The following is a 57671-nucleotide window of genomic DNA, read 5'->3' as shown; positions in this document are numbered from 1 at the left end:
GTGCCGCGCGACCAGGTCGCCTACGACGAGGCCGACAACAACCCGCAGGCGTACAAGACCTACGGCGGTTCGGTGAAGGCGCGTTATGACTTCGGCGCGATCGACTTCACCTCGATCACCGCTTACGAGACCACTTCCGGCTACAGCCGCGGTGACACCGACGGCGGCGCTGCGGTCAACTTCCCGGTCAATGGCGTGCCGAACGGCTACGGCCAGTCGATGGGCCAGATCCGTGACCTGGACCAGTGGACCCAGGAGTTCCGCCTGGCCAGCCATGACGACAGCGCCCTGCAGTGGCAGGCCGGTGCGTTCTACTTCAACGGCAGCGACACCACCGACTTCTACCAGCGCGGCTGGTTCCTGAAGGGCGCTGCGCGCAACCCGAACAACTGGGTGCGCCTGCGCAACAAGAACACCTCCTGGGCCGGTTTCGGCCAGCTGAGCTACGCCTTCACCGACAAGTTCACCGTCACCGCCGGCCTGCGCCAGACCCGCGATGAGAAGCACACCCGCCTGCTGAAGACGGCCGATACCGCTGCCGGCCTGGTCACCTACAAGGGCCGCACCGACGTCAAGATGACCGACACCACCCCGAGCTGGGATCTGAGCGCGATGTATCAGATCACCCCGGACGTGAGCGTCTATGCGAAGGTCGCCCGCGGCTTCCGTGGCCCGACCATCCAGGGCCGTTCGGCGGTGTTCAATGCCGACTTCACCACCGCCGATTCGGAGACGATCCTGTCCTGGGAAGCGGGCGTGAAGAGCAGCCTGTGGGACAACCGCCTGCGCCTGAACGCCACCGCGTTCACCTACACCGTCAACGACATCCAGCTCAACGGCAACGATTCGGACGGCAACGGCGTGCTGTTCAACGCCGACAAGGCCAAGGCCTACGGCTTCGAAGCGGACATGGAACTGCGCCCGATCCAGAACCTGACCCTGAGCGCCGGCCTGAGCCTGCTGCACAGCGAGATCAAGGACAAGCGCGTCTACGCGCAGGTCTGCGGCCTGAACGGCCAGGTGGTGTGCACGGTGAACGATCCGACCATCAAGGTCGGCGCCAACACCTTCGCGCAGATCGACGGCAATCCGCTGCCGAACGCACCGAAGTACAACATCAACCTGGCAGCGCGTTACGACTTCCCGGTCAGCGACGCGGCCACGATGTTCGTGTCCACCGACTGGAACAAGCAGGGCTACACCAGCTTCGTGCTGTACGACAGCAAGGAGTTCAACTCCAAGGGTGATTTCGAGGGTGGCCTGAAGATCGGCTACTCGGGCAACTACGGTGCCTACGAAGTGGCGCTGTTCGCGCGCAACATCACCAACGAGAAGAACCTCAAGGGCGTGATCGAGAACTACATGGCCGCGGTCTACAACGAACCGCGCACCGTGGGTGTTTCGCTGAACATGAACTGGTAAGCACTACCGGTTGGAGTATCGAAAACGGCGCTCATCGAGCGCCGTTTTTCGTTATCCGCCCGGTTCCTCAGACTGCCGGCAGCAACGCCTGCAACCGCGGCTCCAGTTCCTGCTGGCGCCAACCGGCCAGCGCGGCAGGCCACTGCCGATGCTCCAGATAGCTTTCCAGATGCTTGCGTGAGGCCAGCACGCCGTCTGCCAGGCCGAGCTCGCGGCTGCGTTCGGCCACCGCATCCTGCAGCTTCTTCAGCAGCTGCTTGCTGGCATCGCTGGCCTGCATCGCCAACGGCGCATCGGTTTCGTCGGCCAGCGGCGTGTCCAGCGCCTGCCATACCGCAGCGGCCAGCTTGCGCGGCGCCTTCGGGAACTGTTCGAACAGCTTGCTCACTGCAGCCGCGTCGGCTGGCGGGGTGCGTGCCAGGGTGGCGGCCAGTTCGTTGTCCAGGATCCAGCTGCGCGGACGGTCGCTGGCGCGCGCCTGCACGTCGCGCCAACGCAGCAGGCGCAGCAGGCGGCGCTGCGCGGACGCGTCCAGGAACTGCGCCGAGCGCATGCCCAGGTGGGGCCAGCGGTCTTCGTCATTTGCCACGCTGGCCAGCAGGCGCTCGCCATCGTCGTGCAGCCACTGCTGGCGCCCCAGCGTTTCCAGCTTGGCGGAGATGGCGTCGTGCATCGCGAACAGATGCTCGACGTCGTCGGCGGCGTACTTCAGCTGGGAGTCCGACAACGGCCTGCGCATCCAGTCAGAGCGGGTTTCGCCCTTTTCCAAGGCCACGCCGGTGATCTCCTGCACCAGCTTCTGGTAGCCCATGCCAGCACCGATGCCGGCCAGCGCGGCGCCGATCTGGGTGTCGAACAACGGACGCGGCAGCACGCCACAGGTCCACTTGAACGCCACCAGGTCTTCGCTTGCGCTGTGCATCACCTTGGTGATGGATTCATCGGCCAGCCACGGCGCCAAGGCCTCTGGCATGCCGGGAATCAACGGGTCGATCAGCAGGATGTCCTCGCCGACGGCCATCTGCACCAGCGCCAGTTGTGGCCAGAAGGTGCGTTCACGGATGAATTCGGTATCCAGGCCGATGCGGGTCGGCCGCTGCTGGCGGTATGTGTCCAGCTCGGCGGGGGTGGTGATCCAGGTTGCCACGTGTCAGGGCCTACTACTCGGGTTTGCTCAGGCAGGGGAGAATAGCCTAACGTCGGTCCGCGTCCGTGCCGAAGGAGGCCCTGCTTGCGTTTTCTGCTGTCGCCCGCGCTGTTTACCGCCTTGGCCGTGAGCCTGGCCGGTTGCACGCCGTCGCCCCCTGCGCAGACCGCCGGTGGCCCCGCAGCCCCCCCGGCCGACCCTGCACCGCAGGCCGGGCCGGCGCCTGGTACCGGGCAGGGTACGGTGACCATTGCCGGCGACGATGCGGCCGAGGACGTCCAGCAGTGGACGCCGCCGCGGGTCGATCGCCAGGGGCGTACGCTGGCACAGCTGCGCCGGGCTGCCGAGCAGGCGTTCGCCCAGGGGCATCTGTACGAAGATGGCGACGCGGCGGTGCCCTTGTGGCTGGCGGTGCAGGAAGAAGATGCGGACGACCGCCAGGCGCGCCTGGGCCTGCAACGTGCCAAGCAGCGCCTGCTGCAGCAGGCCGATGCCTTGTTGCAGCAGCCATTGCAGCAGCGTGAGGCGCTGGCCGAAGCCGGGCGCCAGGCGCTGGTGCTGCTGACCCTGGCGCCGAAGGACGAGAAGGTCCGTGCGCTGCAGGGGCGGGTCGAGACCGCGCAGCGCGTGGTCGCCTACAACCGCGCGGGCGAAGACGATCTGCGTGCCGACCGGATAGGGGAAGCCGGTGATGGTGCGATTGGCAACTTCCGTGAGGCACTTGCGCTGGACCCGGCAAACCGTCGCGCGCGGCAGGGACTGGCAGCTGCGGAAAGTGGGCTGATCCGGCGTGCCGAGGATGCCGCGCGCATCCGCGATTTCGCCAGTGCCGGCGCGTGGTTGGCAGAGGCGAGCAAGGTAAGGGACTCGTCACCGACGATCGCCGATGCGTTCGAGCGCATCGAGCAGATCCGTGCAGCGGCACTGGTCCAGCTGCGTGATGGCGGCCTGCAGGATCTGACCACCCCGCAGGGGCTGAAGCCCGCGCGCGAGAAGTTGGCCGAAGCGCTGCGCATTGCCTTGCCGGGCGACGCGGTGGTGGCACAGCTGCGCGAGCGCATCGAACTGGCCACCCATTACGGCAGCTTCCGGCCGGGACAGGTGTTCAGCGACGCACTGCGTGATGGTGGTCGTGGGCCACAGATGATCGTGGTGCCCCATGGCGGATTCCAGATGGGCGCCAGCGACAGCGAACCAGGCGCGACCGATGCAGAGCGGCCGTCGCACTATGTACGCTTCGAGCGCGGTTTCGCGATGGCGATCACCGAGATCACCGTGAGTGATTTCGAGCGCTACGTGAAGGCGACCAATGCCCGCCCACGTGCGACCCGGCGTGGACATTCGGTGGTCTATGACGAGCGCAGCGGCAATTTCATACGTCGCAGCGGCGTGGACTGGCGGTCCGACTATGACGGCGGGCGGGCACTGGGCAATTCGCCGGTGATGCACGTGAGCGTGCGCGACGCAGAAAATTACGCGACCTGGTTGTCCGAACAGACCGGCCGCAGCTACCGCCTGCCCAGCGAGGCCGAGTTCGAGTATGCGATGCGTGCCGGCAGCAGTGGCCGCTACCCGTGGGGCGATGCCGGGTTGCCACCGGAAGGCAGCGGCAATTACACCGGCAGCAAGGATGTCTCTCCTTCCGGCAGGCATTGGCACAACGCCTTCGTCGGCTATGGCGACGGTTGGTGGGGGCCAGCTCCGGTCGCCAGCTTCCAGGTCAACGCCTTCGGGCTGCACGACATGGGCGGCAATCTGAGCGAGTGGGTGGCCGACTGCTGGCATGCCAGCTATCGGCGCGCGCCGGCTGATGGTGTGGCGTGGTTCAACCCGGGCTGCCGTTCACGGGTGATCCGGGGTGGCAACTGGGCCAATGCGCCGGAGCAGACCCGGGCGGCGTGGCGGCAATCGCAGGATTCGGATACCACCAACGCGCGCATCGGCTTCCGACTGGTGCGAGGGATCTGACGGCGCGCATGGATCGGTGCCGGTTTCACCCGCCGCAGGCGGCGCCGCACTAAGATTGCGCCGTACCCGCCGGCCGGCGGGGTCAGCCGGAAGACCTGCCGATGCGCAACGATCCTTTTTCCCGCTCGCCGCAGCAGCGGCGTGGCCTGTTTGGCAACATCCGCTGGTGGGTGCTGCTGCTGGCCGCCGGCTACGCGGCGTTCTACTGGTTCTCCAACCGCGCGGTCGATCCTTATACCGGCGAGAAGGTGCTGATCGACAGCAGCCTGGACGCCAGCCAGGAGAAGGCGCTGGGCCTGCAGGCCTACCAGCAGATCCTGTCGCAGGAACGCCCTTTGGGGCCGAATGAACAGGTCTCGCGCGACGTCCGGGCGATTGCCGAGCGACTGATCGCCAAAGTGGATGTTGTCGAGACCGCGTTGGCGCAGGAACACGGGTTGCAGCCGGCACACTTCGCTCGCGACTTCGAGTGGGAAGTGAACGTGATTCCGTCCGAGCAGGCCAATGCCTTCTGCCTGCCCGGTGGCAAGATGGCCGTCTACACCGGGCTGATACCGGTTGCGCGCACCCGCGATGCGATGGCGGTGGTGATGGGCCATGAGATCGCCCACGCATTGCTGCGCCATGGTGCACAACGCATGGCCCAGCAGAAGCTGACCCAGATCGGTCAGGTGGCCGGCGCCGCCAGCGGCATGGATGCGCAGCAGCAGCAGATGATGATGTCGGCGATGGGCTACGGGTACCTGTTGCCGTACGCGCGCAGCCACGAGACGCAGGCTGATGAAGTGGGCCTGATGCTGGCGGCCGCGGCGTGTTTCGACCCGCGCGAGGCGGTGCCGCTGTGGCAGCGCATGGGCCAGGCCGGTGGTGGCCAGTCGCCGCCGGAGTTCGCCTCGACCCACCCCAATCCGGGTACCCGTATCCAGAACCTGCAGGCGTTGATGCCGAAGGCACTGGAGTATCGGCAGAAGTTCTGCGAGCAGGCCAGGTAAAGGGGGTTCGGCAGGGCTGCGCCCTGCACCCGCAGAAGCAATGGCAACGGCAGAAGCTGGCTTCCTGTGGGGAGGCGGGGTGGGTCCGGTTGCGGGGGACGCTGCAAGTACGTCCCTGTAAGCTCGGTCGCGCCATCCATGGCGCTCACGCCCCCGCCACCGGACCCACCCCGCCTTCGACAGATTTTCGCGATCTGTCGGAACGGCATGGCCTGCCTTTTGTGGGTGTCGACCTTGGTCGACACGGTAGATTCACGCCATGCGTGGATGAATTTCGATCAATTGTCGAAATATTCGATCCCGATGGAGATTCATCCACGCATGGCATGGATGTGCCAACCGCCGCCGGGAAACTGTCGAAGGTGGGGCGGTGTCGGATTGCGGGGTGTCCGCGGCATGGATGCCGCGGCCAAGCCCCCACGGACGGGTTTACGGCGTCCCCGCACTCCGACATCGCCCCGCCATCCCACGGAATGCCGCTCTCGCAGTTGCTTCGGCTGTTGCATTTGATTCGGCGGGTGCAGGGCGCAGCCCTGCCGAACACCCCTTACTTGACCGCAGTCACTTGTACGTCGATCACGCCGTCGCCGACGCGGGCCTGCAGTGCGTCACCTGGTTGCACCTGGTCGATCCGGCGCACCAGCGCGCCATCCTCTGCACGGGTCACGATGCTGTAGCCACGCGCGACGGTCGCCAGCGGACTGACCGCTTCCAGCGAACGTGCAAGGCCACGCAGGCGCAGCGCATCACGCTGCATCAGGCGCTGCAGCGCCGCTTGTGGGCGCCCGCCCAACGCGGCAAGGCGACGTCGCAGCGCCTCCATCTGCCGCTGCGGATGATGGCCCCGCAACACTGCGGCAGCGTGGCGCAGGCGGGCTGCGCGACGCTCCTGCTGCTGGTTGTGCGCTGCATGCAGGCGACGTCCGAGGTCCAGCTGACGACGGCGCAGCAGATCCAGTCGTGCCTGCGGACTCTGTGCGTTCAAGCGCAGCAGGGCGCGATCAGCGCGCTGCATCGCCTGCTGCATGGCGTGGCGTTGCAGCTGCACCATGCGAGCCGCGTTGCGGCGCAGGCGCAGGGCCAGGTCGCGCTGATCGGGTACCAGCAGTTCCGCGGCCACCGATGGCGTAGGCGCGCGCAGGTCAGCAGCGAAATCGCTGAGACTGAAGTCGGTTTCGTGACCCACCGCCGAGACCACCGGCGTGCCGCTGGCGGCGATTGCGCGGGCCAGCGCTTCATCGTTGAAGGCCCACAGGTCTTCCAGCGAGCCACCACCACGGGTCAGCAGGATCACGTCGTAGCGGCCGCTGGCATCGGCGGCCTGCAGCAGGCGGGTGATCTGCGCGGCAGCGGTTGCGCCCTGCACCAGGGTCGGCAGCAGATCCACTTCCAGCAACGGGAAGCGGCGGCCGAGCACGCTCAGCACATCGCGCACGGCGGCACCGGTGGGCGAGGTGATCACCGCCAGGCGCTGCACGTGGGCCGGCATCTGCCGCTTGCGGGTCGGGTCGAACAGTCCCTCGGCTTCCAGCCGCGCCTTCAGTTCCTCGAACGCGCGACGCAGCGCGCCTTCGCCGGCTTCCTCCATGTGGTCCAGCACCATCTGGTACTCGCCACGGGCGTCGTACAGGGTCACCTTGCCGCGCACCAGCACGCGCATGCCCTCGCGCGGTACGAACTTCAGGTACTGCGCCTTCATCCTGAACATCGCAGCGCGCAACTGTGCACGCGCGTCCTTCAGGGTGAAATACAGATGGCCGGACGCCGGCCGCGCCACGCTGCCCAGTTCGGCTTCCACCCAGATTGCCGGGAAGCTGCCTTCCAGCAGGTCGCGCGCCAGGGTGTTGAGCTGGCTGGGGGTGAGGACGTCGTTGTTGCGTGGCTGCATGGTGACGGCGTGGGGCAGATGGAGCAGGGGGCTCAGGATCGCACGTCAGCGCTGGCCGTGCTGGGCCAGTGCCCATTGCACGTGTTCGCGGACTACGGGTGAAGCAGCCTCGGCGCGCGTCTGCAGCGCAGACAGCGTCTCTGCCGTGGTTGGCGCATTGCCCAGTGCCACGGAGATGTTGCGCAGCCAGCGCTCATGGCCACTGCGGCGGATCGGGCTGCCTTCGGTACGGCGCAGGAATTCAGCTTCGTCCCAGGCGAACAACTGGTCCAGGCGTGCGGTGTCCAGGTTGTTGCGGGCGCGGAAGTCAGCTTCGTCGGTGCGCTTGGCGAACTTGTTCCAGGGGCAGACCAGCTGGCAGTCGTCGCAGCCATAGATGCGGTTGCCGATCAGCGGTCGCATCTCCACGGGAATCGCACCGTCATGCTCGATGGTCAGGTAGGAGATGCAGCGGCGCGCATCCAGCCGCTGCGGGGCGGTGATGGCCTGGGTCGGGCAGACGTCGATGCAGCGCGTGCAGGTGCCGCAGTGCGCGCTGGCCGGCGTGTCGATCGGCAGCGGCAGGTCGATGTAGATCTCGCCGATAAAGAACCACGAGCCGCCGTGGCGGTCGATCAGGCAGGTGTGCTTGCCGATCCAGCCCAGCCCCGCGTTGCGTGCCAGCGCGCGTTCCAGCACTGGCGCCGAATCGACGAAGACGCGGTAGCCCAGCGGCGCCACTTCATCGTTGATCTGCGTGGCCAGCTTCTGCAGGCGGTTGCGCATCAGCTTGTGGTAATCGCGGCCGAGCGCGTAGCGGGCGACGTAGGCGCGCCCCGGATCGGCCAGGGTCGCCCACGCTTCGGTGTCGTCCCTGTGGCTGTAGTCCATGCCCACCGAGATCACCCGCACGGTGCCGGGCAGCAGCTCAGCCGGGCGCGCGCGCAGGGTGCCGTGGCGTGCCATCCAGTCCATCGTGCCGTACAGGCCCTGGCCCAGCCAGTCGGCCAGGTGCGCCTCGTCCTCGCCCAGTTCGATGCCGGCGATGCCGCAGCGCTGGAAGCCATGCGCGCGCGCCAGATCGCGGATGCGCAGTACGGCCAGGGCCGGATCGAGGGGGGCAGGGACGGGGGACATGTGCACCAGTATAAAATCCCCGCATGGCCAACCTCGCCGATCTGTTCGATTCCCGTGCCGCACGCACACTCGATGCCCAGGCCTCCGCGCTGGCGGGCGATGGTGGCTGGGGCCTGATGGCCCAGGCGGGCCAGGCGGCCTGGCAGAGCCTGCTGCAGCACTGGCCGCAGGCGCGGCGGATCGGCGTGGTGGTTGGCAGCGGCAACAATGGCGGCGATGGCTATGTGCTGGCCTGTCATGCGCTGCAGGCCGGGCGGCAGGTGCAGCTGATCGCGCTGCCGGGCAGCCCACCTTCCACGGCGTTGGCGCAGCGCGCCGCAGCCGATTTCAGGTCCGCGGGCGGCACCGTCACTGATTTCAACGGCGAACTGGCCCAGGCCGATCTATGGGTCGATGCCCTGTTCGGCCTTGGCTTCTCCCGGGCACCAGAGGGCGCGGCGCTGGCCTTGATCGAGGCGCTGAACGCGCAGCAGGCGCCGGTGTTGGCGTTGGACGTACCCAGCGGTGTCGACGCCGACCATGGCTGCGTACCGGGCGCAGCCGTACGCGCGGCCCTGACAGTGCAGTTCATCGTCGCCCACCGCGGCCTGTACACCGGCGACGCACTGGAATACACCGGGCGCAGGCACCTGGCACCACTGGCGCTGGCCGATGCGGCCTGGCAGGGTGTCGTCGCTGCTGCAGAGTGCTGGACGCAGTCGCGCCTGCCGGATCTGCTGCCGCCGCGCCGTGCCAACAGCCACAAGGGTGAATCCGGCCACGTGCTGTGCGTGGGCGGCAACCATGGCAGCGGCGGTGCCATCGCGATGGCCGCCGAAGCTGCGCTGCGCGCTGGCGCGGGCCTGCTGAGCATCGGCACCCGCCGCGATCATGTCGGCCCGCTGCTGGCGAGGTTGCCTGAAGCGATGACGCACGCGCTGGAAGATGGCTCAGCGCTGCCGGCGTTGCTGGCAAAAGCCAGGGTGGTGGCGATCGGCCCGGGCCTGGGCCAGGACGAATGGGCGCGCGCGCTGTATGCGCGTGTGCTGCAGTCGGGCCTGCCGCTGGTGATCGACGCCGATGCGCTGAACCTGCTGGCGCAGGATGCGCATGCGCTGCCCGATGCGATCCTGACCCCGCACCCCGGCGAAGCCGCGCGCCTGCTGGAAACCACCACGGCGGCAGTCCAGGCCGATCGCTATGCCAGCGCGCAGGCGCTGGCCGAGCGCTATCACGCAGTGGTGGTGCTGAAGGGGGCGGGCAGCATCGTCGCCGCGCACGGCCACGCACCGCGACTGATTGCGGCCGGCAACCCGGGAATGGCGGTGGGTGGCATGGGCGACCTGTTGACCGGCATCATCGCCAGCCTGCGCGCGCAGGGCCTGCCTGCGTTCGATGCGGCAGCAGGCGGTGCGCTGCTGCATGCCCTGGCCGGCGATGTCGCCGCTGCCGACGGTGCCCGCGGCCTGCTTCCCACTGATCTGCTGGCGCCCCTGCGGCGGCTGGCCAACCCGGAACGTTCCCGATGACCGAATTCTTCCTTGCTGACAGCAACGCCACCGAACTGCTGGGGCAATGGCTGGCAGCCACCCGTCCGCCGCAAGCGCTGGTAGAGCTGCGCGGTGATCTTGGCGCCGGCAAATCGACCACGGCGCGCGCGCTGCTGCGGGCGCTGGGCGTGCAGGGGGCGATCCGCAGCCCCACCTATACCCTGGTCGAGCGCTATCCGTTGTCCAGTGGCGGCGAGGCTTGGCACATGGACCTGTATCGCATCGGCCAGGCCGGCGAGCTGGATTTCCTCGGGCTGGACGAGGGCAGTGCCGTGCTGTGGCTGGTCGAATGGCCAGAGCGCGGTGCCGGTGCGCTGCCGCCAACCGATCTGGTGGTCGCACTGGAGATTGAAGGTCAGGGGCGTCGCGTGCGTCTCACTGGCATCAGCGACACGGGACGTGAATGGCTGCAGCGGCTTCCCGAAGGTGGCGACTTGCAGGCCCTTTCTGTCGGCTGACGAGAACAAACACCGGCAGGTTACGGATTATTAAGGAAAAAGGTGTTGCATTCCGTTCAGTGCGGTGATTGAATCCTGAGTCATGCGCCCGGGGAATCGACTCATTGCCATCTGTGCCGCCGTCGGACTTGGTCTGGCGAGCGTCAGTGCGTGGGCCGGTGAGGTCCGCCAGGTGCTGCTCAATACCGGTGCGACCGGAACCCGCGCGGAAATCGCCCTGGTCGGCAGTGGTGGCTACAAGACCCTGTCGCTGGCCGGCCCGAACCGGCTGGTGGTCGATTTCCCCGATTCCAGCGCGGTGCGTAACCTGAAGATGCCGTCGCCGCAGGGTGTGGTGACTGCGGTGCGTACCGGGCAGCCGGTGCCGGGCACTTTCCGTGTCGTATTCGACCTGGCCGAGACGGTCGCCCCCTTCCGCCCGCAGATGCAGCGCGAAGGCAATGAATCCAAGCTGGTGATCGAGTGGCCGGGCGATGGCCCGGCCGTGGCCGCCAGTCGCCCCGCGCCGACGCCTGCGCCGACGCAGCCGCCAGCGGCATCTTCGGTGAGTCCGGCTGCGGTCCCGGTCCCGACCCCTGCACAAACCGCGCAGTCCCGTGGTGATGCCGCGCGAGCCACTGCGCTGTTGACCGCGCAGGTCCAGCAGCAGGCCAGTGCCAGCGCAGCGGCACCCGCCGCGCCGACGCCGGCGCCGAGCACCACCCCGGTGCAGATGGCGGCAGCAGGTACCACCGCCAGCAGCACCCCGACGTCGTCGCCGGCAGCCATCCTGGCTGGTCAGGCCACCACTGCAGTTGTGGCCACCCAGCCCAAGCCGGTGCCGACACCTGTTGCGCCGACCGAGTCGCCGCGTCCGACCATGCCCAGCGATGCCTCGCGCATCCGCATGCAGCCGGGCATGCGTCACCTGGTGGTGGCGATCGATCCGGGCCATGGCGGTCAGGATCCGGGCGCCATCGGCCCGACCGGCAAGCGCGAGAAGGATGTCACCCTGGCGGTGGCGCGTGAACTGGCTCGCCAGGTCAACGCCACGCCTGGCCTGAAAGCCTTCCTCACCCGCGACAGCGATGTGTTCATCCCGCTGCCGATGCGTGCGCAGAAGGCGCGTGCGAACAAGGCCGACATCTTCATTTCGATCCATGCCGACGCCGCCGAAAACCGCTCGGCCACCGGTTCGTCGGTGTATGTGCTGTCGACCAAGGGCGCGTCTTCGCAGCGTGCACGCTGGCTGGCGGACAAGGAAAACGCGGCCGATCTGGTTGGTGGCGTACGCCTGCAGCAGACCGAAGGCACGCTGGCCAACGTCCTGTTGGACCTGGCCCAGAGCGGCTACATGAAATCCTCCGAGGACGCAGCCGGGCACGTGCTGGGCGGACTGAAGCGTATCGGCAACAACCACAAGCCCAACATCGAGCGCGCCAACTTCGCCGTGCTGCGGACCTCGGACATGCCGGCGATGCTGGTGGAAACCGCGTTCATCTCCAACCCGGACGAAGAGCGCCGCCTGATCGACCCCGCGTACCAGCGCAAGGTCGCCGGTGCGGTGCTGGATGGCGTGCACACCTTCTTCAGCCGCCAACCGCCGCCGGGCACGTTGTACGCCGCGCGCGCGCAGGCCGAAATCGACGCTGCAAGCACCGTGGCGGGCGGCAGCAAGTAACCCGCTGGATCGCCCGCGTCCGCTGGAGCCAGGCCACGCCTGGCTGGCTGGCGCCGCGTACGGTGGATCTCGACTCTCCTTGGCGCCGCTCCGCTATCATCGTGGCATGACGTCTGCCTGCCTTGCCTGCCCATGAACGCGCCCGATCCGCGTCCGATCCGGCCGCTGCCGGAAATCCTGATCAACCAGATTGCCGCCGGTGAAGTGGTCGAACGACCCGCATCGGTGGTCAAGGAACTGGTAGAGAATGCGATCGATGCCGGCGCCAGCCGCGTCGATATCGAGCTGGAAGAAGGCGGTGTGCGCCTGATCCGCATCCGCGACAACGGCAGCGGCATTGCCGCAGAACAGTTGCCGCTGGCGGTTTCGCGGCACGCCACCAGCAAGATCGCCAACCTGGATGAGCTGGAAGCAGTGGCCACGCTCGGTTTCCGTGGCGAAGCGCTGCCGTCGATCGCCTCGGTCAGTCGTTTCACCCTGGCCTCGCGGCGTGCCCATGATGAGCACGGTTCGGCACTGCAGATCGAAGGCGGCAAGATCGGCGAGGTGACCCCGCGCGCGCATGCGCCCGGCACCACGGTGGAAGTGCGCGAGCTGTTCTACAACGTGCCGGCGCGGCGCAAGTTCCTGCGCGCCGAGCGCACCGAACTGGGGCATATCGAAGAGTGGCTGCGTTCGTTGGCGCTGGCCCGTCCCGATGTCGAGCTGCGCGTCTCGCACAACGGCAAGGCCTCGCGTCGCTACAAGCCGGGCGACCTGTATTCGGACGTGCGCCTGGCCGAGACCCTGGGCGAGGACTTCGCCAACCAGGCCGTGCGCGTGGACCACAGCAGTGCCGGCCTGCGCCTGCATGGCTGGATCGCGCAGCCGCACTATTCGCGCGCCAGCACCGACCAGCAGTACCTGTACGTCAACGGCCGTTCGGTACGTGACCGCAGCGTCGCCCACGCGGTGAAGATGGCCTACGGCGACGTGCTGTACCACGGCCGCCAGCCAGCGTATGTGCTGTTCCTGGAGCTGGACCCGACGCGCGTTGATGTGAACGTGCATCCGGCCAAGCATGAGGTGCGCTTCCGCGATTCGCGGCTGGTGCATGACTTCGTCTACCGCACCCTGAAGGATGCACTGGCCGACACCCGTGCCGGCATGACCGCGCAGGAGATCGGTGCCGGCGCGGCGCATCCGGCCGCAGGCGACCCTGCGGCGGCGATGCCGGGCGCGACGGCGTCCAGCTTCGGCTACGTGCGCGGCCCGGCGCCCGGTGCCGGGCAGGGCGGCGGCGGTGGCGGCTTCTCTGGCTGGCGCCCGCAGCAGCCGCTGGGCCTGCAGGTGGCCGACGCACCCGCCGCCTATGCTGCGTTGTATGCGTCGCCAGCGGGTGCCGAGCGCGGTGCGGCAGTGCCGCCGATGCCGATGGAGAACGGATTGCCGGTCACCAGTGCCGACGCCGGCGTACCTCCGCTGGGTTACGCCGTTGCCCAGCTGCATGGCATCTACATCCTGGCCGAGAACGCCGAAGGCCTGATCGTGGTGGACATGCATGCGGCGCACGAACGCATCGGCTACGAGCGGTTGAAGAATGCGCACGATGGCATCGGCCTGCAGTCGCAGCCGCTGCTGGTGCCGATCACCCTGGCGGTGGGCGAGCGCGAGGCCGATACCGCCGAGGCGGAGGCCGATACGCTGGCTGCGCTCGGGTTCGAGATCACCCGTGCCGGACCGGGCGCGCTGCACGTGCGCAGCATCCCGGCGCTGCTGGCCCATGCCGAGCCCGAAGGCCTGCTGCGCGATGTGCTGACCGACCTGCGCGAGCACGGCCAGAGCCGTCGCATCGCCACAGCGCGCGATGAGCTGCTGTCGACCATGGCCTGCCATGGCGCGGTGCGTGCGAACCGGCGCCTGACCGTGCCGGAAATGAACGCGCTGCTGCGCGACATGGAAATCACCGAACGGTCCGGCCAGTGCAACCACGGCCGGCCGACCTGGGCCCGTTTTTCGCTGGCGGAGATCGACCGCTGGTTCCTGCGCGGACGTTGAGGGGAGCACCGATGCGATTTTGCCGAATGGGCAGCCTGCTGGCGGCCCTGTTGTTGGTGGCCTGCAGCCCGGCACCCACGCCGGCACCGGCCGCCGTTGAGGATCCGGCCTTCGCCGCGCAGCAACAGCAATGGCGGGTGCTGCGCTACCAGGACCTGACCCGGCCCGACGGCTGGACCGCGCTGGTGGGGCTGCACTGGTTGCAGAACCGATCGCACTTCGTCGGCAGTGGCGACACCAGCGGCATCCGCCTGGCGGTGGGGCCGGCCAAGCTGGGCCTGCTGCGCCGTGACGGCGACCAGTGGTGGTTCACGCCGGAGTCCGGCACGGATGTCACCCTTGATGGACAGCCCGTGCGCGGGCGTGTGCGCATGGATACCGACAAGGATCCGCAGCCGACCCTGCTGGCCTTCGATGGTGGCAAGGGCCAGCTCAGCCTGATCCGTCGCGGCCCGCGTGACGCACTGCGGGTCAAGCATGCCGATGCACCGGCGCGCCGCGATTTCGCCGGCCTGCAGTACTGGCCCGGTGGCCCGCAATGGCAGGTGCAGGCGCGCTTCATCGCGCATCCGCCAGGCAAGACCCTGCCGATCGTGGACATCACCGGCCTGACCACCGAGATGCCCAACGCCGGTGCCGTGGAATTCGATCGCGACGGCCGCAGCTGGCGGCTGGAAGCGATCGGCGAACCGGGGCAGCCGCTGTTCCTGATCTTTGCCGACCGTACCAGTGGCCACGGCAGCTACCCTGCCGGCCGCTATCTGGATACCGATGCGCCCACGGCCGACGGCCACGTGACGATCGACTTCAACCATGCCCACAACCCACCGTGCGCGTTCACCGCCTATGCGACCTGTCCGTTGGCACCGCCGGAAAACCGCCTGGACCTGCGCGTGGAAGCGGGTGAGAAGACGTATCACCTGCCTGAAGGAGAGGGTTGAACATGTTGATGAAACTGTTGTTGCGCAGTGTCGTTTTTCTCGCTGCCTGCGCCATCGGTCCGTTGGCCGTCGCGCGCGATGCGCCGGCCGAAGCCACGGCCGGCAAGCCGCCGGTGCCGCTGCTGTGGAAGGTCACCGGGCAGGGAGATGCACGCCTGTACCTGCTGGGTTCCTTCCACCTGTTGAAGCCGCAGGACTATCCACTGTCGACCGAGGTCGAGCAGGCATTCGAAGCCTCGCAGCGTGTGCTGTTCGAAGTGACCCCTGAGGAACTGCAGTCGCCGCAGATGGCCAGCCAGATGGTGCAGGTGGCTACCCGCAAGGACGGCAGCGAACTCAAGCGTGACCTGGATGCGCCGACCTGGCAGAAGCTGCAGGCCTATGCGACGCAGAACAAATTGCCATTGGCGCAGTTGCAGGGCATGAAAGCCTGGTTCGTCGGCCTGACCATCACCGTCGGGCAGATGCAGAAGCTGGGCCTGGACCCGGAGCTGGGGCTGGACCGGCACTTCATGCAACGGGCGCAGAAGGCCGGCAAGAAGACCGCAGGCCTAGAAGACATGTCCAGCCAGATCAACCTGCTTGATGGCATGAGCGTGCAGGAGCAGCGGCAGATGCTGTCCGAGGCGCTGGACGAAGCGGGCAAGGGGGACGCCCAGGCGCAGATGCTGCATGAGGCCTGGCGCCGCGGCGACGATCGCCTGCTGTGGAGCCGGATGGGCGTGGAGATGCGCCAGAAGTATCCGCAGCTGTACCAGCGCATCAATACCAACCGCAACGATGCGTGGGTGCCCAAGCTGCTGCCGTACCTGCAGGCCGGGCAGGGCGGCACGCTGGTGGTGGTGGGCGGGCTGCACCTGCTGGGCAACGACGGTGTGGTCGAGAAGCTGCGGGCCAAGGGGTACAAGGTCGAGCGGGTCTGCAAGGGCTGCAGGAAGTAGGACCACGCCCCGCGTGGAGGCGTTCGAAACAGAACGGCGCGCCCATGGCGCGCCGTTATCGTATCCGCGGGGGCAGGGGCCTCAGCGGCGGGTCTTGCCGCCGGTGCCGGTGCCGCCGGTCGGATCGTTCGGCTTGCCGGCCGTACCGGCGCCGGTGCCCGTTCCGGTGCCACCCGGACGCGGGCCACCGAAACCGCTGCCCATGTTGCGCTGGAATTCCTGCCACAACTCCAGGTTGCGCTCGGTCAGCTGGTTCATCATCGCCCACGGCGTCTGCCCCAGCAGGTTGCCCATCTGCTGGCGGAACTGTTGCTGCTGGTCGAGGAAGACCTGCATGCTGCGCTCCAGGTAGTTGCCCATGAAGCCCTGCAGGGAATCGCCGTAGAAGCGGATCAGCTGGCTCAGCAGCTGGGTGGAGAGCATCGGTTCACCGTCCTGCTCCTGGTCGGCGATGATCTGCAGCAGGACCGATCGGGTCAGGTCGTCGCCGCTCTTGGCGTCGCGGACTTCGAAGTCTTCGCCGTCGAGGATCAGCTGGCGCACGTCCTCGATGGTGATGTAGCTGGAGATCTCGGTGTCGTACAGACGGCGGTTCGGATACTTCTTGATGATGCGGGTCGCAGCCATGAAGCGGTACTCGTCACAGTAGACGCGCAGCATGGCGCAGTGCAGCAGCGGTTGCAACCGCCCCAGCCCCCGCCAGGCTTGGCTTTCCGTCGCCGGAATGTTGCGCAGCAAGGCTTTGCGTGCTGCGCAGCATGACCAACGGCAGGGTGCAGCACGGGCTTTGAAGCCCTGGGGCCGCTTACCACCCCATATGGTGACCGCCGTTGATGTCCAGGTTGCTGCCGGTGATCCACGAGGCCTCTTCGGCCACCAGGAAGGACACGCCATAGGCGATTTCTTCCGGCTTGCCCAGGCGCCCGGTGGGAATGTCGGCGATGATCTTGGCGCGCACGTCCTCGGGCACCGCCATCACCATGTCGGTGGCCACGTAACCGGGTGAGATCGTGTTCACGGTGATGCCGAAGCCTGCATTCTCGCGCGCCAGCGAGATGGTGAAGCCATGCATGCCGGCCTTGGCGGCGGCGTAGTTGGCCTGCCCGTACTGGCCCTTCAGGCCGTTGATCGAGCTGATCTGGATGACCCGGCCCCAGCCGCGCCGGCGCATGCCCTCGATGACCGGGCGGGTGACGTTGAACACCGAATTGAGGTTGGTGTTGATCACATCATGCCACTGCTCCGCGCGCATGCGGTGGAAGGTGGTGTCGCGGGTGATGCCGGCGTTGTTGACCAGGATCTCGACCGGACCCAGCTCGGCCTCGACCGCGCGGACCAGGCCTTCGGCGCTGGCAGAGTCGGAGACATCGCCCGGGAAGATCGCCACGTGGTAGCCGCGTTCGGTCATCGCCTGCTGCCAGGCGCGGGCCTTGGTCTCATCGCGGTAGTTGGTGGCGACCCGGTGGCCCTGGTCGGCCAGGCGTTGGCAGATGGCGGTACCGATGCCGCCGGTTCCGCCGGTGACCAGTGCGACGCGAGATGTCATGGAAAGCTGTCCGGATGTCAGGTGGGGGAAGGGGGATTCTGCAACATCGGCGCGGAAAGTGCGCCGGCCGGCAGCAGAATGTCCGCGCGCGGCAGCAGGCCGGGGTTGAAGCTGCGCTGCGCGGCGGCCAACAGCGCGTCGCGGTCGTCGATGCCGTCCAGTGCGGTGCCCGGCTGGCCCAGCAGTACCCATAACCGGCGCAGCACCGGTACCGGCGCGCCGGCATCCACCGGCAGCGCGGCCAGTGACTTGGACAGTTTGTGGCCCGGCGCATCCAGCAGCAGCGGCAGGTGCCAGTAGCGCGGCGTCGGCAGGTCCAGCGCCTGCTGCAGCAGGATCTGCCGGGCGGTGGAATCGAGCAGGTCGGCGCCGCGCACGACTTCGTTCACGCCCTGCGCGGCATCGTCGACGACCACCGCCAACTGGTAGGCCCAGCAGCCGTCGGCGCGGCGCAGTACGAAGTCACCGACCTCGGCATGGACATCCTGTTGCTGCGGGCCGCGCAGGCCATCCTCGAAGCGCACGATGCTGCCGGGCGGCACGCGGAAGCGGACGGCCGGGTCCGCTCGTGCCTGCCGCGCGACGCAGCGATGGTGGATGCCTCCATTGGCCGCCAGGTCGCTCCGACTGCAGTGGCAGACGAACGCGTGGCCATCGGCCAACAGGCGGTCCAGCGCCGTCTGGTAGGCGTCGCCACGCGCGCTCTGCCAGATCACCGGCCCGTCATGAAGCAAGCCGAACGCGGCCAGCGCCTGCAGTTGCGCCTGTGCGGCGCCGGCCACCGTGCGGGGTGGATCAACGTCTTCGATGCGCAACCGCCACAGGCCGCCATGGTGGCGCGCAAGCAGCCAGCTGCCGAAGGCGGCAAGCAGCGAGCCGGGATGCAGCAGGCCGGTGGGCGAGGGCGCGAAGCGGCCGCAGGGAAGGGAGGAGGTCATGCAGGCTGAATCGTCGGTCAGGTTGGCGCTTGAATTCAAGCTGACTGCACCGCAGATTGACGGATATCAACCCCTTCCAAGCCGGAAATTCCCATGTTCACCCGTATTGCGCTGTTCCTGGCCACGAACTTTGCCGTGCTGATCCTCGCCAGCATCGTGATGTCGCTGATAGGGGTCGACCCCAGCCGGATGAGCGGCCTGCTGGTCATGGCTGCCATCTTCGGTTTTGGTGGTTCGCTCATCTCGCTGCTGCTGTCCAAGTGGATGGCCAAGCGCTCCACCGGTGCGGTGGTGATCACCGAGCCGCGCAACCAGACCGAGCGCTGGCTGCTGGCCACCGTCGAGCGCCAGGCCAAGGCAGCCGGTATCGGCATGCCGGAAGTGGCGGTGTATGACGGCCCGGAGATCAACGCCTTCGCCACCGGTGCCAACCGCAACAACGCGCTGGTGGCGGTGTCCACCGGCCTGCTGCACAACATGAGCGAGGACGAAGCCGAAGCCGTGCTCGGCCACGAGATCGCCCACGTCGCCAACGGTGACATGATCACCATGGCACTGCTGCAGGGCGTGCTGAACACCTTCGTGATCGTGTTGGCCCGCGTGGTCGGCGGGGTGATCGACAGCGCGCTGTCGGGCAACCGCGAAGGCGGCGGCCGCGGCTTTGCCTACTACATCATCGTGTTCGTGCTGGAGATGGTGTTCGGCCTGTTCGCCACGATGATCTCGATGTGGTTCTCGCGCCACCGCGAATTCCGTGCCGACGCCGGCGGTGCATCGCTGGCCGGCCGTCAGAAGATGATCTCGGCGCTGGAGCGGCTGCAGCTCAACCACGGCCAGAGCACCCTGCCGACGCAGATCGCCGCGTTCGGTATTGCCGGTTCGACGGCGAAGAAGCTGTTCATGAGCCACCCGCCGCTGGAAGAGCGCATCGCCGCGCTGCGGGCGTCGACGGTGGCGTAAGCCTCCGCGTGTAGAGAAGTGCAGGAACGCCTGGCCTGGCGCCGGGCGTTTTTGTTTGCGCGCTCACGCGTCGGTAGCGCCGGGCCATGCCCGGCGGATCGTTTCCGCGACCGCGGAGGGGCGTCACTTTCTTTGCTCGTGCAAAGAAAGTAACCAAAGAAACACGCCGCCGGCCGCGAGCCGACGTGCTGCGCACGCCGGTGCCCTGCGCTCCTCGGTCCGCCGAGGGACGGTGCGGGAACTCGCTGCGCTCAGACACCCGCACCTCTTCGCCCTCGCCGGACCTGCGGTGCTCGGCTCGCTCAAGGCGGACTCAAGGTCAAATGCCACAGCTGCACCCAGTAGATCCACGCCATGCGTGGATGCTCTTGCCGTTGATCTTGATCTTCCGGCCCGCCTTGAGCGAGCCGAGCATCGCAGGGGAATCAGGGGCGAAGAGGCGCCGATGTCTGAGCGCAGCGAGTTCGGCGCCGTCCCCTGATTCGCCGAGAAGCGCAGGGCACCGGCGCGTAGCGACGGCTCGCGGCCGGCGGCGCGTTTCTTTTGGTTACTTTCTTTGCACGAGCAAAGAAAGTGACGCCCCTCCGGGGTCGCGGAAATGATCCGCCGGGCATGGCCCGGCGCTACCGACGCGTGGGCGCAAAAACGAAAACGGCACCTTCGCAGGTGCCGTCTCCATGAACCGCTTTTACGCCCGAAATCAGAACTTCGCGTCGAACTCGGCAGCGTAACCGGTGTTGACCAGCACCTTCTGCAGCGACTCGGCCACCTTCAGGTTGCCGGCCACGATCTGCTGGGTGTCCGGGCCACGGTTGTCCATGCGGGCCGGGGTCGCGCCCTTGAAGTCGCAGACCTTGCCACCGGCTTCGCGCACCAGCAGCACGCCGGCCGCGATATCCCAGGCCTTCACGCCGGCTTCGAAGTAGGCATCGGCACGGCCACAGGCCACGTAGGCCAGATCCAGCGCGGCCGAACCCGAGCGACGGATGTCCTCGGCGTGCACCAGCAGGGCGTCCAGCGACTTCAGTTGCGCGCTGGCGCGGGCACGCTCGCGCGGGGCGAAACCGGTGTGGATCATGGTGCCTTCCAGATCCTTGCGGTCGGCCACGCGGATGCGGCGGTCGTTGAGCACGGCGCCGGCACCACGGCTGGCGGTGAACAGTTCATTGCGCAGCGGGTCGAAGATCACCGCGTCGGTCGGCTCGCCGTTCTCGACCAGGGCGATCGACACGCAGTAGTGCGGTACGCCGCGCAGGTAGTTGCTGGTGCCGTCCAGCGGGTCGATGACCCACATGTGGCGACGCTCGCTCTGCACGCCACCTTCTTCACCGAAGATGCCGTACTCGGGGTAGGCGCGCTTGAGTTCCTTGACGATCACCTTTTCCGCGTCCGCATCGACTTCGCTGGCGTAGTCCATGCGGCCCTTCTGGACTACATTCAGTGCCTCGAGCTTGTTGATGTTGCGCAAGAGGACGTTGCCGGCGAGGCGGGCGGCCTTGACCATGACGGTGACGGCGGGTTTCTGCATGGCATGGGCTCCCGGAAGGGCAGAAGAGAAGGGCTGGCGGGGGAAAAGAGCAGGTCCGGCGCAGTGGCCGGCCGCACAGTTTACCATTGGTCTTCGTCCAGCTCGACCCTTTCCCTGTTCATGTCCCAGTTTCCCGCTGCCACCCGCCTCCGATTCGTCCTGGTCGGTACCCAACACCCCGGCAACATGGGGGCCGCCGCCCGTGCCCTGAAGACCATGGGCCTGGCCCGCCTGGTCCTGGTGGCGCCGGAGAAGCCGCTTGATGAAGAGGCCTTCCGGCGCTCGGCCGGCGCCGAGGACGTGCTCGGCGACGCGCCGGTGGTGGCCACCCTGGCCGAAGCCGTGGCCGACTGCCGGTTCGTGCTGGGGTGCACCGCGCGTGCGCGCCGGGTCCAGCTGGAGGAGTTGCTGCCGGCAGATGCCGCAACCCGCGCAGTGGCCAAGGCCAGCGAGGGCGCCGAGGTGGCGCTGGTGTTCGGCCGTGAGCGCACCGGCCTGACCAACGAGGAGCTGCAGCTGTGCCATGCCGCCGTGCATATTCCGTCCGACCCGGAGTTCAGCTCGCTCAACCTGGCCGCCGCAGTGCAGGTGCTGGCCTATGAAGTGCGCATGCAGCTGCTTGGCGCGCAGCCGGTGGCCGCCACTGAGCCGGACAGCCGCGAACAGACCGCCAGCCATGATCAGCTGGAGAGCTTCTTCGCGCAGTTGGGCGACACCCTGGACGAGATCGATTTCCACAAGGGACGCGCGCCGGAGTCGGCGATGCGCAAACTGCGTCGCCTGTTCCTGCGTAGCGAGCCCAGCGAGCAGGAAGTGCGCCTGCTGCGCGGCATCCTGGCCGATACCCAGCGCATGGCGCGCTTGGCGCAGAAGAACGGCAAGGACAGCTGACGACGTTCTCATTTTTTCGGGTAGTCTGTCCGGATACCCCGGGGGATGATGCTTGTGTCGGGTCTGCGTAGGGCAATGCAGGGGGAACTGCTGCGCCTGGCCTTGGCCCTGCTGGCCGGGACGGCGCATGCTGCGCCCGGTTCACAGAAGGGGCGTTGGGCAGCGATGAGGGGCAACTCCCGATGACGCAGGATCATGCGCTTGGCAGTGTGGACCGGCCGGGTGCCGGACCGGCGCCGGGGGTATCAGGCCGGGTGTCCGCCGGGTTGCCGCGTGTCGCCTGTCTTCGGCGGGTGCAGCGTGCGTTGCAGGGGTTGTTGGGGGCTTCCGGTTTCCGCCGCGTCGATGCGCATGCGCAGCCGTGGCGGGATGATTTGAAACAAGGGTCGAAGCGCGTGCGGATGGAAGTGGAATGAAGTTGCTCGGCTCGGGGATGCAGGCCCGGTTCCTGCTTGCGATGGGCGGGGCGATGCTGGTGGTGGTGGCAATCCTGGCCGTGCTGCTGGGGCGGCAGGCTGCGATGCAGGGCGAGGTGAGGTCGCTCAGCAACGGCGTCATCCACGAACTGTTCGACCGCAGCGTGCGCAGCCGTGGCGAGGCCATGGTGCGCGAGCTGTCCGATGCGCTTGCCGCTCCGCTCCACAACAACGACCTGGACCAGGTCGGGGCGCTGGTGCGCAGCATTTCGCGGCAGCCGGTGGTGCGCTACGTACTGGTGTTCGACGACCGCGGGCGGTTGGTCCACGACGGCTCGGCCACGGTTCCCGGATCCGGGCGGCCGATGACCGATCCGCTGGCGTCCGGGGCGGTTGCCGCACAATCACTGGTGGTGCAGCAGTCGCCCACGGTGCTCGACAACGCGATGCCGATCAGGATGGGTAATCAGCGCATCGGCGGTGTCCGCGTCGGCATGGCACTGGATGAAGTCCTGCAGCGTGAGCAGGCGGCCAACGCGACCCTCGGTGAGCGGCTGCAGCAGATGGGAAGCCGGCATCTGGGCTGGCTGCTGCTGATGCTTGGCCTGCTGGTGGTGATTGGCGTGGTGGTGATCCTCTACGTACAGCGCACGCTGGTGGCGCCGATCCGCGAGCTGGCCGCAGCCGCCCGGCGCATCGAAGCGGGCGACTACCAGGCGCCGCTGCGCGAAAACACCCGCGATGACGAGGTCGGGGAACTGGTGCGCGGCTTTGCCCGCATGCGTGATGCGATCGCCCGCCACGACCGCGAAGTGCGGCGCATGGCCTATACCGACGCGCTGACCGGGCTCACCAACCGCCTGGCGTTCCGCGAGGCGCTGGACCATCGATTGATGGCCGCACGTGCGTCCAATCACCGGTTGGGTCTGCTGTTTGCCGATATCGATGATTTCAAGCGGGTCAATGACACGCTGGGCCATGAGGCCGGCGACGAGGCGTTGCTGCAGTTCGCCCAGCGCATCGGCCGCGCAGTGACCGAGGCCGGCGGCGACGACGCCGTGCTGGCGCGGTTCGGCGGCGACGAATTCGTGATCCTGATCGGTGATGGTGATGTTGCTGCCAATGCGCGGTTGCTGGCCGAAGTGCTGGTGCGCGAGCTGAGCAAGCCGCTGGTGGTGCAGGGCAGGGAGCTGTTCCTGGGTACCTCGATCGGCGTGACCCTGTTCCCCGACGATGCCGCGGACGCGACGACGCTGCTGAAGAACGGCGACATCGCGATGTACCAGGCAAAGATGGCCGGCAAGAACTGCTATCGCTATTACAGCCGGGCCATGGATCACGCGGTCGAGCGCCGCGTGCACATGGAGCAGGAACTGCGCGGTGCCTGGGAGCGGGGCGAGCTGCGGCTGGCCTACCAGCCGATCTTCCGCATGCGTGACCGCCGCATGGTCGGCGTGGAAGTGCTGCTGCGCTGGCAGCACCCGACGCTGGGCACGATTCCGCCATCGGTGTTCATCGAGGTGGCCGAGCAGAGTGGCCTGATCGAGGTCATCGGCCCGAAGGTGCTGCGTGCCGCCTGCATGGAGGCGGTGCAGTGGCCGCGGGGCGTGGCCGGTGACGAGTTGTTCGTCTCGGTCAATGTGTCGCCGCGGCAGCTGCGCGGCGGTGAGTTGCCGGCGTTGGTTGCGCAGTGCCTGCAGGAGTCGGGCCTGCCGGCCTCGCGCCTGCACCTGGAGCTGACCGAGACGGCGGTGATTGGCGATGAGATGCTGGCCGCGCAGCTGCTGGACCGCCTGCACCGGGCCGGGGTGAAGGTGTGGCTGGATGACTTCGGTACCGGTTTCTCCGGTCTGAGCCACCTGCGGCAGGTGCCGGTGGACGGGGTCAAGATCGACAAGAGTTTCGTCGCCGACATGCAGCGCGACCCGGACGACCTGGCCCTGACCACGGCGATCATCGCCATGGCCCACGCACTGGGCATCACGGTGGTGGCCGAGGGTATCGAACAGGAGGCACAGTTCGAGCTGCTGGCCCAGCGTGGCTGCGACCTGGGCCAGGGCTACCGGCTGAGCCACCCGGTCACCGCCACCGAAGTGGTGCGGATGATCGAATCGGGCGCGTGAGGCGCTACAGCGGGCGCTTGCTCGGGTCGCCGGGAAGTTCGCGGACCAGCTTGGGGACCAGGTAGCCGGACAGCCGGGCAGTGAGGCCGGCAATCAGGGCCTTGGCCTGGCAGTCGTCCACTTCGAAGTGGGCCACGCCCTCGACGCGGTCCAACTGGTGCAGGTAATACGGCAGCACGCCGGCGGCGAAGCTGCGTTCGCTCAGGTCCTGCAGTGCCTGCACGCTGTCGTTGACCCCGCGCAGCAGCACCGCCTGGTTCAGCAGCTGGGCGCCGATGCCACGCAGGCGGGCCATCGCGGTATCGACGCTGGCGTCGAATTCGTTGGCGTGGTTGGCGTGGACCACGATCGCCAGTGGCCACGGCAGGCTGCCCAGCCAGGCCAGCAGTTCCTCGTCCACGCGCTCGGGCAGTACGATCGGCAGGCGCGTGTGGATGCGCAACCGGCGGATGTGCGGGATCTGGCGCAGCGCATCGGTCAGCTCGGCCAGCTTGTGCGTGGCCAGCGACAGCGGGTCGCCGCCGGACAGGATCACCTCATCGATGTCCGGGTCTGCGGCGATGGCCTCCACGGCCTCCTGCCAGCCCCCCTTGGCGGCGTTCTCGGCGCCATAGTCGAAATGCCGGCGGAAGCAGTAGCGGCAGTTGATCGCACAGCTGCCGGTGGCCACCAGCAGGGCCCGGCCACGGTATTTCTGGATGACCCCGGTAGCCTTCTTGGCCGCGCCGTCGCCCACCGCGTCAAAGCTGAACCCGGGCGCCGGGCGCATCTCCGCGTCGATCGGCAATACCTGCCGCAGCAGCGGATCGTGGGCATCGCCACGGCGCATGCGGGCGACGAAACCCTCCGGCACGCGCAGCGCGAACTGGGCGATGGCCGCCTCCGATACGCCCAGTGCCGCGGCATCCAGATCCAGCCGGGCCAGCAGCGCCTGCGGGTCGCGCAGGGCTTGGCGCCAGAGCTGTTGCCAGCGCGCGGGCGCGCCTGGCGACTGGGTCCGGGGGAAGGCGGAAAGCTGCATGGAGAGGGGGCCTGCGGTTATCATGGACACATAAACAGTTGCCCGCCGGGGTTCCGGTGGGCTTTCCATTCTATCCGGCTCGCCGCACGCGCGGCGGTTTCGCCATTTGAGGAGCTTGAGCATGGCCACTGCGGGCATGAACGATGTCAAGAACGGGATGAAGATCCTGGTCAACAATGAACCGGCCGTCATCTCCGAGACCGAGTTCATCAAGCCGGGCAAGGGCCAGGCCTTCACCCGCGTGCGCTATCGCTTCATCAAGTCGGGCCGCACGGTCGAAATGACCATGAAGGCGACCGACGACGTGGAAGTGGCCGATGTGGTCGATACCAACATGGACTACATGTACAGCGACGGCGAGTACTGGCATTTCATGGACCCGGAGACCTTCGAGCAGGTGCAGGCCGACAAGGCCGGCATGGGCGGCGCCGAGAAGTGGCTGAAGGGCGAGGAGTCCTGCATCGTGACCCTGTTCAACGGTTCGCCGATCTTCGTGCAGCCGCCGAATTTCGTTGAACTGAAGATCACCGAGACCGATCCGGGCGTCCGCGGTGACACCTCCGGCGGCGGCGGCAAGCCGGCCACCCTGGAAACCGGCGCCGTGGTGCGCGTGCCGCTGTTCGTCAACCAGGATGAAATCATCAAGGTCGACACCCGTTCGGGCGAGTACTCCTCGCGCGTCAAGTAATCCGGGTAGGCGCCGGCGCATTCGCGCTGGCGCTCCCACGATCCGCCATGGCGGATCGTGGGCCCCCACTCACCAGCATCCACACCCCGCCGCTTCGCGGCCGCCCCTGACTCAGGGGCTTGCCTTCCAGAAGCCCAGCGGTAGCCGTTTGACCGGTGATCAGTCGCCAGGTCCGAGCCAAGGCTACGTACGGTCCTTCCCCCAGCCAGTGAGCCCGCATGAGCGATAGCCCGCACCTCCCCGAAGCCTGCGACCTGCTCATCGAAGCCGGTTATGTCGTTCCGATCGAGCCGCATGCGGTGGTGCTGGAAGACCATGCCGTGGCCATCCGTGGCAGCGAGATCGTGGCCATCCTGCCGCGGGCCGAAGCGCGTGCGCGGTTCCGCGCCACCCAGGTTGTCAGCCGCCCAGAGGCGGCGCTGATGCCGGGCCTGGTCAACGCACATACGCACAACCCGATGACCCTGCTGCGCGGCGTTGCCGACGACCTGCCGCTGATGACCTGGCTGCAGCAGCACATCTGGCCGGTGGAAGCGGCGGTGATTGGTCCCGAATTCGTGGCCGACGGCACCACCCTTGCCATCGCCGAGATGCTGCGTGGCGGCACCACCTGCGCCAACGAGAATTATTTCTTCGGTGACGTGCAGGCCGCCGTCTACAAGAAGCACGGTTTCCGCGCGCTGGTCGGCGCGGTCATCATCGATTTCCCCACCGCCTGGGCCAAGACCGACGACGAGTACTTCGCCAAGGCCGGTGAACTGCATGACCAGTGGCGCACCGACCCGCTGATCGGCACCGCGTTCGCGCCGCATGCGCCGTACACGGTCAACGATGCCAATTTCGAGCGGGTGCGGATGCTGTCCGACCAGCTGGACATGCAGGTGCATCTGCATACCCATGAAACCGCGCAGGAAATCACCGATTCGATCAAGCTGCACGGCCAGCGTCCGCTGGCGCGGCTGGATCGCCTCGGCCTGGTCAACGACCGCCTGATCGCGGTGCACATGACCCAGCTGACCGAGGCCGAGATCCACCTGTGCGCCGAGCGCGGCGTCAGCGTGGTGCATTGCCCGGAATCGAACCTGAAGCTGGCCTCTGGTTTCTGCCCGGCCTGCGCCCTGCAGCGCGCCGGCGTGAACCTGGCCATTGGTACCGACGGCTGCGCCAGCAACAACGACCTGGACATGTTCAGCGAGAACCGCACGGCGGCGATCCTGGCCAAGGCAGTGGCCGATGATGCCACCGCGCTGGACGCGGCGACCACGTTGCGCGCCTCCACCCTGGGCGGCGCCCGCGCCCTGGGCTTCGGCGAGCGCATCGGCTCGATCGAGGTCGGCAAGCAGGCCGACCTGGTATGCGTTGATCTGTCCGCGCTGGAGACCCAGCCGCTGCACAATGTGCTGTCGCAGCTGGTGTACGCCACCGGCCGGCAGCAGGTCAGCGACGTCTGGATCGCCGGCAAGCCCAAGCTGGTTCAGCGCGAGCTGGTCGGCATGGACCTGCCGGGCATCATCGCCAACGCGCGCCAGTGGCGCGAGCGCATCCGTCACATCCGCGCCTGAGTGCAGGCGCCGCAAGGACAACCGTCATGACTGCCCCCCACGCTTCTTCCAATTTCGATCAGGCCGAACTGGACAAGTTCGCCGCGCTGGCCAACCGCTGGTGGGATGCCGATGGCCCGCAGAAGCCGCTGCACGCAATGAATCCGGTGCGCCTGCAGTACGTTGCCGACCGCGCGCCGCTGCGTGGCGCACGCGTGCTCGACATCGGCTGCGGTGGCGGGCTGCTGAGTGAAGCGCTGGCCCAGGCCGGTGCCGAAGTGACCGCCATCGACCTCGCACCGGAGCTGGTCAAGGTTGCGCGCCTGCATGCCCTGGAGAGCGGCGTCAGCGTCGACTACCGGGTGCAGGCCGCCGAGGACCTGGCTGCCGCACAACCGGGCAGCTTCGATGTGGTGACCTGCATGGAAATGCTCGAGCACGTGCCCGATCCGGGCGCGATCATCGAGGCCTGCAAGCGCCTGCTGAAGCCGGGTGGCCATCTGTTCCTGTCCACCATCAACCGCACCGCAGCCGCATTCGCCGTGGCCATCGTCGGTGCCGAGTACGTGGCACGGCTGCTGCCCAAGGGCACCCACCACTACCAGGAATTCATCAGGCCGGCCGAGCTGGCGCGCTGGCTGCGCGAGGCCGACCTGCAGCTGGCCGATGTCAGCGGCATGGCCTATGAGCCGTGGCGCAACCGCGCCCGCCTGAGCAGCCGCACCGACATCAACTACCTGGCCCACGCGGTCAAGGCGCCATGACCGCTGCCGTGTTCCCGCGTGCGGTGCTGTTCGACCTGGACGGTACGCTGCTGGACAGCGCTCCGGATTTCGTCGCCACCCTTGATGCGATGCTGGCCGAGCGCGGTCGCGCGCCGATCGATCCGGCGCAGTTGCGGCCGGTGGTGTCCAAGGGCTCACGGGCGATGGTGTCGGCCGCGTTTCCTGAGCTGGAAGCAGCCGAGCGGGATGCATTGATTCCCGAGTTCCTGCAGCGCTACGAAGCCGCAATCGGCCAGCACGCCGTGCTGTTCGAAGGCGTCGCCGGCATGCTCGGTGCGCTGGACGAAGCCGGCACCGTGTGGGGGATCGTCACCAACAAGCCCGAATACCTGGCGCGGCTGATCGTGCCGCAGTACGACTGGCAGCAGCGCTGCGCCGTGCTGGTCGGCGGTGACACCCTGGCCGAGCGCAAGCCGCATCCGTTGCCGCTGCTGCACGCCGCGCAGCTGATCGGCATCGCAGCGGAGGACTGCGTATATGTCGGCGACGATGAGCGCGACATCATCGCCGCGCGTGCCGCCGGCATGCCGTCGGTAGCGGCGCTGTGGGGCTACCGGCTGCACAGCGACGACCCCTTGGCCTGGCAGGCGGACGTGCTGGTCGAGAATGCCGAACTTCTGCAACTGGCCAGTCTCTGGCCGACCCGGCCGGCAGCCCCGGCCCAGCCGTAAGGAATTACGTAGTGAGCAGTACCGCGCTGGACAGTTTCCTCGACAAGTGGCGCAGCCGTTGGCCGGAATGGTCGGTGGCCGAGCCGTTCGTGGCCGAACCACAGCGCCGTGTCGCGCTGGCATGGTTCGCGCTGCTGCAGGAATTCGACGACATGCTCAACACCGCTGGCGATCCGCTGCCGGCGGACGCCAAGCTGGCATGGTGGGGAGAGGAACTGCGCAGCTGGGCCGCGCAGCGTTCGCGGCATCCGCTGGGACGCGTGCTGGAACCGGTGCGGGCACCGTGGGTGCAGCTGGCCGAGGCGCTGCCGGATCTGGTCGAGGCGCGCACCGTAGCGCTGGACGCTGCCGGTGCCGAACGCGCACTGGGCAACTATGCCGACGCGGTGGCTGCGGTCGAGGCCGTGGTGTTTGCCGACAAGCCGCGCAAGGGGGCTGGCCATGCCGTGCTGCTGCAGACACTGGCGCAGCGCCTGCAGGACGCTGGCGTGGCCGGGGTTCCGCGCAGCCTGCTGGACGAAGATGCCGGCAACGCGGCACAGCGTTGGGCGCAGCAGTTGCTGAAAGGGTGGGGCACCCGCGTGCCCGGTCCACGCGCACGCCGGGTGTGGTCGAGCCTGGCGCGTGCACGTCTGGTGGCGCAGGCCGCCGGCAAGCCGATTGAAGCCACGCCCGTGCGCACGTTGCTGCGCGTGTGGTGGGCCGCGCGCGGCTGAACCCTCGGCCGCTGCGCTCGCCGGGCACGACCCGGCGCTACCGTGCATGGTGATTCGGCCGCTGCGCTCGCCGGGCATGGCCCGGCGCTACCGTGCATGGTGATCGGGTAGCGCCGGGCCATGCCCGGCGGGGAGCCTGCGTGCGTTATTTCCGTTCCAGCACCAGCAGCGGATCGATGCGGGTGTCGAACCAGTTCATGCCCCAGTGCAGGTGCGGCCCGGTGGCACGGCCGGTGGCGCCGACGGCGGCGATCACCTGGCCCTGTTCGACGCGATCACCGACCTTCACGTCGATGCGCGACAGGTGCAGGAAGTTCGAACTGACGCCGAAGCCGTGGTCGAGCAGCAGCGTGCCACCGGTCAGGTACAGGTCCGGCCCAGCGAACGTCACCACACCGGCCGCCGGTGCCTTCACCGGGGTGCCGGTCGGCACTGCGATGTCCATGCCGGAGTGGCCGGCACCGGGCTGGCCGTTGTACACGCGGGCGTTGCCGAAGCGGCCGCTGATGCGGCCCTGCACCGGCCAGATGAAGGTCTGGGTGAAATCGGTGCGGTTGTCGTCGCGCGCACGCGCAGCGGTGACCTGCGCCTGTTCGCGCTTGATGCGCTCGGCGATGGCCGGCGGCGGATTGACCGTCTTCGGCGGTACGCCGTTCACCCGCTCGGTCGGCCAGTCGCGCGCGGTCACGGCGATGGCGGCCGTCTCGCTGCTGCCATCCGGTCGGCGGATCTGCACCTGCAGCGGGCCCTTCTCATCGCGACCGATGCCGAACACCACGCTGCCGTAGCTGCTCACGCGCAGGTCGCGGCCTGCATAGCGCACGCTGCTGCCGGCGGGAACCTTGCCGATCACCAGCGCGCCCTGCGACGCGCTGGCCGGAAACACCACGCGACTGTCGATCAGGTCGCCGATGCCGTCCTGTGCCTGGGCCGCGGGTGCGGAGAACAGGGGCGCTGCCAGCAGCAGCGCCGCGAACATGAGTGCCGGACGCATCAGCGGTCGTAGGTCATGCGCTGGCCGGCGGGCTTGCCCACCAGCGTGCTGCCGTCCCAGACCAGCTGGCCGTTGACCCAGGTCGAGGCCACGCGCGAACGGAACGTGGTGCCCTCGAACGGCGACCAGCCGCACTTGGACAGCACGTCCTCGCGCTTGACCGTGAACGGCACGTCTTCCACCAGCACCAGGTCGGCAAAGTAACCTTCGCGCAGGAAGCCTCGCTCTTCCACATCGAACAGCTGGGCGGGAGCATGGGCGAATTTCTGCACGACCTGCTCGCGGGTCAGCTTGCCTTCGTGCACGCGTTCCAGTGCGGCGACCAGCGCGTACTGCACCAGCGGCAGGCCGGACGGCGCCTGCGCATAGGGCTTCTGCTTCTCTTCCCAGGTATGCGGGGCGTGGTCGGTGGCCAGCACGTCCAGCACGTCGTCAGCCAACGCGGCGGTGATCGCCTCGCGATCGGCCACGTCCTTGATCGCCGGATTGCACTTGATCAGGTTGCCCTTGGTGGCGTAGTCCGGGCGGGCGAAGTGCAGGAAGTGCACGCAGGTCTCGGCGGTGATCTGCTTGCGGCTGCCGTCAGCGCGGATCAGCGGGCCCTTCTCGAACAGGGCCAGTTCGTCGGCGGTGGAGATGTGCAGCACGTGCAGGCGGGTGCCATGCTTGCGCGCCAGCGACATGGCCAGCCGCGTCGACTTGATGCAGGCTTCGCGTGAACGGATGTCCGGGTGCATCTCCGGGGTGAGGGCTTCGCCGTACTTCTCCTGGAACGCTTTCAGGTTGGCATCGATCATCGGCGTGTCTTCGCAGTGCGTGATGATCGGGGTGGGGCACTCGCGGAAGATCGCGTCCAGGGTTTCGGGGTTGTCGACCAGCATGTTGCCGGTGGACGCGCCCATGAATACCTTCACGCCCGGTGCCTTCTTCGGATCGAGCGCGCGGATGGCGTCGAGGTTGTCGTTGCTGGCACCGTGGTAGAAACCGTAGTTGGCCCAGGCACGACCGCGCGCCAGCTCGTACTTGGCTTCCAGGATGGTCGAATCCAGGGTCGGCGGGTTGGTGTTGGGCATGTCCATGAAGCTGGTCAGGCCACCGGCCACGGCCGCGGCCGATTCGCTGGCGATGTCACCCTTGTGGGTCAGGCCCGGCTCGCGGAAATGCACCTGGTCGTCGATCATCCCGGGCAGCAGCCAGCGCCCAGCCGCATCCACCACCTGTTCGCCATCACGCGGAGTCAAACCCTTGCCGATCTGCGCGATGCGGTCGTTCTCGATGCGCAGGTCGCCTTCGAAGGTGCGGCCTTCGTTGACCAGGCGGGCGTTGGTGATGAGCGTGGAGGACATGTCAGTGTTTTCCTGTGCAACGGCAAGAGGGGGCGTTGGGAGAGTCGGGCACTGGATCGAAGCCGCCGGGATGGAACGGGTGGCAGCGGCCCAGCCGTCGCGCCGCCAGCCAGCTGCCGCGCAGCGGGCCGTGCCGGGAGATGGCGTCCATGGCGTATTCAGAGCAGCTCGGCACGAAACGACAGCGAGGCCCAAGCAGAGGGCTGATGAAGCGCTTGTAGAAGCGCAGCAGGGCGATGAGCAGGCGCGAGATCACGTAGTCATATTAAGCCAGTTGGCATGAAGGCCGCATTTGTGCAGGATGGGCCGTTGGTCGCATGTCGTAGATGGCCTGCGACCGCTAGCGGCACCCTTCCAGGTGCCGGACAGGTTCCGTACCGCGCAAGGCGGTCCGTGTTGGTCGGACCGCGCCTTGGCCCCGTTGACTCCTGGACTGAATGGAGCGGGCCCCCGAGGTTGCTGCTGCCGGTCGGGTAGGCTATAAAGGCCCGCTTTCCCGGGCCCCGGGGAATCCAAGGAAGAGCGTTTCGTGGCTGCTAAAAAAACTGCAAAGAAGGCCGTCAAGGCCGCCAAGAAAACCGCCAAGCCTGTTGTGAAGAAGTTGGCGGCCAAGCCCGTTGCCAAGAAGCCGGCCAGCAAGCCGGCGACCAAGGCAGCATCCTCACAGCCGGCGGCCAGGAAGGCCACCGCAAAGAAAACGCCGGTGAAATCCGGCAAGCCGGCAGCGGCGAAGAAACCCGCTGCGCCGGTCAAGGCCAAACCTGCCGCTGCCAGCAAGAAGGCGCCGGCGGTGAAGAAGGTTGCCAGCAAGGCTGCGCCGGTGAAGAAGGCCGCTGCCAAGCCGGCACCGAAGAAGGCAGCAGCCAAGCCAGCGCCGAAGGCGGCGGTGAAGAAGGTTGCCGCCCCGCCCGCTGCCAAGCCGGCAGCAAAGAAGGTGGCGGCTGCCAAGCCGGCACCGGCCAAGAAGACTGCCAAGAATGTTGCCGCGCCGGCCGCCAAGCCGACACCGGCCCCTGTAGTGAAGTCCGCACCGAAGCCAGCTGCCAAGCCGGCCCCGGCCAAGTCTGTCCCGGCCAAGACCGCGGCAGCGGCGGCAGCCAAACCGGCCCCCAAGCCGGCCCCGGCCGCCGCTTCTGCAGCATCGACCGCCCCGCAATCCAAGAATCCCGTGCCCGTTTCGAAATCGCCTGCCAAAACCGCCGTGAAATCCGATTCCGCTCCGAAGACCGTGACCCGCCCCGTGGGCAAGGTCGCCGTGGCCGTTGCCGCCCGCTCGACGGCACCTGCGCCGCGCAGCAAGTACAAGGTCGTCGAATACAAGACCGACGAGGCCACTGGCCGCCCGATCCTGCCGGCAGGCTACAAGCCGGCCTCGGACGAGGAGTACATGAGCCCGCTGCAGCAGGAGTACTTCCGTCAGCGCCTGCAGAACTGGCGCGCCGACCTGGTGGAAGAGTCCAAGCAGACCATCGAGAACCTGCGTGAGGAAGTGCGTGACATCGGCGATGAAGCCGAGCGCGCGACCCGCGAAACCGAGAACTCGCTGGAGCTGCGCACCCGTGACCGTTACCGCAAGCTGATCGGCAAGATCGACAGCACCCTCAAGCGCCTGGAAGCAGGCGATTACGGGTACTGCGTGGACACCGGTGAAGAGATCGGCCTTGAGCGCCTTGAAGCGCGCTTGACCGCCGAGCGCACCATCGACGCCCAGGAGCGTTGGGAGCACCTGCAGAAGCAGCAGGGCGACTGATTCCGGTTCGTTGTGATGTCATGCAGAAAGCCCGGCTTCGGCCGGGTTTTTTGTTGGGTTCGCGTTGGCTGCGTAGAGCAGCGCCTTGCGGGTATCGGGGTGAGCCTGCGGGTGGGCCAGGCAGGACACGCTGCAAGTACATCACTGTAAGCTCGGCCGCGGCATCCATGCCGCGGACGGTCCTGCCCGGCCCACCCGCAGGCTCTCGACGCCTCCCTGCGCGCGGTCGCTGGAGAGCCGAACCACGCTCGGCTCAGGCCGGAGCCGGAGATTGGATGGAAGGGCAACAGCAGCCAAGCATGGCTTGGCTCTACCAGGGGCGAAGAGGCGCCGCTGTTCTGTAGATCCGACTGTTGGTCGGCTGGCTTTCCGCGCCGTCCCCTGATTCACCGAGGAGCGCAGGGCACCGGTGCGCAGCACCGACACGCGGATGGCGGCGCGTTTCCGCCGCGGTCGCCGAAAGCGCCCGCCGGGCATGGCCCGGCGCTACCGGCGCGTGTGCGCACGGAAATCCGCTCTACTGCAGATCGCGCAGATTCAATTTCCGCAGCGTCGGGTTCTTCCATGCAGTGACCCCGGCCACGCTCAGCACCGCGAATCCGCCCAGTACCACCGCCGGTATCAGCCCCAGCACCTTGGCCATGGTGCCGGCATAGAACGCGCCCAGTTCGTTGGACGAACTGATGAAGATGCCGTTGATCGACGATACCCGGCCGCGCATTTCTTCCGGCGTGGCCAGCTGCAGGATGGTGGAGCGGATCACCACCGACACGCCGTCGAAGGCGCCATAGAACAGCAGGATCAACGCCGACAGCCAGAAGTGCTGGGACAGACCGAAGCTGATCACGCACAGGCCGAAACCGGCGACCGCGAACAGCAGCACCCGACCGGCATTGCGGTGCAGGGGGTGGCGCGCCAACCACAGGCCCACGCACACCGAGCCCAGCGCCGGCATCGCGCGCAGGATGCCCAGGCCCTCCGGGCCATGGTGCAGGATCTCGTGCAGGAACGCCGGCAACATCGCCACCACGCCACCCAGCAGAACCGAGAACATGTCCAGCGCCATGGCGCCGACCATGATCCGGTTGCCGACCACGAAGCGCGCGCCTTCGGCAATGCTCTTGAAGATCGGGGCGGCTGGGCCGGCATGCACCGGCTCTTCCACCTTCAGCGTGGCCAGGCAGCCCATCGCCACCAGCGCGAAGGCCGTGGCCACCGCATAGGACAGGCCCTTGCCACCGAAGCCGACCAGTACGCCACCCAGTGCCGGGCCGGCGATCATGCCGGCCTGGAACACCACGGCGCCAAGGCCGGCGCCACGGGCGAAGTGCTCGCGAGCCAGGACCCGGGCGAACAACGCGTTGTAGATCGGCGACAGGAAGGCGCGGACCATGCCGGTCAGCGCGATGGCCGCGTAGATCGGCCATACGCCCTCAACCGGCAGCCAGCCCTTGGCCACGCTGGTCAGCACCAACGCGGTGGCGATCAGTCCGGTACAGGCAACCATGCCCAGCCGGCGGCGCGGCAGATGATCCACCAGGTAACCGGCGAACGGGGCCACGCAGAAGAACGGCAGCACCTCGGCCAGGCCGATCAGGCCCAGCGAGAACGGATTGCGGGTGACTTCGTAGATGTGCCAACCGACGGTGACCGCGACCACCTGGTAGGACAGCATCGCGAAGATGCGATACGCCAGCAGCCTGGCGAAACCGGGCCGGGACAGCAGGCCCAGCGCGGTGTCTTCGGCCGTGGCGGGCTCGCTCACGACGGATCGCGCTGCAACTGGGCCTGCGCGGTCTCGCGGATGAACGCCAGCATCGCCGCCACGCCGTTGCTGCGGGTCGGCGACAGGTGGCGGGCCAGGCCGATATCCTGGATATAGCTGGGCTCGGTGGCCAGGATCTCCTGCGCGGAGCGCCCGGAGTACACGCGCAGCGCCAGGAAGATCAGGCCGGAGACGATGGCCGAATCGCTGATGGCGTGGAAGCGCAGCGACTGCGCGTTGCCTTCCGGCACGATCCAGACCATCGACTGGCAGCCGAGCAGGCGGTGCTCTTCTGTCTTCCACGCGTCCGGAAAGGCGGGCAGCTTGCGGCCGAGGTCGATCAGGTACTGGTAGCGCTCGGACCAGTCGCCGAAGAAGCCGAATTCCTCGGCGATGGCCGTCTGTGCCTCGGCGGCGGTGGATTCAAGCGGGAACGGGGAGTCGATCACAACAGTCTCTACAGTAGGAGCGTGGCCGGCGGACCGGCCACGGGGCAGAGCAGGTCAGCCGCGCTTGCGCGACCAGCGCACGCCCTGCGGGGTGTCTTCCAGCACGATGCCTTCGGCGGCCAGCTGGTCGCGGATGGCGTCGGAACGGGCGAAATCACGCGCCTGCTTGGCCGCGGCGCGTTCATCGATCAAGCCTTGGATACGCGCATCGTCGTCGCTGTCGCCGGCGGCGTTGCCGAACCATTGCGCCGGATCGGCCTGCAGCAGGCCCAGCGCGAGGCCGGCGCCAAGCAGTTCACTCTTCAACCGTGCGCGTTCGCCAGGATCGGTGGCGCGGCGCGCTTCACCGGCGATACGGGCCACTTCGGCCAGCGCCTGCGGCGTATTGAGATCGTCATCCAATGCCGCTTCGATCTCTGCCGGGATCACTGCGGTGGCGGCAACGTCGGCCAGCTCGCGCAGGGTGCCGTACAGGCGGTCGAGGGTGCGGCCGGACTGTTCGATCAGCGCATCGGACCAGTCCAGCGGCTGCCGGTAGTGGGCCGACAGCAACGCCAGGCGCAGCGCCTCGGGGGCATGCCTGCGCACCAGGTCATGGACGCGCTCGATGTTGCCGATCGACTTGCTCATCTTGGCGCCGCCGAAGTTGAGCATGCCGTTGTGCAGCCAGAAGCGCGCGAACACCTTGCCGCCGTGCGCGCACTCGCTCTGTGCGATCTCGTTTTCGTGGTGCGGGAACTGCAGGTCGACGCCGCCGGCATGGATGTCGATGGTCTCGCCCAGGTGAGCGGCGGCCATCGCCGAGCATTCGATGTGCCAGCCCGGGCGGCCGCGGCCCCAGGGCGATTCCCAGCCCGGCAGGTCATCGCTGGACGGCTTCCACAGCACGAAGTCGCCGGGCGCGCGCTTGTACGGAGCGACCTCGACCCGGGCCCCGGCCAGCATCTCGTCCGGATCGCGGCGCGACAGCTTGCCGTAGCCCTCGAAACTGCCGACGGCGAACAGCACGTGGCCCTCGGCGGCGTAGGCATGCCCGCTGCTGACCAGCTGCTCGATCATGGCGATGATCTGCGCCATGTGCGCGGTCACTTCCGGCTCGATGTCCGGCGGCACCACGCCCAGCACGGCCATGTCTTCACGGTAGGCAGCAGCGAAACGGTCGGTGATGGTGCTGATCGGCACGCCCTGCTCGCGCGCGGCGGTGTTGATCTTGTCGTCCACGTCGGTGATGTTGCGGGCGTAGCGCAGGGCACCGAAGCGCCGTCGCAGCAGGTCGGCCAGCACCCCGAACACCACCGGCCCACGGGCGTTGCCGATGTGCACGTAGTTGTAGACCGTCGGGCCGCACACATACAGGGTCGGACAGGCCGGGTCGAGCGGGGTGAACGGTTCGAGCTGGCGAGTCAGGTTGTTGTGCAGGCGCAGGGTCATGGGTCTGTGACTGGGGGACAAGCCTGTGATTTTAGAACGTGTCGGGGCCCTTTGGGGGGCCGTTGCCACCGGTGGACGCCAGCGCCGGCCAGGGTGGGGTGGGCAGGAACGGCGCGGACGGGTAATGTTCAGCCCCTTGCGGTCACCACTGCCTACACTATTGCCGTGTCCCTGCTCCCTTCGCCAATGAAAACCACCGCGTTGCTGACCCTGGCCTGCCTGTCGGCGCTGCCCGCCGTGGTCCTGGCCCAGGAGGCCGAGCCCCGCAACCGGGTGGTGATCGTGGAGAACGTGAAGTTCGACTACGCCCAGGTGCTCAACGTGGAGCCGGTGTTCCAGACCCTGCGTGCCACCCGCACCGAGGAGCACTGCGAGCCGGTCTCGACCCGTACCCTGGCCCCGGTCAACGTTACCGGCGAGGAGCCGGTGGAGGACAAGGGCCGCATCGGCCGCCTCTGGGATTCGGTTCGCTCGATGTTCAAGCGCAGCGACGAGGAAGTGCTGGAGGAACTGCCGGCCGAAGCCCCCGCCCCGGCGCCGGCCAACACGGGCCCGATGCTGACCCGGGACTGTCGTATCGTGCCTGTCGGACGCGAGTTCCGCCGCCCCATCGCCTATGACGTGGACTATGTCTACAAGGGCACCAAGTACCGTTCACGGCTGCCGGAAGACCCGGGCAACCGGCTGAAGATCCGGGTTTCGATCACCCCTTGGGTGGGCCCGGAGCAGGCTGCCGCCGGCACCCCCTGATTCTGCGACGCCGGCCTCTTGCGCCGGCCCCGGCAGCATGTAAAGATTGCCGACCAATGAAGCTCACCGACTTCCAGCACGACAGCAGCGCCGCCCGCCAGGCCACTGGCATGACGTCGCGTGCCCGTCGACCGGAACCCCACATTCTCGCTGGGTAATCCGGAGCTTTCTGCTGTTCGTCCGAAAAAAACCCAGCCCGCCGGCTGGGTTTTTTCGTTTCCGCGTTCTGAAAGCTTCATCTGCAACCTTTTCGCACCACCCTGGTTTCCGGTTTTCCCTTCCACCTTCCACCGCGTCGACCCTCGGCGCCGCTCATGCAAGGAATGATGATGTCCCCCAAGCACTTCCTGAACACCCAGGACTGGAGCCGCAGCGAACTTGACGCGCTGCTGACCCAGGCTGCGCTGTTCAAGCGCAACAAGCTCGGCGACCAGCTCAAGGGCAAGTCGATCGCGCTGGTGTTCTTCAATCCGTCCATGCGCACCCGCACCAGTTTCGAGCTGGGCGCGTTCCAGCTCGGTGCCCACGCAGTGGTGCTGCAGCCGGGCAAGGATGCATGGCCGATCGAGTTCAACCTCGGCACGGTGATGGACGGCGATACCGAAGAGCACATCGCTGAAGTAGCCAAGGTGCTCGGCCGCTACTGCGACATCATTGCCGTGCGCGCGTTCCCGAAGTTCGTCGACTGGGCCTACGACCGCCAGGACGTCGTGCTCGAGAGTTTCGCCAGATACTCGCCGGTGCCGGTGATCAACATGGAGACCATCACCCATCCGTGCCAGGAACTGGCGCACGTGATGGCCCTGCAGGAGCATTTCGGTACCCAGGACCTGCGCGGCAAGAAGTACGTGCTGACCTGGACCTACCACCCCAAGCCGCTGAACACCGCGGTGGCCAACTCGGCGCTGACCATCGCCACCCGCATGGGCATGGACGTGACGCTGCTGTGCCCGACCGCAGACTACATCCTCGACGAGCGCTACATGGGCTGGGCCGAGCAGAACGTGGCCGAGAGCGGTGGTTCGCTGAAGATCAGCCATGACATCGACAGTGCCTATGCCGGTGCCGACGTGGTCTACGCCAAGAGCTGGGGCGCGCTGCCGTTCTTCGGCAACTGGGAGCCGGAGAAGCCGATCCGCGACCAGTTCAAGCACTTCATCGTCGACGAGCGGAAGATGGCCCTGACCAACAACGGCGTGTTCAGCCACTGCCTGCCGCTGCGCCGCAACGTGAAGGCAACCGACGGCGTGATGGATTCGCCGCAGTGCATCGCCATCAACGAAGCCGAGAATCGCCTGCATGTGCAGAAGGCGATCATGGCCGCTGTTGCCGGCCGCTGATTTTCGTACGTCGTTCAAGCATTCCAGACACTCCGCCGGGCATGGCCCGGCGCTACCAGGACATACCCCCCATGAGCAACAAAGACGTCGTTCTCGCCTTCTCCGGCGGCCTTGATACCAGCTTCTGCGTGCCGTACCTGCAGGAGCGCGGCTACAACGTGCACACCGTGTTCGCCGATACCGGCGGCGTGGATGACGAAGAGCGCGATTTCATCGAGAAGCGTGCCGCCGAGCTGGGTGTCACCAGCCACCAGACCGTCGATGGCGGTCCGGCCATCTGGTCCGGCTTCGTCAAGCCGTTCGTGTGGGCCGGCGAGGGCTACCAGGGCCAGTACCCGCTGCTGGTGTCGGACCGTTACCTGATCGTCGATGCCGCGCTCAAGCGCGCTGCCGAACTGGGCACCAACATCATCGCCCACGGCTGCACCGGCATGGGCAACGACCAGGTGCGCTTCGACCTGGCAGTGAAGGCCCTGGGTGACTACCAGATCATCGCGCCGATCCGCGAGATCCAGAAGGAACACACCCAGACCCGCGCCTACGAGCAGAAGTACCTGGAAGAGCGTGGCTTCGGCGTGCGCGCCAAGCAGCAGGCCTACACCATCAACGAGAACCTGCTGGGTCTGACCATGTCCGGCGGCGAGATCGATCGTTGGGAAGCACCGGGCGAGGGCGCCCGTGGCTGGTGCGCACCGCGCGCCGAGTGGCCGGAACAGGCGCTGACCGTCACCCTGAAGTTCGTCGAAGGCGAAGCCGTCGAGCTCAATGGCAAGGCACTGCCGGGTGAGCAGATCCTGGCCCAGCTCAACAAGCTGTTCGCCCCCTACGGCGTCGGCCGTGGCGTGTACACCGGCGACACCGTGATCGGCCTGAAGGGCCGCATCGTGTTCGAGGCACCGGGCCTGGTCTCGCTGCTGGCCGCGCACCGCGCGCTGGAAGATGCGGTGCTGACCAAGCAGCAGAACCGCTTCAAGCCGGACGTGGCGCGCAAGTGGGTGGAGCTGGTGTACGAAGGCTTCTACCACGACCCGCTGAAGACGGACATCGAAGCCTTCCTGAAGTCCTCGCAGGCCAAGGTCAACGGCGAAGTGGTGCTGGAAACCCGTGGCGGCCGCGTCGATGCCGTTGCGGTGAAGTCGCCGCACCTGCTCAACACCAAGGGCGCCACCTATGCGCAGTCGGCCGACTGGGGCGTGGAGGAGGCCGAGGGCTTCATCAAGCTGTTCGGCATGAGCTCGACCCTGTACGCGCAGGTCAACCGCTGAGCGGTTGACCACGCATTCCACCTCAACCCCGCGCCGTTGGCGCGGCGCACGCATTCCGGTAGCGCCGGGCCATGCCCGGCGGATGCTGGCAGCACGATATCCATGCCGGGCCATGCCCGGCGGAATTCCACAGGAACTGTTGATTCATGCTTGAACAGACGCTCGATCACCTGCAGGCACTGGTGTCCTTCGACACCCGCAACCCGCCGCGTGCGATCACCACCGGTGGCATCTTCGATTACCTGCGCGACAACCTGCCCGGGTTCAATGTGGAGGTGATCGACCATGGCGCCGGCGCGGTCAGCCTGTATGCCGTGCGCGGCACGCCGAAGTACCTGTTCAACGTGCATCTGGACACCGTGCCGGACTCGCCGCACTGGAGTGCCGACCCGCACGTGATGCGCCGCCTGGACGACCGCGTGGTCGGCCTTGGCGTGTGTGACATCAAGGGCGCGGCTGCGGCGCTGGTGGCGGCCGCCAATGCCAGTGATGGCGACGCGGCCTTCCTTTTCTCCAGCGATGAAGAAGCCAACGATCCGCGCTGCATCGCCGCGTTCCTGGCCCGGGGCATTGCGTACGAAGCGGTGCTGGTGGCCGAACCGACCATGAGCGAGGCGGTGCTCACCCATCGTGGCATCAGCTCGGTACTGATGCAGTTCGCCGGCCGTGCCGGCCATGCGTCGGGCAAGCAGGATGCAGCCGCCAGTGCGCTGCACCAGGCGATGCGCTGGGGCAACCGCGCGCTGGACCATGTCCAATCGCTGGCCTCGGCACGCTTCGGTGGATTGACCGGCCTGCGCTTCAACATCGGGCGTGTGGAAGGTGGCATCAAGGCCAACATGATCGCACCGGCGGCGGAAGTGCGTTTTGGTTTCCGGCCGCTGCCGTCGATGGATATCGATGCGCTGCTGGCGACCTTCGCCGGCTTCGCCGAACCGGAAGCGGCGCTGTTCACCGAAACCTTTCGTGGCCCCAGCCTGCCGGCGGGGGATATCGCCGAAGCCGAGCACCGCCGCCTGCTGGCGCGCGACGTGGCCGACGCGCTGGACCTGCCGATCGGCAACGCGGTGGACTTCTGGACCGAGGCATCGCTGTTCTCGGCCGGTGGCTACACCACGATGGTGTTCGGCCCGGGCGACATCGCCCAGGCCCACACTGCCGATGAGTTCGTGACGCTGGAGCAGCTGCAGCGCTACACCGACGCCGTACACCGGATCATCGCCGCCGGCGCCTGATCGACCTACAACGCCGCTGCGCTTCTGCGCGGCGGAACTGCAACGCGGCGACCGCCGCCTGTGACGAAACCGAAATGTCTCCTGCCCTCCAGCCCCACCGCCAGACCCGCCAGACCATCGTGCGCCTGCTCTCGAGCATGGCCAGCGCGAAGGAGATCAGCCAGTACCTCAAGCGCTTTTCGCAGCTGGACGCCAAGCGCTTCGCCGTGGTCAAGGTCGGCGGCGCGGTACTGCGCGACGATCTGGACGCGCTGACCTCCTCGCTGTCGTTCCTGCAGGAAGTCGGCCTGACCCCGATCGTGCTGCACGGCGCCGGCCCGCAGCTGGATGCGGAACTGTCGGCCGCCGGCATTGAGAAGCAGACGGTCAACGGCCTGCGGGTGACCTCGCCGGAAGCGCTGGCGATCGTGCGCCGGGTGTTCCAGCAATCCAACCTGCGCCTGGTTGAAGCACTGCAGCAGAACGGTGCGCGCGCCACCTCCATCACCGGCGGCGTGTTCGAGGCGGAGTATCTGGGCCTGGATACCTACGGCCTGGTCGGCGAGGTGAAGAAGGTCAACCTGGCGCCGATCGAGGCCAGCCTGCGTGCCGGCTCGATCCCGGTCATCACCAGCCTGGGCGAGACCGCCGGTGGGCAGATCCTCAACGTCAATGCCGACTTCGCCGCCAACGAACTGGTGCAGGAGCTGCAGCCGTACAAGATCATCTTCCTGACCGGTACCGGCGGCCTGCTGGACGAGCAGGGCAGCGTGATCGATTCGATCAACCTGTCCACCGAGTACGACCACCTGATCGCGCAACCGTGGATCCACGGTGGCATGAAGGTGAAGATCGAACAGATCAAGTCCCTGCTGGACCGGTTGCCGCTGGAATCGTCGGTGTCGATCACCCGGCCGGCCGACCTGGCCAAGGAACTGTTCACCCACAAGGGCTCGGGAACGCTGGTGCGCAAGGGCGAGAAGGTGCTGCGTGCAACCGCCTGGAGCGAGCTGGACCTGCCGCGCCTGAAGGGCCTGATCGAATCCAGTTTCGGCCGCACCCTGGTGCCGGACTATTTCGAGAGGACCACGCTGCTGCGCGCGTATGTCAGCGAGAACTACCGCACGGCGGTGATCCTCACCGATGAGGCCGAGGGCGTGTACCTGGACAAGTTCGCCGTGCTCGATGATGCGCAGGGCGAAGGGCTTGGCCGCGCGGTCTGGAACGTGATGCGCGAGGAAACCCCGCAGCTGTTCTGGCGCTCGCGCAACGGCAACCCGATCAACCACTTCTACTACGCCGAGTCCGATGGCTGCTACAAGCAGGGTCATTGGAAGGTGTTCTGGTACGGTGCCGATGGCATCGACCGGATCAGGACCTATGTCGACCACTGCGCGGTGCGTGCGCCGAGCCTGGAGGGCTGAGCGCGATGAACCACGCAGACTGGACCCGGGTACCCACGTTGACCGGCACGCATGCGCGGCTGGAACCGCTGCAGATGAGCCACATCGACGGCCTGCGCGGCGCGTTGGGCGAAGGCGCGCTGTCCAGGCTCTGGTACACCCAGGTGCCCGATGCGAAGGCCATGACCGGCTATGTGCAGGCCGCGCTGCAGGCACAGACCGAAGGCAAGGTGCTGCCGTTCGTTGTGTTCGATGCCAACGACCAGATCGTCGGCACCACCCGTTACTACGATCTGCAACCGGACGTACCGCGGCTGAGCATCGGCTACACCTGGTATGGCGAGTCGGTGCAGCGCACCGGGGTCAACTCCGAAACCAAGCTGATGCTGCTCAGCCATGCCTTCGAGCGGCTGGAATGCCTGAGCGTGGTGTTTGAAACCAGCTGGTTCAACTTCACCTCGCGCACCGCGATCGCACGCCTGGGCGCCAAGCAGGATGGCGTGCTGCGCAATCACCGCCGGCATCCCGACGGCACGCCGCGCGACACCGTCATCTTCTCCATCATCGATGCGGAATGGCAGGGCGTGAAACGCCACCTGCAGCACCGCCTCGATTCGCACGCATGAGCACGCACGCATGAGCACTTCCTCCTCGTTCACCGTCGGCATCGTCGGCGCCCGCGGCCATACCGGCGCCGAGCTGATCCGCCTGGTGGCAGCGCATCCGAACCTGCAGCTGGGTTTCGTGTCCTCGCGCGAACTGGCCGGGCAGCGCGTGTCCGACCACTACCCGCAATGGCAGGGCGAACTGCAGTTCGAGAATCTCGACGCCGACGCCGTTGCCGCCAAGGGCGTGGACGCGGTGGTCCTGGCCCTGCCCAACGGCCTGGCCGCGCCGTTCGTGGCGGCGCTGGAAACGGCGAAGCCGGACACGGTGATCGTCGACCTGTCGGCCGACTACCGTTTCGACAACACCTGGTACTACGGCCTGCCCGAGCTTACCCGCAGCCGTTACCGCGGACAGAAGCACATCAGCAACCCCGGCTGCTATGCCACCGCGATGCAGCTGGCGATCCATCCGCTGCTGGATCTGCTGGCTGGCCCGCCGCAGTGCTTCGGCGTGTCCGGCTACTCGGGTGCGGGCACCTCGCCGTCGGACAAGAACAACGTTGGACTGCTGGCCGACAACCTGATGCCGTACGCGCTGACCAACCACGTGCATGAGCGCGAGGTTTCCGTGCAGCTGGGCGTGGCGGTCGAATTCATGCCGCACGTCGCGCCGCATTTCCGTGGCATCACCCTCACCGCCAACCTGTGGTTGAACCGCGTGCAGACCCGCGAGCAGATCGTCGAGCGCTTCCAGCAGGCCTACGCCGGTGAAGCACTCATCGAGGTCGTGGACGAGGCGCCGTGGGTGAGCCGCATCGCTGGCCGCCACGGTGCCCAGGTCGGCGGCTTCACGCTCGCCCCGGGCGGCAAGCGGGTGGTGGTGGTGGCGACCCTGGACAACCTGCTCAAGGGCGCGGCCACCCAGGCCATGCAGAACCTCAATCTTGCGCTGGGCATCGACGAACTGACGTCGATCCCGCACTGAAACCGTACAGGAGCTCCCCATGGCAGACCTTCTTTGGCAGAAGCCAGGCGTCGCTGTCGATGCCCAGATCCAGACCTTCCTCGCCGGCGACGACGTGATCCTCGATCGCGAGTTCTTCCTGCATGACATTGCTGCCAGCGCCGCGCATGCGCAGGGCCTGCAGCACATCGGCATCCTCAGCGCCGACGAACTGGCCGGGTTGCTGCGTGAACTTGAGGTGCTGGCGCAGGACTTCCGCGAAGGCCGCTTCGTGCTGGATACGCAGTATGAGGATGGCCATTCGGCGATCGAGGCACGGTTGACCGAGCGCCTTGGCGATGCCGGCCGCAAGATCCACACCGGCCGCAGCCGCAACGACCAGATCCTGGTCGCCACCCGGTTGTGGTTGAAGGAAAAGCTGCAGCGCGTGGCGCAGGTCAGCGCCGAAGTGGCAAAGGTGGCACTTGACCGTGCGCAGGCCGAGCAGCATCTGCCGATTCCCGGTTACACCCACATCCAGCGTGCCGTGGTGTCCTCGGCCGGCATGTGGTGGGCCGGTTGGGCCGAAGCGTTCATCGACAACGCCGTGCGTGCCCGCGATACCCATGCACTGGTCGATGCCAATCCGCTTGGCACCGCCGCCGGTTACGGCGTGAACCTGCCGCTGGATCGCGAGCACACCACCGCCGCGCTCGGCTTTGCGCGCATGCAGATTTCGCCGATCTACGCGCAGCTGTCGCGTGGAAAGTTCGAACTGGCTGCGCTGGAAGCGCTGGGCGGCGCGACCCTGGACCTGCGCCGCATTGCCTGGGACCTGTCGCTGTTCACCAGCGCCGAATTCGGTTTCGTCGCGTTGCCGGCGCAGTACACCACCGGCAGTTCGATCATGCCCAACAAGCGCAATCCGGACGTGATCGAGCTGATGCGGGCGACCCATGCCAGCGTCGCCGCTGCACGCACCGAAATCGAGCAGCTGCTGTCACTGCCGTCGGGCTACCACCGCGACCTGCAGTCGTCCAAGGGCGCCATCTTCCACGGCTTCGGGCGCGGCCTGGCCGCGCTTGAACTGCTGCCGGCGCTGCTGGCCAACCTGGAATGGCGCGATGACAAGCTGCGTGCAGCGATCGATTCGGGCATGTACGCCACCGATGTCGCGGTGGAAGCTGCGGTAGCGGGCGTACCGTTCCGCGAGGCCTACAAGGCTGCTGCTGCCGGTGCCGACAGTGCAGGGCAGGGGCGCACGCCGGAAGGCAGCCTGGCGGCGCGCGTGTCGCCGGGTTCGGCGTCGGACCTGCGCCTGGATGAACTGCGCGCGCGCTGGCAGGCGCTGTCCTGATGGCCGGCACCGTCTACCTGGTGCTGGCGATGCGCCTGCCGGGCTTCACCGACGCCGCGGTGCAGCCGCACCGCGACTTCCTTGATGCGTTGCAGGCCGAGGGCCGGCTGCAGCTGACCGGCGGCTTTGCCGACGGCAGTGGTGGCGCCTATGTGCTGTGCAACCTCGACAGCCTCGCGCAGGCGCAGGCCATCGTCGCCACCGATCCGCTGGTGACGATGCAGGCATCGGCGCTGAGCGTCCATGAATGGAATACCCGCTGAGGCGCCCCTGATGACTGTCCACGCCGTCCACGTTGCATCGCCGTTCCCCGAACAAGCGCTGCCGTCGTGGCGGCGCGCCGTGCTGAAGGTCGGCAGCAGCCTGCTTGCCGCCGACGGTGGTGGCCTGTCGCCGCGCCACGCGCTGGGCCTGGCCCAGTTCGTTTCGGCCAACGTGCTGGCCGGGCGCGAGGTCGTCATCGTGTCTTCCGGTGCGGTCGCTGCCGGCCGCGCGATCCTGCCCCGGGCCGATGAACCCGGTGCGGCGATGGCGGCGCGGCAGGCATTGGCGGCCCTGGGCCAGGCGCAGCTGATCGGTCTGTGGCAGCGCTTCTTCGAACGCCCGGTGGCGCAGGTGCTGCTGACCCATGATGATCTGCGCAACCGCCGCCGCTATCTCAATGCGCGGGCAACCCTCAACGAGCTGCTGCGGCTGGGCGCGCTGCCGGTGGTCAACGAGAACGACACCGTTTCGGTGGATGAGCTCAAGCTCGGTGACAACGACAACCTTGCCGCGACGGTGGCGGCGCTGGTCGATGCCGATGCGCTGTTCATCGCCACCGACATCGACGGTCTCTACAGTGCCGATCCGCGCACGCATGCCGATGCCCGGCCACTGCATGAAGTGGCCGAGTTGAACGATGCCGTGCTGGCGATGGCTGGCGGCGCCGGTTCGGTCGCCGGTACCGGCGGCATGCGCACCAAGCTGGAGGCCGCAGCCAAGGCCGGCCGTGTCGGCATCGAAACCTATCTGTTCAATGGCCGCAGCGGCGAGGTGGTGCGCGCGCTGGCGCAGGATCGCCTGTTCGGCACCCGTATCCATGCAGCACGCAGCCGTGAGGCGGCACGCAAGCACTGGTTGCGGCACGCACCACTGGCCGAAGGCGCGATCCTGATCGATGCCGGCGCCGCACAGGCGATGCGCGAGAAGGGGGCATCGCTGCTGCCCGGCGGCATCACCGGTGCCGACGGCGCGTTCCGGCGCGGTGACATGGTGCAGGTATGCTGGAACACCGACGCCGGCCGGGTGTGCGTGGCCCGTGGTGTGAGCCAGTACGCCGCCGATGACGTGCGCCGCATTGCCGGCCGCCACACCCGCGACATCCAGACCGTGCTCGGCTACAACTACGGCGGTACCGTCGTCCACCGAGACGATCTGGTGCTGCCATGAACCCACTGCAGGATATGCCGATGAGTGAGATCGAATCGCAGGCCCGAGCCTGCCGCGACGCGGCCCAGGTGGTTGCCGGCCTGGACAGCGATGCGCGCGGGACACTGCTGCAGGCGATGGCGCAGGCGCTGGAGGTCAATGCTGGACAGATTCTTGCAGGCAATGCACGCGACCTGGCCGCCGCCCGCGCCAAAGGCATGGGCAGCGCGATGCTCGACCGCCTGGCGCTGGACCCGGCGCGCCTGCTGGCGATGGCCGACGCCGTGCGCGAGGTGGCCGGCCTGCCGGACCCGGTCGGGCAGGTGACCCGCGACGAGGTGCGTCCGAACGGCATCCGCGTGCAGAAGGTGCGCGTGCCGCTGGGAGTGATCGCGATGATCTACGAAGCACGCCCGAACGTGACCGCCGAAGCCGCCGCGCTGTGCCTGAAGGCGGGCAATGGCGTGATCCTGCGTGGCGGCTCGGAAGCGATCCATTCCAACACCGCGATCGCGCAGGCATTGGCCGGGGCATTGAAGGCCAACGGCGTGCCCCCGGCCGCTGTGACGGTGCTGACTGACCTGCGCCGCGAAGCCATGCTGGAATTGCTGCAGCTGCACGAACTGATCGATCTGGCCATTCCGCGCGGTGGCGAAGGGCTGATCCGCTTCGTTGCAGAACACGCGCGGGTACCGGTGATCAAGCACTACAAGGGTGTCTGCCACCTGTTCGTCGATGCCAGTGCCGATGCCGCCAAAGCGCTCGATCTGCTGGTAGACGGCAAGTGCAGTCGCCCCTCCGCGTGCAATTCACTGGAGACCCTGCTGGTGCACCGGGACATTGCCGCAGCGTTCCTGCCGCGTGCTGCACAGGCGCTGGCCGAGCGTGGCGTGCAGCTGCGTGCAGACGAGCGCGCGCAGCCGTTGCTGCCGGGAAGCACCGCGGCCAGCGAAGACGACTATGCCGCCGAATTCCTCGATCTGGTACTGGCGGTCCGCGTGGTCGACGATCTTGATGCAGCGATCGCGCACATCCGTACCTATACCTCCGACCACACCGAAGTGATCGCCACTGAAGACGTAGCCAGTGCCGAGCGTTTCGTCAGCGCATTGCGCTCGGCGGTGGTGATGGTCAACGCGTCTTCGCGTTTTTCCGATGGTGGCCAGCTTGGCCTCGGCAGCGAGATCGGCATCTCCACCACGCGCCTGCACGCCTATGGCCCGATGGGGCTGGAAGCGCTGACAGTCGAACGGTTCGTGGTGCGCGGCGAAGGCCAGGTCCGAAGGTAGGGTCACAGCCGGGCTGCGCCCGGCACCCGCAGGGGCCGCGGCAACAGCCGAAGCAACCGCAAATGCAACGGCAACAGCGGGGTTCCTGCGGGATGGCGGCGTGGGTCCGGTTGCGGGGGACGCTGCAAGTACGTCCCTGTAAGCTCGGTCGCGCCTTGCTCGTGTGCGCTGTCCTGCGCACACGGCAAGACCGGGGTTGGGCGTCCTGCCCCACCCGCCCGAGGCATGCCTCGGGCCCATGGCGCTCACGCCCCCGCAACCGGACCCACCCCGCCTTCGACAGATCTCCGCAATCTGTCGGGATGGCATGACTTGCTCCTGGTGGGTGTCGACCTTGGTCGACACGTAGATCCACGCCATGCGTGGATGCTTTTCGTTCAATTGGCGAAATACTCGATTTCGATGGAGATTCATCCACGCCTGGCGTGGATCTACCAGATTGCGGAAATCTGTCAGAGGTGGGGCGGTGTGGGTAGGCAGGACCGTTGGCGCCATGGATGGCGCCATCGAGCCCCCATGGATGGGTTTACGGCGTGTCCTGCCTGCCCATACCGCCCCGCCATCCCACGGAATGCCAGCTGTTGCTTCGGCTGTTGCTGTTGCTTCGGCCTCTGCGGGTGCCGGGCGCCGCCCGGCCGAACCCCCGTTACCTCAACAGCTGCGCGGTCATGCCCAGCGGCCGTGCATGCTCATCCATGTGCAGGGTGATGGCCTTGGCGCCGAACATCTGTTCGGCAAGCTGATCGCTGGCACCCAGCGAATGGGCGATCTCCGCACGACTTGCGTCCTCGTGCGGGCCGCGCCGTTCCTTGCCGGCAAAACGGTAGCGGTTGTATTCGGCCCAAACGATCAGCAGCAGCGCACAGCACGCCAGGATCACCGGCAGGGCGATGATCACGAATGGGTCCAGGTGCTGCTTGCGCTCGTACAGCTGCAGCCAGGCCAGCTGCCCACCGAGCAACCAGGACACCAGCGTGACCAGCGGTGCCCACAGGTAGAAGTAGAAGCCCCAGAACGCCAGGGTCACAAAGCCCCAGGCGGTGCGCTGCAGGCGGGGCTGCTTGCGCGGTTTCTGGATCAGGCGCGAGTCGAAGCGGTTGGACGGCGTCCTGGCAGTCGTCTGGCGATGTGCGTTCATCGGATACCTCTGTCTGGGCTGACCCAGGTGGCACGCTTGCCACGCCGCCGGAGAAGGGTCTTAGGCAGCGCCACCAGCGTGGTGAACAGGCTGATCAACCAGTACGCCATCGGGTACCAGATGACCCAGAAATAGTTGCGGCCGATATGCGTTTCGTAACGCCTGTCAATGATCAGGCTGCTGGCGAACTGCAGCAGGCAGACCAGGGCCAGGATCACGCCATGCCATTGCGGCAGCAACGTGTCGATGTACAGCGACGGCGGCATGGGGATGAACTTGCCCACTGCCCACAGCAGGATGATCACCAGCATGGTGTAGGCCCACAGCACGCTGAGGATGTATTCCAGCAGCACGCCCCACATCCGCCGCTTGCGCCAGCCGAACAATGAAGTGCCGTGGCGCAGCAGGACTTCCACGCCGCCCTGTGCCCAGCGCAGTCGCTGCCGCCACAGGCCCTTCAGCGTTTCCGGCATCAGGATGAAGCACAGCGCATTGGGCTCGTAACGGATGTCCCAGTGATCCAGCTGCAGCCGCCAGCTGATGTCGATGTCCTCGGTGACCATGTCATCGGCCCAGTAGCCGATGCGATGCAGGGCGGTGCGACGGAACGCGGCAATGACCCCGGACACGGTGAAGATGCGGCCGTACACGCGTTGGGCGCGCTTGATCATGCCGATGATCGAGGAGAACTCCGCCACCTGCAGGCGGCCGAGCAGCGTGGAGCGGTTGCGGATGCGCGGGTTGCCGGTCACCGCACCCACCCGTGGGCCGCTGGTCAGGTGCCAGACCATCCAGTGCATGGCGAACTCTTCCAGCATGGCATCACCATCGATGCATACCAGGTACTCCGATCTCGCGGCCAGCGCGCCCATGCGCAACGCGTTGGCCTTGCCCAGGTTGCGGTCCAGATGGACCACGCGCAGGCGCGGATGCAGCGCTGCAAGCGCGTCCAGGCGGGGGGCGGTGTCGTCGGTGCTGCCATCGTTGATGGCGATCACTTCGAAGTCCGGGTAGCGCTGCGCCAGTGCCGCGCCGAGGGTGTCGTCCAGGTTCGCCGATTCGTTGTGGCACGGGATAAGCAGGCTGGCGAACGGATGCTCCGCCATCGGTGGTGGGTCGTTGCGCGGCCGCGACTTCCGCTCACGGCGGAAGAAGTAGTACAGGCCCCCGGACATCCAGAAGAACGCCATCACCATGGGGTAGAAGAAGGCGAACTGGAACATGGCGTTGAGCCACGGATTCATGTCCACGTCACTTCTCCGGATACGGGAAGTTGCGCGCGGACATCGCCGCGCGTGCATCCTGGGTCGACGGCTTGTCGGCGATGAAATCGTCCGGGTACCACGCGAAATGGCGCACGCCCTGTGCCTGCAGGCGGCGGATCTGCGCGCGCAGCTGTTCGCCGCTGATCGGCCGCTGCGTGCGCCAGTCCACGGTCTGCAGCTCGAACATCGTGTGCTTCAGCTCGGGGTCGTGCGCACGCACGGCCACCACCAGCTTGTCCAGCCAACGCTGCGGGCGGCGGCTGCCTTCCATCCATGGCATCGCCATCAGCGCGGTGCGGTCGTAGGCCTTGTTGAACAGGTCCAGGCGCTGGGCGAACCACGCCGCGCTCTGCGGCTCCAGCACCGGCTGCGCGTACAGGTTGCGCACGGTGCCCAGCTTGGGGCGCCAGCGTTGTGCGCTGTCACGCAGTTCCAGCGTGAAATCAATCAGCACCTGGGTGCGGCCGCCGTCGCTGCCTTCCTGCGGCAGCTGGGCAAGTTCGGTATCGCGCACGTAGCCGTCATCGTGGAACAGCAGGCCTTCGAAATACGAATTGATTGCCAGGTCTTCGTAGATGTCCTTGATGATCTGTCGTGCCTGCGGCTTGGTGAAATCCAAGCGGTACATGCCATCGCGTTCCGGGCTCTGGATGCCCAGCGCCGCACGCTGCGCAGCGTCGGGCAGTTCATAGCCCAGCACCGGCAACCACGCATACACCTTCACCCCGGCACGGGTTTTCAGCTGCCAGGCGACGCGGTTGAACAGGTCCGCGCGCATCGGCAGGTGGCGGTTCGGGAAGTACAGGGCATCGGCGGTGTTGTTGCCGTCCGGATCGGCGAAGGCCTGCAGGTAGACATGGGTCGGGCCGATCCGCTTCACCCGCTCGATCAGCGCATCCAGGTTGCGTGCCTGCTGTGCAGGGTCGCTGTCGTAGACCGAGTCCATGTCGATCTGCAGTGCACGGGTGCCGTCCAGATTGACGTTGCGACGCAGCTCGAAGGCCAGCGAAGTAACGTTTGGGTTGCTGGTCACCAGCAGGCGTGCCAGGCCATGCAGGTCGGCCGTCACCGGCGTGCTGCGTCCTTCCAGATCGAAGGACACCGGCATGCCCAGTTGCTCGGCGATTTCATTGCTCAACTGGTTGTAGGCGGCATACGGCCAGACGATCGCTTTCGGGCGCACCCCCAGTTCCTTCTCGATGCGCTGCACGCTGCGGCCAAGATCGTCGCGCAGGCGCTTCTCGTACTCCTGCGCGCTTTCATAGCGCTGCGCCTTGGGGTCGTAGATGCGGGTGATCACCGCCGGCGTCTGGTTGCCCTGCGGGTTGGACTGCACGCCGTGGTGCAGGTTGTCGGTATGGCTGGCCAGTTCGATCAGGCCGCTGGCCTGCATCTCGCGCAGCTGGTCCCAGGTCAGGAAGTCGTCATGGCCGAAGGGACGGTAGCCGTAGTCGATGGTGCGGCCCGGTGCCATGTCCACGTAGTCGGTGATCACCGCCACCAGTGCAGGATAGTTGTACGCGCGCAGCAGCGGATAGACGCGGCTGTACACGCTGCGCAGGCCGTCGTCGAAGGTCAGCAGCACCGGCCGCGGTGGCAGCGTTGCTTCGCCGCGCGAGGCCTTGATCAGCTGTGACAGCGAGACCGGGTGATAGCCATGGGCGGACAGCCAGTCCAGGTGTGCGGCGAAGTTCTGCGTGCTGACCGCGTAGGCGTCGCCGTCGGATTTTTCCAGCACATCATCGCGCACGTCGTGGTAGCTGAGGACCAGCAGGCCGTTGTCGGCCGCGTCCAGTTCCGCGGCCGAGCTGGCGCGCTGGGCGGCGGCGGGCAGGGCGAGGGCCAGCAGCGCCAGCAGCAGTACGGTCGTCAGGTTGCGAAACATCCGTTCCATCTCATTCTCCCCAGCGCAGCGCGGCATCGAAGCCGATATGTCGTTCACGTTGGCCGTCGTAGACCGGCCGCGACCAACTCACGCCGTACTCGAAGATCCGCCCTTGATCGAACTGCCATTCGTGGCGATAGGCCACGGTCGGAATGATTGAACTGCCAAAGCCTTCCTGCCAGTAATTGCCCACCGACACCGTCAGGCGATGGCGGAAGTGGCGCTCGTAGTGGCGCCACAGCTGCTGGTCGATGCGCAGGCCCACTTCCACCGAGCGATCCCGCGAGGGGTTGAAGTAGGGCGCATCGTCGCGGCTGCCACGGCTGGTGTAGACGCTGCCCAGGCCATCGATCAACAGGCGCGGGCGGGTCAACAGCCGTTGTTCGATCGCACTGTTCAGCGTATCGCGGCGGTTGCCATCGTCGTAACGGAACCGGCTGCCACCGAAGCTCCAGTGGGTGCGCTCGTTGCGCGTGTAATCCACGGCAACGGCAACGCTGTCGGCGGTGATGCCGGCCACGCGTGCCTGCATCGAGGCTTCCGGATCATTGCGGGCAGCGGTTACGCCGGCATGCCAGCGATCATTGAACTGCCAGCCGAAGCCGCCGCGCAGGCCGGTGTCGCCGATGCTGTCGTTGGGGCGCATCACCGCCGCCTCGGCATCGAGGCGGTCGAAGCGGTAGCGCACGCCGGCACCGATCCACAGCGGATCGATGTCCTGCTCCTGGAAGCTGACCGAACGGCGGTCGGCGAAGGCAAACAGGCGCCAGCGGTCGTTGAGAACCGGCGAGGCCGCTTCCACGCCGTAGTGCAGGTCGTCGTTGCCCAGCGGCGAGGTGCCGCCGCCGCCGGAACTGCGGCCACCCTCGACCCTGGCCAGCAGCTGCCAGCCGCGATGGGCACGCCAGTCACGGTCCATGCGTTGCACCGCCGGCTGGCTTGGATAGCGTGCCATCAGGTCGTCATGCAGCGGCCGCGCCAGGTCGTCGCGCTGCAGCTGCACGTAGGATTCGTACATGCCCAGGCGCGGCGCGATGTCACGCGGGTCCAGCGTATAGGCCATCTGGTGGCGCTCAAGCGCCCGCCGTGGCCAGCCGCGCATCTGGTAGACGCTGCCCAGTGAAGTCTGCAGGCTGCCATTGCCCGGGCCGACCTCGACCAGGGCTTCCAGTTCGCGCTGGGCCGTGGGCAGGTCGCCGCTGTAGGCCCGCACCATCCCCAGGTTCAGGTCGGCCTCGTAACGCGCCCAGTTCTGGAAGGGGGTCTTGCCACCGCCCCAGCGCCAGGCCGGTTCGTCCTTCTGCCAGGCCTGCAGGTAGCCCACCGCCTTCTCGGCCTGCTCGGTCTCCAGATAGGCGTAGGCCAGCTCCGAGCGTGACTCGAAGCGTGAGGGATCGTTCTTTGCGGCGGCCTCCAGCAAGGGTATGGCCTCGGCCGGGTTCTGGGTGGCCATCAGCGAGTCGCCTACGGCTGGCAGCACGTAATCGGGCAGGGCATGGCCTTCGCGCTGCAGCGCCCGCGCCTCGTCGCGCACCTGCGCGTGGCGGGCCAGGCGGTTGAGCAGGATCAGCCGGTCCATGCGGATCCGCAGCGGCGCCTGCGCCTGCGTTGTGCCATCGCGCGCGACGTACTGCTCCATTTCAGCCAGCGAAGCCTCGGCCTCGTCCAGCCGGGTGTCTTCGCTTTCCCCGTAGGCCAGGCTCCAGTTGACCAGCTTGGCCACGTAGTTGGCCTCCAGCCGCGCCTTCTGGTCCTGGTCGAACAGGTTGGGCCGGGCCTGGTAAAGCCGCCAGGCGCGATGGGCGTTGCCGATGTCGCCCAGGGTCAGTACCTGCAGCTTGTACAGCAGGTCGTCGTCGGGCTCCCGCAGTTGTGCCCGCTCGATCGCTGCCAGCGCATCGACCCAGCGCGCCTGGTCACGGTAGTGCCCGATCTCGGCGAGCCGGTCGGCACGCGTGATGACGGTGGGCGGCGAGGCCGCGTGGGCCCAGTACGCCAAAGTGGCGCAGGCCAGGCCGACGCACAGCGCCAGCGGACGGTGAACAACCATGAGACCCCCCTAAGCATCCAATGCTGAACGATGTGCTCAAAAGTGTGACGCACATCACATGCCAACTATAGCTGACGCATTGCCAGAGCGCCTACTACCGATCCGTACCTGATTGACGGAGAGTCTTTCGATGACCGGCCAGCCCCGCCGCAACGCGTTGTCGCCAATACACTTTCCAGCTGCCGACGGTAGTGCGCTGGAGCAATCTGGCACCCTCCCTGCCGGTGCGCACAGCCTTGGCAGCGCCGGTTCGGGCACCAGATGGGTCAGGTTTCGACACGCTACGTCACGCGCTGCGGTGGCGGTGTGTAGACGATGGCAGCGGCGGAGGGCCGGCCGAGCTGCGCGGGCGGGCGTCAGCCCGCCGCGCCGTTCACCACAGGTCTTCCAGCTTGCGCGGCTTGCAGGCCACCCACGAGGCGCACAGCATCAGCAGTGCGCAGCCGAACAGGAAGGCGAAAGGCAGGGTCCAGCCCTCGCTGACAGTATGCAGCCAGCCGACCAGGAACGGGCCCAGGCAGCTGAAGCTGTAGCCCACGCCCTGCATGAAGCCGGACAGGGCCGCCGAACCGGTAGGGGTACGCGTGCGCAGATTGATCAGGGTCAGCGCCAGCGGGAACGTGGACGGCCCGACGCCCAGCAGGCAGGCCCACAGCAACGGCGCCTTCATCGGGGCGAACAGCAGGCCGGCGAAGGCGATGACGAAGGCGGAGAAGCCGATCAGCACCAGCGGGAAGGGGTTCTGCAGGCGTACCGCCAGCGATGGGATCACCAGCGATGGCAGCAGGCCCAGTGCCGAAAACACCGCAACCATCACCCCGCCGAAGGCGGGCGTAGCGCCGGCTTCGACCACGATGCGCGGCAGCCAGGTGAACATCGAATAGGTCATCAGCGAGGTCATGCCGAACATCAGCGTCATGCTCCAGCCCAGCGACGTACGCCAGACCTTGCCGTGCGGCTGCGCGGTGGGATCGCTGCTGTCCAGCACCGGCTTGGGCGCACTGCGTGCCAGCAGCATCCATGGCAGGGTCGCAGCCAGCGCCAGCAGCGCCCACATGCCCAGCGACACCCGCCAGCCTGCGGCGTTGGCCACCGGCACCGCCAGCAGCGCCGGCATCATCGTGCCCAGCTGCAGCACGCTGATGTACAGCGTGCTCATGGTGCCGACCTTGTTGGCGAAGTAGCGCTTCACCAGCGGCGGCACCACCACGTTGCCGATGCCCATGCCCGCCAGTGCGATCACCGAACCCAGCAGCAGGGTGCCGACATTGCCGGCGCTGGAGCGCAGCAGCAGGCCGGCGGCAGCCATCAGCATCGCCAGCAGGGTGGTGCGCTCAAGGCCCAGGCGTCGTGCCAGCGCCGGGGTGGCGACGCCGAAAAGTGCGAACGAGGCGGTCGGCAGCATGCCCAGCACGCCGGTCATGGTGGTGCCGAAGTCGAACTGCTGGCCCAGCACGTCCAGCAACGGGGTGATGGAGGTGACGGCGGTACGCAGGTTGACCGCCGCCAGCAGGATCGCGGCGAACGCCAGCACGCGCCCGTGCAGTAGTGATGGCGAAGGGGAGGTGGGCGAGGTCATGCGGTGTTCCTTGCAGGTGGCGCACGCCATGCAGAATGACGTGCAGCGCCCGCACCGGGCGCGGCCGGTGTGGCAGGTGGGGGAGTGGCGGCCATTGTACGTGGCCGGGCCGGGTCAGGTCCCCGGCGGCATGTGCTGATGGCGGCGTAGCCGGGAGTGCCGGATTCCAGATACAAAAAAACCCGGAGGACACGGATGTCTTCCAGGCTTCTTGGTGACCACCGGAGTGGTCGGGGAGACAGGATTCGAACCTGCGACCTCTACGTCCCGAACGTAGCGCTCTACCAGACTGAGCTACACCCCGAAGGGAGCCGCCTATTCTAGCCATTTCCCCCGATGGCGGCAAGGGGGAAGGCCGTTCTGCTTCGCTGCCGTGGCAGCGACTCCTGCGGGAACAAAAAAGCCTGGAAGACTTCACCAGGCTTCAATGCGACCACCGAAGTGGTCGGGGAGACAGGATTCGAACCTGCGACCTCTACGTCCCGAACGTAGCGCTCTACCAGACTGAGCTACACCC

48 protein-coding genes and 1 tRNA gene (1 of these 49 running past the window's edge) are annotated in these 57671 nt (G+C 67.2%); 29 read left to right on the top strand and 20 right to left on the bottom strand.

Going from position 1 to position 57671, the window contains the following annotated elements:
- Positions 1–1422, top strand: the 3' portion of a protein-coding gene (locus ACUXVE_RS04415) for a TonB-dependent receptor (protein ID WP_033831598.1). The gene continues 909 nt to the left of window position 1, outside the view; the window shows 1422 of its 2331 coding nt (coding positions 910–2331); the start codon falls outside the window, past its left edge; the stop codon is at positions 1420–1422.
- Between the two features lie 67 nt (positions 1423–1489).
- On the opposite strand, the gene rnd is transcribed toward ACUXVE_RS04415, so the two are convergent.
- Positions 1490–2569 carry a ribonuclease D gene (gene rnd, locus ACUXVE_RS04410; protein ID WP_093820528.1) on the bottom strand — a complete coding sequence of 360 codons (1080 nt, stop codon included), beginning with the start codon at positions 2567–2569 and terminating at the stop codon, positions 1490–1492.
- Between the two features lie 84 nt (positions 2570–2653).
- Between rnd and ACUXVE_RS04405 the strand changes: the two genes are divergently transcribed.
- Positions 2654–4537: a formylglycine-generating enzyme family protein gene (locus ACUXVE_RS04405; RefSeq protein ID WP_222388707.1), complete on the top strand. Its 1884-nt coding sequence runs from the start codon at positions 2654–2656 to the stop codon at positions 4535–4537.
- A 101-nt stretch (positions 4538–4638) separates the two neighbouring features.
- On the top strand, positions 4639–5529 hold the full coding sequence (locus ACUXVE_RS04400; RefSeq protein WP_025876363.1) for a M48 family metallopeptidase: 891 nt from the start codon (positions 4639–4641) through the stop codon (positions 5527–5529).
- Positions 5530–6076: 547 nt separating this feature from the next.
- On the opposite strand, the gene xseA is transcribed toward ACUXVE_RS04400, so the two are convergent.
- Both xseA and queG read right to left on the bottom strand, forming a co-directional pair.
- Complete coding sequence (xseA, locus tag ACUXVE_RS04395; RefSeq protein WP_222388709.1) at positions 6077–7417, bottom strand: exodeoxyribonuclease VII large subunit; 1341 nt, start codon at positions 7415–7417, stop codon at positions 6077–6079.
- A gap of 45 nt (positions 7418–7462) precedes the next feature.
- The gene (gene queG, locus ACUXVE_RS04390) at positions 7463–8533 is read right to left on the bottom strand and encodes a tRNA epoxyqueuosine(34) reductase QueG (protein WP_445513903.1); all 1071 of its coding nucleotides are present in this window, start codon (positions 8531–8533) and stop codon (positions 7463–7465) included.
- 23 nt (positions 8534–8556) lie between these two features.
- Between queG and ACUXVE_RS04385 the strand changes: the two genes are divergently transcribed.
- The 6 genes from ACUXVE_RS04385 (at position 8557) to ACUXVE_RS04360 (ending at position 16099) form a co-directional block, all read left to right on the top strand.
- A complete protein-coding gene (locus tag ACUXVE_RS04385) occupies positions 8557–10041 on the top strand; it encodes an NAD(P)H-hydrate dehydratase (protein WP_445513902.1) in 1485 nt (494 codons plus the stop codon).
- Entirely contained in the window at positions 10038–10520 is a 483-nt protein-coding gene (gene tsaE / locus ACUXVE_RS04380) for a tRNA (adenosine(37)-N6)-threonylcarbamoyltransferase complex ATPase subunit type 1 TsaE (protein WP_025876369.1), read from the top strand. The genes ACUXVE_RS04385 and tsaE overlap by 4 nt, the downstream gene beginning before the upstream one ends.
- 82 nt (positions 10521–10602) lie before the next feature.
- Positions 10603–12180, top strand: a complete 1578-nt coding sequence (locus ACUXVE_RS04375; RefSeq protein WP_222388715.1) for an N-acetylmuramoyl-L-alanine amidase — start codon at positions 10603–10605, stop codon at positions 12178–12180.
- A gap of 132 nt (positions 12181–12312) precedes the next feature.
- Positions 12313–14217, top strand: a complete 1905-nt coding sequence (gene mutL, locus ACUXVE_RS04370; protein WP_093820517.1) for a DNA mismatch repair endonuclease MutL — start codon at positions 12313–12315, stop codon at positions 14215–14217.
- 11 nt (positions 14218–14228) lie between these two features.
- Positions 14229–15158, top strand: a complete 930-nt coding sequence (locus tag ACUXVE_RS04365) for a DUF1684 domain-containing protein (protein WP_080148394.1) — start codon at positions 14229–14231, stop codon at positions 15156–15158.
- A gap of 2 nt (positions 15159–15160) precedes the next feature.
- Complete coding sequence (locus tag ACUXVE_RS04360; RefSeq protein WP_222388719.1) at positions 15161–16099, top strand: TraB/GumN family protein; 939 nt, start codon at positions 15161–15163, stop codon at positions 16097–16099.
- An 81-nt stretch (positions 16100–16180) separates the two neighbouring features.
- On the opposite strand, the gene phaR is transcribed toward ACUXVE_RS04360, so the two are convergent.
- The 3 genes from phaR to gluQRS form a co-directional block, all read right to left on the bottom strand.
- Positions 16181–16726 (bottom strand): polyhydroxyalkanoate synthesis repressor PhaR, encoded by a 546-nt coding sequence (gene phaR / locus ACUXVE_RS04355; RefSeq protein ID WP_025876379.1) that lies wholly within the window; start codon positions 16724–16726, stop codon positions 16181–16183.
- Positions 16727–16904: 178 nt separating this feature from the next.
- Positions 16905–17645: an acetoacetyl-CoA reductase gene (gene phbB / locus ACUXVE_RS04350; protein ID WP_093820513.1), complete on the bottom strand. Its 741-nt coding sequence runs from the start codon at positions 17643–17645 to the stop codon at positions 16905–16907.
- Positions 17646–17662: 17 nt separating this feature from the next.
- Positions 17663–18583 (bottom strand): tRNA glutamyl-Q(34) synthetase GluQRS, encoded by a 921-nt coding sequence (gene gluQRS, locus ACUXVE_RS04345; protein ID WP_445513901.1) that lies wholly within the window; start codon positions 18581–18583, stop codon positions 17663–17665.
- Between the two features lie 93 nt (positions 18584–18676).
- On the opposite strand from gluQRS, the gene htpX reads away from it, so the two are divergent.
- Positions 18677–19543, top strand: coding sequence for a protease HtpX (htpX, locus tag ACUXVE_RS04340; RefSeq protein WP_099784842.1), 867 nt, complete (start codon positions 18677–18679; stop codon positions 19541–19543).
- A gap of 700 nt (positions 19544–20243) precedes the next feature.
- Here the strand turns inward: htpX and ACUXVE_RS04335 are convergent.
- The gene (locus ACUXVE_RS04335; RefSeq protein WP_025876387.1) at positions 20244–21071 is read right to left on the bottom strand and encodes an inositol monophosphatase family protein; all 828 of its coding nucleotides are present in this window, start codon (positions 21069–21071) and stop codon (positions 20244–20246) included.
- A gap of 120 nt (positions 21072–21191) precedes the next feature.
- Here ACUXVE_RS04335 and ACUXVE_RS04330 point away from each other — a divergent pair, with 120 nt between their 5' ends.
- On the top strand, positions 21192–21962 hold the full coding sequence (locus ACUXVE_RS04330; RefSeq protein WP_093820509.1) for an RNA methyltransferase: 771 nt from the start codon (positions 21192–21194) through the stop codon (positions 21960–21962).
- Between the two features lie 412 nt (positions 21963–22374).
- Complete coding sequence (locus ACUXVE_RS04325) at positions 22375–24501, top strand: putative bifunctional diguanylate cyclase/phosphodiesterase (RefSeq protein WP_222388724.1); 2127 nt, start codon at positions 22375–22377, stop codon at positions 24499–24501.
- Positions 24502–24505: 4 nt separating this feature from the next.
- Here ACUXVE_RS04325 and epmB read toward each other — a convergent pair whose 3' ends face one another.
- Entirely contained in the window at positions 24506–25546 is a 1041-nt protein-coding gene (epmB, locus tag ACUXVE_RS04320) for an EF-P beta-lysylation protein EpmB (protein ID WP_445513900.1), read from the bottom strand.
- Positions 25547–25643: 97 nt separating this feature from the next.
- Between epmB and efp the strand changes: the two genes are divergently transcribed.
- The 5 genes from efp to ACUXVE_RS04295 all read left to right on the top strand — a co-directional run bounded on the left by efp (position 25644) and on the right by ACUXVE_RS04295 (position 29923).
- Positions 25644–26210 (top strand): elongation factor P, encoded by a 567-nt coding sequence (gene efp, locus ACUXVE_RS04315; protein ID WP_006379771.1) that lies wholly within the window; start codon positions 25644–25646, stop codon positions 26208–26210.
- A gap of 218 nt (positions 26211–26428) precedes the next feature.
- The gene (locus ACUXVE_RS04310) at positions 26429–27772 is read left to right on the top strand and encodes a TRZ/ATZ family hydrolase (protein ID WP_025876398.1); all 1344 of its coding nucleotides are present in this window, start codon (positions 26429–26431) and stop codon (positions 27770–27772) included.
- A gap of 26 nt (positions 27773–27798) precedes the next feature.
- Positions 27799–28515: a bifunctional 2-polyprenyl-6-hydroxyphenol methylase/3-demethylubiquinol 3-O-methyltransferase UbiG gene (ubiG, locus tag ACUXVE_RS04305; RefSeq protein WP_445513899.1), complete on the top strand. Its 717-nt coding sequence runs from the start codon at positions 27799–27801 to the stop codon at positions 28513–28515.
- The gene (locus tag ACUXVE_RS04300) at positions 28512–29207 is read left to right on the top strand and encodes a phosphoglycolate phosphatase (protein ID WP_222388733.1); all 696 of its coding nucleotides are present in this window, start codon (positions 28512–28514) and stop codon (positions 29205–29207) included. The genes ubiG and ACUXVE_RS04300 overlap by 4 nt, the downstream gene beginning before the upstream one ends.
- An 11-nt stretch (positions 29208–29218) precedes the next feature.
- Positions 29219–29923, top strand: coding sequence for a squalene/phytoene synthase family protein (locus ACUXVE_RS04295; protein ID WP_093820493.1), 705 nt, complete (start codon positions 29219–29221; stop codon positions 29921–29923).
- A gap of 145 nt (positions 29924–30068) precedes the next feature.
- Here the strand turns inward: ACUXVE_RS04295 and ACUXVE_RS04290 are convergent, their stop codons facing one another.
- From ACUXVE_RS04290 to yidD, 3 genes are read right to left on the bottom strand one after another with little or no spacing between them, the layout of a single operon-like run.
- Positions 30069–30917, bottom strand: a complete 849-nt coding sequence (locus ACUXVE_RS04290; protein ID WP_199776052.1) for a M23 family metallopeptidase — start codon at positions 30915–30917, stop codon at positions 30069–30071.
- On the bottom strand, positions 30917–32263 hold the full coding sequence (locus ACUXVE_RS04285) for a dihydroorotase (RefSeq protein WP_093820491.1): 1347 nt from the start codon (positions 32261–32263) through the stop codon (positions 30917–30919). The genes ACUXVE_RS04290 and ACUXVE_RS04285 overlap by 1 nt, the downstream gene beginning before the upstream one ends.
- A 1-nt stretch (position 32264) precedes the next feature.
- Positions 32265–32519 carry a membrane protein insertion efficiency factor YidD gene (gene yidD / locus ACUXVE_RS04280; RefSeq protein ID WP_080148401.1) on the bottom strand — a complete coding sequence of 85 codons (255 nt, stop codon included), beginning with the start codon at positions 32517–32519 and terminating at the stop codon, positions 32265–32267.
- Between the two features lie 273 nt (positions 32520–32792).
- Here yidD and dksA point away from each other — a divergent pair, with 273 nt between their 5' ends.
- Positions 32793–34013 carry an RNA polymerase-binding protein DksA gene (gene dksA / locus ACUXVE_RS04275; protein WP_177177073.1) on the top strand — a complete coding sequence of 407 codons (1221 nt, stop codon included), beginning with the start codon at positions 32793–32795 and terminating at the stop codon, positions 34011–34013.
- Between the two features lie 517 nt (positions 34014–34530).
- Here dksA and ACUXVE_RS04270 read toward each other — a convergent pair.
- Genes ACUXVE_RS04270 through cysS form a run of 3 tightly spaced genes read right to left on the bottom strand, consistent with a single transcriptional unit; the run spans position 34531 to position 37658 of the window.
- Positions 34531–35778, bottom strand: a complete 1248-nt coding sequence (locus tag ACUXVE_RS04270; protein ID WP_445513898.1) for an MFS transporter — start codon at positions 35776–35778, stop codon at positions 34531–34533.
- A complete protein-coding gene (locus ACUXVE_RS04265) occupies positions 35775–36227 on the bottom strand; it encodes a SufE family protein (protein ID WP_222388744.1) in 453 nt (150 codons plus the stop codon). The genes ACUXVE_RS04270 and ACUXVE_RS04265 overlap by 4 nt, the downstream gene beginning before the upstream one ends.
- Before the next feature lie 54 nt (positions 36228–36281).
- Entirely contained in the window at positions 36282–37658 is a 1377-nt protein-coding gene (gene cysS / locus ACUXVE_RS04260) for a cysteine--tRNA ligase (RefSeq protein WP_445513897.1), read from the bottom strand.
- 186 nt (positions 37659–37844) lie between these two features.
- Here cysS and ACUXVE_RS04255 point away from each other — a divergent pair, with 186 nt between their 5' ends.
- The 11 genes from ACUXVE_RS04255 to ACUXVE_RS04205 all read left to right on the top strand — a co-directional run bounded on the left by ACUXVE_RS04255 (position 37845) and on the right by ACUXVE_RS04205 (position 49237).
- A complete protein-coding gene (locus tag ACUXVE_RS04255) occupies positions 37845–38408 on the top strand; it encodes a hypothetical protein (protein WP_025876420.1) in 564 nt (187 codons plus the stop codon).
- Between the two features lie 329 nt (positions 38409–38737).
- Positions 38738–39748 (top strand): N-acetylornithine carbamoyltransferase, encoded by a 1011-nt coding sequence (locus ACUXVE_RS04250; RefSeq protein ID WP_025876421.1) that lies wholly within the window; start codon positions 38738–38740, stop codon positions 39746–39748.
- A gap of 71 nt (positions 39749–39819) precedes the next feature.
- On the top strand, positions 39820–41013 hold the full coding sequence (locus ACUXVE_RS04245; protein ID WP_093820483.1) for an argininosuccinate synthase: 1194 nt from the start codon (positions 39820–39822) through the stop codon (positions 41011–41013).
- 146 nt (positions 41014–41159) lie between these two features.
- Positions 41160–42248, top strand: coding sequence for an acetylornithine deacetylase (locus tag ACUXVE_RS04240; protein WP_445513896.1), 1089 nt, complete (start codon positions 41160–41162; stop codon positions 42246–42248).
- Between the two features lie 74 nt (positions 42249–42322).
- Positions 42323–43651 carry an acetylglutamate kinase gene (locus ACUXVE_RS04235; protein ID WP_025876427.1) on the top strand — a complete coding sequence of 443 codons (1329 nt, stop codon included), beginning with the start codon at positions 42323–42325 and terminating at the stop codon, positions 43649–43651.
- Between the two features lie 5 nt (positions 43652–43656).
- A complete protein-coding gene (locus ACUXVE_RS04230; RefSeq protein ID WP_093820479.1) occupies positions 43657–44256 on the top strand; it encodes a GNAT family N-acetyltransferase in 600 nt (199 codons plus the stop codon).
- A gap of 10 nt (positions 44257–44266) precedes the next feature.
- A complete protein-coding gene (gene argC / locus ACUXVE_RS04225; protein ID WP_445513895.1) occupies positions 44267–45223 on the top strand; it encodes an N-acetyl-gamma-glutamyl-phosphate reductase in 957 nt (318 codons plus the stop codon).
- A gap of 19 nt (positions 45224–45242) precedes the next feature.
- The gene (gene argH / locus ACUXVE_RS04220) at positions 45243–46538 is read left to right on the top strand and encodes an argininosuccinate lyase (RefSeq protein ID WP_033831569.1); all 1296 of its coding nucleotides are present in this window, start codon (positions 45243–45245) and stop codon (positions 46536–46538) included.
- Positions 46538–46801, top strand: a complete 264-nt coding sequence (locus ACUXVE_RS04215) for a YciI family protein (protein ID WP_093820475.1) — start codon at positions 46538–46540, stop codon at positions 46799–46801. Before argH ends, ACUXVE_RS04215 begins: the two co-directional genes overlap by 1 nt.
- 10 nt (positions 46802–46811) lie before the next feature.
- Complete coding sequence (gene proB, locus ACUXVE_RS04210) at positions 46812–47969, top strand: glutamate 5-kinase (protein ID WP_222388755.1); 1158 nt, start codon at positions 46812–46814, stop codon at positions 47967–47969.
- The gene (locus ACUXVE_RS04205; RefSeq protein ID WP_445513894.1) at positions 47966–49237 is read left to right on the top strand and encodes a glutamate-5-semialdehyde dehydrogenase; all 1272 of its coding nucleotides are present in this window, start codon (positions 47966–47968) and stop codon (positions 49235–49237) included. The genes proB and ACUXVE_RS04205 overlap by 4 nt, the downstream gene beginning before the upstream one ends.
- A gap of 646 nt (positions 49238–49883) precedes the next feature.
- Here ACUXVE_RS04205 and pgaD read toward each other — a convergent pair.
- From pgaD to ACUXVE_RS04175, 6 genes are all read right to left on the bottom strand, one after another.
- The gene (pgaD, locus tag ACUXVE_RS04200) at positions 49884–50375 is read right to left on the bottom strand and encodes a poly-beta-1,6-N-acetyl-D-glucosamine biosynthesis protein PgaD (RefSeq protein ID WP_093821195.1); all 492 of its coding nucleotides are present in this window, start codon (positions 50373–50375) and stop codon (positions 49884–49886) included.
- The gene (gene pgaC / locus ACUXVE_RS04195; protein ID WP_445513893.1) at positions 50372–51619 is read right to left on the bottom strand and encodes a poly-beta-1,6-N-acetyl-D-glucosamine synthase; all 1248 of its coding nucleotides are present in this window, start codon (positions 51617–51619) and stop codon (positions 50372–50374) included. The genes pgaD and pgaC overlap by 4 nt, the downstream gene beginning before the upstream one ends.
- Before the next feature lie 7 nt (positions 51620–51626).
- Positions 51627–53525 (bottom strand): poly-beta-1,6-N-acetyl-D-glucosamine N-deacetylase PgaB, encoded by a 1899-nt coding sequence (gene pgaB / locus ACUXVE_RS04190; protein ID WP_445513952.1) that lies wholly within the window; start codon positions 53523–53525, stop codon positions 51627–51629.
- Between the two features lie 10 nt (positions 53526–53535).
- Entirely contained in the window at positions 53536–55575 is a 2040-nt protein-coding gene (gene pgaA / locus ACUXVE_RS04185; protein WP_093821201.1) for a poly-beta-1,6 N-acetyl-D-glucosamine export porin PgaA, read from the bottom strand.
- Positions 55576–55948: 373 nt separating this feature from the next.
- A complete protein-coding gene (locus ACUXVE_RS04180) occupies positions 55949–57154 on the bottom strand; it encodes a CynX/NimT family MFS transporter (protein WP_445513892.1) in 1206 nt (401 codons plus the stop codon).
- A 227-nt stretch (positions 57155–57381) separates the two neighbouring features.
- Positions 57382–57458, bottom strand: a tRNA-Pro gene (locus ACUXVE_RS04175).
- Positions 57459–57671: the final 213 nt, after the last annotated feature.

The organism is Stenotrophomonas sp. 3(2025), from assembly GCF_052665395.1.
The sequence above is the reverse complement of the archived record's forward strand: the minus strand, read 5'-3'. Positions and strand labels throughout refer to the sequence as shown.

Bases quoted from the DNA above. Each gene is read 5' to 3' on its own strand.
- ACUXVE_RS04400 (WP_025876363.1), top strand. From the start codon at position 4,639: ATGCGCAACGATCCTTTTTCCCGCTCGCCGCAGCAGCGGCGTGGCCTG.
- xseA (WP_222388709.1), bottom strand. From the start codon at position 7,417: ATGCAGCCACGCAACAACGACGTCCTCACCCCCAGCCAGCTCAACACC.
- queG (WP_445513903.1), bottom strand. From the start codon at position 8,533: ATGTCCCCCGTCCCTGCCCCCCTCGATCCGGCCCTGGCCGTACTGCGC.
- ACUXVE_RS04385 (WP_445513902.1), top strand. From the start codon at position 8,557: ATGGCCAACCTCGCCGATCTGTTCGATTCCCGTGCCGCACGCACACTC.
- tsaE (WP_025876369.1), top strand. From the start codon at position 10,038: ATGACCGAATTCTTCCTTGCTGACAGCAACGCCACCGAACTGCTGGGG.
- ACUXVE_RS04375 (WP_222388715.1), top strand. From the start codon at position 10,603: ATGCGCCCGGGGAATCGACTCATTGCCATCTGTGCCGCCGTCGGACTT.
- mutL (WP_093820517.1), top strand. From the start codon at position 12,313: ATGAACGCGCCCGATCCGCGTCCGATCCGGCCGCTGCCGGAAATCCTG.
- ACUXVE_RS04365 (WP_080148394.1), top strand. From the start codon at position 14,229: ATGCGATTTTGCCGAATGGGCAGCCTGCTGGCGGCCCTGTTGTTGGTG.
- ACUXVE_RS04360 (WP_222388719.1), top strand. From the start codon at position 15,161: ATGTTGATGAAACTGTTGTTGCGCAGTGTCGTTTTTCTCGCTGCCTGC.
- phaR (WP_025876379.1), bottom strand. From the start codon at position 16,726: ATGGCTGCGACCCGCATCATCAAGAAGTATCCGAACCGCCGTCTGTAC.
- phbB (WP_093820513.1), bottom strand. From the start codon at position 17,645: ATGACATCTCGCGTCGCACTGGTCACCGGCGGAACCGGCGGCATCGGT.
- gluQRS (WP_445513901.1), bottom strand. From the start codon at position 18,583: ATGACCTCCTCCCTTCCCTGCGGCCGCTTCGCGCCCTCGCCCACCGGC.
- htpX (WP_099784842.1), top strand. From the start codon at position 18,677: ATGTTCACCCGTATTGCGCTGTTCCTGGCCACGAACTTTGCCGTGCTG.
- ACUXVE_RS04335 (WP_025876387.1), bottom strand. From the start codon at position 21,071: ATGCAGAAACCCGCCGTCACCGTCATGGTCAAGGCCGCCCGCCTCGCC.
- ACUXVE_RS04330 (WP_093820509.1), top strand. From the start codon at position 21,192: ATGTCCCAGTTTCCCGCTGCCACCCGCCTCCGATTCGTCCTGGTCGGT.
- ACUXVE_RS04325 (WP_222388724.1), top strand. From the start codon at position 22,375: ATGAAGTTGCTCGGCTCGGGGATGCAGGCCCGGTTCCTGCTTGCGATG.
- epmB (WP_445513900.1), bottom strand. From the start codon at position 25,546: ATGATAACCGCAGGCCCCCTCTCCATGCAGCTTTCCGCCTTCCCCCGG.
- efp (WP_006379771.1), top strand. From the start codon at position 25,644: ATGGCCACTGCGGGCATGAACGATGTCAAGAACGGGATGAAGATCCTG.
- ACUXVE_RS04310 (WP_025876398.1), top strand. From the start codon at position 26,429: ATGAGCGATAGCCCGCACCTCCCCGAAGCCTGCGACCTGCTCATCGAA.
- ubiG (WP_445513899.1), top strand. From the start codon at position 27,799: ATGACTGCCCCCCACGCTTCTTCCAATTTCGATCAGGCCGAACTGGAC.
- ACUXVE_RS04300 (WP_222388733.1), top strand. From the start codon at position 28,512: ATGACCGCTGCCGTGTTCCCGCGTGCGGTGCTGTTCGACCTGGACGGT.
- ACUXVE_RS04290 (WP_199776052.1), bottom strand. From the start codon at position 30,917: ATGCGTCCGGCACTCATGTTCGCGGCGCTGCTGCTGGCAGCGCCCCTG.
- ACUXVE_RS04285 (WP_093820491.1), bottom strand. From the start codon at position 32,263: ATGTCCTCCACGCTCATCACCAACGCCCGCCTGGTCAACGAAGGCCGC.
- cysS (WP_445513897.1), bottom strand. From the start codon at position 37,658: ATGACCCTGCGCCTGCACAACAACCTGACTCGCCAGCTCGAACCGTTC.
- ACUXVE_RS04255 (WP_025876420.1), top strand. From the start codon at position 37,845: ATGAAAACCACCGCGTTGCTGACCCTGGCCTGCCTGTCGGCGCTGCCC.
- ACUXVE_RS04250 (WP_025876421.1), top strand. From the start codon at position 38,738: ATGTCCCCCAAGCACTTCCTGAACACCCAGGACTGGAGCCGCAGCGAA.
- ACUXVE_RS04245 (WP_093820483.1), top strand. From the start codon at position 39,820: ATGAGCAACAAAGACGTCGTTCTCGCCTTCTCCGGCGGCCTTGATACC.
- ACUXVE_RS04240 (WP_445513896.1), top strand. From the start codon at position 41,160: ATGCTTGAACAGACGCTCGATCACCTGCAGGCACTGGTGTCCTTCGAC.
- ACUXVE_RS04235 (WP_025876427.1), top strand. From the start codon at position 42,323: ATGTCTCCTGCCCTCCAGCCCCACCGCCAGACCCGCCAGACCATCGTG.
- ACUXVE_RS04230 (WP_093820479.1), top strand. From the start codon at position 43,657: ATGAACCACGCAGACTGGACCCGGGTACCCACGTTGACCGGCACGCAT.
- argC (WP_445513895.1), top strand. From the start codon at position 44,267: ATGAGCACTTCCTCCTCGTTCACCGTCGGCATCGTCGGCGCCCGCGGC.
- argH (WP_033831569.1), top strand. From the start codon at position 45,243: ATGGCAGACCTTCTTTGGCAGAAGCCAGGCGTCGCTGTCGATGCCCAG.
- ACUXVE_RS04215 (WP_093820475.1), top strand. From the start codon at position 46,538: ATGGCCGGCACCGTCTACCTGGTGCTGGCGATGCGCCTGCCGGGCTTC.
- proB (WP_222388755.1), top strand. From the start codon at position 46,812: ATGACTGTCCACGCCGTCCACGTTGCATCGCCGTTCCCCGAACAAGCG.
- ACUXVE_RS04205 (WP_445513894.1), top strand. From the start codon at position 47,966: ATGAACCCACTGCAGGATATGCCGATGAGTGAGATCGAATCGCAGGCC.
- pgaD (WP_093821195.1), bottom strand. From the start codon at position 50,375: ATGAACGCACATCGCCAGACGACTGCCAGGACGCCGTCCAACCGCTTC.
- pgaC (WP_445513893.1), bottom strand. From the start codon at position 51,619: ATGAATCCGTGGCTCAACGCCATGTTCCAGTTCGCCTTCTTCTACCCC.
- pgaB (WP_445513952.1), bottom strand. From the start codon at position 53,525: ATGTTTCGCAACCTGACGACCGTACTGCTGCTGGCGCTGCTGGCCCTC.
- pgaA (WP_093821201.1), bottom strand. From the start codon at position 55,575: ATGGTTGTTCACCGTCCGCTGGCGCTGTGCGTCGGCCTGGCCTGCGCC.
- ACUXVE_RS04180 (WP_445513892.1), bottom strand. From the start codon at position 57,154: ATGACCTCGCCCACCTCCCCTTCGCCATCACTACTGCACGGGCGCGTG.